This is a genomic window from Desulfoferrobacter suflitae (assembly GCF_022603395.1).
In the GTDB taxonomy this organism is placed as follows: Bacteria; Desulfobacterota; Syntrophobacteria; order Syntrophobacterales; family Syntrophobacteraceae; genus Desulfoferrobacter; species Desulfoferrobacter suflitae.
In genome coordinates this window covers 57672-115342 of the sequence record NZ_JAIBKA010000013.1, presented here as the reverse complement: position 1 = coordinate 115342, position 57671 = coordinate 57672, and the positions used below count along the sequence as shown (strand labels likewise).

Sequence of the window (57671 nt, the reverse complement as noted above, 5' to 3'; positions counted from 1 at the left end):
GGCAAGTGGGACGAGGCCAAGAACATCTGCCAGGAGGTGCTCAAGGAGAACCAGGGAAACATGGATGCGCACTTGCTGTTCGGCAAAATTCTTCTTGGCACAGGAGAGGCCGAAAGTGCGGAGATCCACTTGAACCAGGCAGCGGCGGCGCGCCCCACTGATGAAGAGGCACAAACCCTGCTTGCCCGGAGCCAGATTCAAAACAAAAAGGAGTCCCTCGCCGAAGACACGCTCAAGAGGGCCGTCGAGGCCAATCCCGGCAGTGCTCCGTTGCGGCTCGAACTGGTCACCTATTATCTGAGCAAGAAGAATTCAGCGCAAGCCTTCGAGCTTTTAAGAAAAGGCCTGGAGCTGCAGCCCAACGACGTATCGCTTCTCAAAACCTTGGGCGAACTGCAGGCGTCGCAGAAAGATTTCGGCAAAGCCGGGGCAAACTTTGCAAAGATCATCAAGCTGAAGCCGGAGGACTCCCTGGGTTACATCGAAATGGGCCGGCTTATGGTGACCGAATCCCGCCTGGATGAGGCGCTCGACTGGTTCCGCCAGGCCGCCGATAAAGAAAATGGCTGGCCCATCGCAGTTCCGGCGCTGGCAAAAATTTATATGGCCCGGGATAAGCCCGAGGAGGCCGTCAAGGCAGTGCGATCCGAGGTGGCGAAAAGGCCCGATTCGCCGCCCATGCACTTCATTTTGGGGCAGATTCTTCTGGCTACCGGGGATCTGAAGGGAAGCGAAGAAGCTTTCGAAAAAGCTTCGGAGTTGGCGCCAAACTGGCCTGATCCTTACCGCGGGCTGGCCGATGTCTATATGCGGCAAGGCAATCTGAAGGAAGCCGTCGCGCGGGTCGAGGAGGCTAACCGGAAAAGCCCCTCAGCCATTCTCCAGCTGCAGTTGGCGGCACTTTATGAACAGAGTGGACGTTATCAGGATGCCATCAGGATCTATGATGAGCTCCTGGACCAATCAGAGCGTTCGCCGGAGATTCTGAATAATTTGGCTTATCTGTTGGCCGAGAATTCCACGGAGAAGCCGATCCTGGAAAGAGCGGCCAAACTGGTTGCGGAAGCCCTCTTGCAGGAGCCGGATAACCCTGCGTTTCTGGATACCTCCGCCTGGATCCACTACCAGCAGAAAAACTTCGACGCCGCCTGGACTGCCATCCAGAACGCTCTTCTCAAGGCTCCGGAAAATGGTCTGCACAATTTTCATGCGGCGATGATCGCTTATGCCCGGGGCGATAGACAGCAGGCCCTCGATTATCTCAACAAGGCGCTTGAACAAAAGATGGACCAGCGATCTCTGGATGAGGCCTCGGCCTTGAAAAAGGAATGGAGTGCGGGTGAATGAAGTGGGCGAGGTCTGCATGCTCGCTTCGGGCAGGACAGCCGTGTGAGGGGATAATGGTGAGTGAGATCGAAAGCTTGTCAGCTGTGGAGAGGCGTGACGCGGGGAAGGTTCTCATAGTCGACGATGACCATGCGATCTGTGAAGTGTTGAGGGAGATGATGCTGGTTTGGGGGGTCCAGGCAAGCAGCGCCCTCGATGCTGAAGCGCTGTTTGCTGCATGTGAGGAAGGGGATTACGGGGTCATCCTGCTCGATGTGTATCTGGACGATGTGAGCGGCCTTGACCTGATTCCCACTCTGAAGGAGCAGTTTCCGACCATAAAAGTCATCATCATGACAGGCTATGCAGACAAGGAGACGGCCGTCACCGCTTTGCGGCTGGGCGCCTTCGATTTTCTTGAGAAACCGATTGATATGGATTTCCTGTCTCATGTCGTGCAGCGTGCTTTGGATCTTCACCGGGCCGAAGAGAAAGAGCTGGAACTGCTTCAGGACCTCAAGGAAAGTCAGGAAGAGCTGCTGGATCACAAGAATCGGCTGGAACATCTGAATCTGAGGTTGCTCGAAACGAATAAAGCACTCACGGTTTTCGCTCAAAACATCGATCGTGAAAGAGAAGAACTGCAAAAGCGCATTTTGTTCAAACTGAAATCCGTCGTTTCTCCGGCCATTCAAAAGCTCCAAACCAATAAGAATCTGCTGGACCGGGGAAGTGAGCTGGAGTTTTTGATCACTCAGATGATAGAAGAGCTCACTTCGGACCTCACCATGGACGGGAAACTCTCCTCCGTCCTGTCTCCCACAGAATTTCGCATTGCCACCTTGATCAAAAATGGGCTGACCACTGAAGACATCGCTACGCAATTGAGCGTTTCCCCGAGCACGGTGAGAACCCACCGGAAGAATATCCGCAGGAAGCTCAAAATCAACAGTACACAATACAACCTGAAGAACTACCTGCTATCGGGGTAACTTCAACGGGAGAGATCCTGTCTTTGCTTTTGTGTTTTTGACGTCTAAGGGGAAGCAGTGTGCAGGCTGACCAGTGAATTGATGGCCGCATATTGCTGGTAGGACAGTTCGGCGAATTCCAGGCCACACCTGCGGACCTGGAGATTGTCGAACGAGGGGTAATTATCAACTCTCACGTCATAGGCTACCTTGCAGGGAATTTTGGATATGTGCAAATCAGCCTCCGCTGAAAATATGTCGACCTCGACGTTTTCCAGCGCTTTTTGATCGTCATAAATCGTATATTCAAGCCCCACTCCCCCCTTGCTGATATCTTTGACTCTGCCCATGCGACGGAATTCAGGTCGAAAGGTGATGAAAAAATCGCCCTTGACCGGATGCCGCTTAAACTGACGTCTGTCCAATTCACTCGCTGCTTTCATGTGATTCCCTCTTTTTGCACGGGGTTCGGTGGCAACCGTTCGACATTAATCTAATTGGGGGGTTTTCCCACGTAAAGGGGTATTTTTGTAGGGATGAATGGGGTATATTCATTAGCCATTATGCAAGGAATCGATATAATTTTAGCATGTTGCCCTCAATTTGATCCCTCGTTGAAGCATTTCGAGGGCTTGTCGACGCTCTGTGTGCGGCAGTCAGCTGAAATTTTGCCCGGTTACCGCTGACAACATGTGGCAATGACGGTGCGCCGGGGGCTTGCGAAACTCTGCCTTTACCCGCCTGAATGGTCACGATAAGATATGTTTCGTGTTTGCAGCAATTGCTCCGACCGGGCGGGACACAACGAGAGGAGCAGATGATTCGGACGAGCTTCTTGGTGTTCCGATTTGTGTATACGGTATCTGTTAAAATGTCCTAAACGCACCATGCTTGGCAATGGAAGGGTAAAATCGTGCAAAATATTTCCGAATCCTTGAAGAGGCAACGTGAACAAATTCTCCAGGACGGCAGTGAAGAGATGCTCAGCCGGCACACCAGCCTGCTGGAGATCGCCATCATTTCCCTTTACAATCGACTGGTCAACACCCTCAAGGTGGATGCGGCGGAATTCAGGGCGAGCGGTGCGGTGATCGCCATGGGAGCGTTTGGCCGGGGCATGATCGGACCGCGGCAGCCCGTTTCCATCCTCGTTGTCACGGCGGACGGATCACCCTGGAAAGAGAGCTGGATGGATGAGATTGCGGATCCGATGAAGGAAGCCGGCTGGGATGTGGACCTGGAGACAGGGGAAATGGGCCGGCTCCTGGAACGAGCGCAGGATGATTTCCGGTTTTTCCTGTCGCTCCTGGAAGGCCGTTACATTTCCGGCACCCGCCCATTGGTCGACCAACTGGATGACGCACTCGAGGCGCTCATCGAGCAGAGGCGGGATTCGTTTCTGGCCGAGCTGCACAGGTCGGTCCAGTCGCGCGATGCCCTGCTGCATACGCCGGAGAGTTGGCTGGAGCCGGATCTGATGAAGAATCCAGGGGGCCTGATGGACATCGGGGCGATTCGTTTGGGATGCCGCATCGCCTCCCATATCCGATGCCTGGATGACGCCATTTTCCAGGGATACCTCAATCGGCAGGAAGTGGATTTTCTGCAGCAGGCGGAAAAGAAATACACCCGCCTGCTCAATCTGATTTGCGCACTGAGCGGGAATTCCACCAGCGTACTGCGGTTCGAGGACCAGGAACTACTGGGGAATCAACTGGGGTATTCAGCCCGGGTAGGTTTTCTTCCGGTAGAGGCGTTCATGCAGGAAATTCATCGATTCCTGCACGGGGTTGTGTGTGTATCGCAGGAATTCTGGGAGCGGCTGCAGGAGAGCCGTCGCGATACTGCGCCAGAGGATGACTACCAGGCTGATGCGATGGAAATGGGGTTATCGGCCAAGTATGGAAAAATTCAACTGCAATCGGAGCTCTACCCGGCTACCGCCGGCCACCTGGTCCATCTTTTCTACATTGCCGCCAAGGAAAACCTGGGGTTCACCAATATCACCCGGCAGTGGATATACCACCACCGCAACGTCCTGGATACCGCTGCGGGTGACTCCATGGTGAGGCAGGAGCTGCTCCGGCTCATTTGTGCCGACGCCCCGGATCTGCCGGTTGTGCGGCGTTTCTACAACCTGGGCCTGGCCACCTCACTCATTCCCGAATTGGCTTCGGTGCATGGCCTCGTACAGCACGATGCCTTTCACCTTTATCCGGTTCACGAACATCACATGCGTACCCTTGCCGAGCTCAAAAGACTGTTCGCCGGTTTCTACGACGAGAGCGAACCCGAGCTGAGCAGAATCGCCGGCCGTGTGGAAGATCCCACGCTGGTTCTCCTGGCGGGATTTCTACACGATATCGGCAAGAGTGCGGGGCGGGATCATGCGCTGCACGGCGGTGAAATGATTCCTTCCATCGCCAGGCGCCTCGGTTTGAGCCTGGAAGAATCCGACACTCTTCAGTTCCTCGTGGCCCAGCATCTGCTGCTCATGGACAGCGCCTCTTTGCGGGATCTCGCCGATGAAGAGATGCTCGCCCAGTGTGCCCTCATCACCAAGACTCCCCGGCAGCTGGATATGCTTATGCTGTTGAGCTTTGCCGACATGCTGGCAACCGGCCCCAGGGCGCAGCAGAAATTGCGTGATACGCCGGTCCTGGCACTCCATGAGAGAGTCTACCATCTGCTGGAGAAAGGCGAGCCCAGCCCGCAAGCCATCGCCGACCGCATCGAGCAGGTCCGTATGCAGGTGGAACAGGAAGTTGCCGACCTGGTGAGCAAGCCTCAGCTGGAAAATTACTTCGAGCAGCTGGCCCCCCGCTACCTTCTTTCCATGCCGCCCGGCGCCATTGCCAAGCACATTCGTATGGAGTGGCGGTTGCAGCATTCACAGGAGTCTCTCATATGGGAAGCCACCACGTCGGACGGTTTGGCAAACGTCACACTGCTCAGCCGGGAGATCCCTGGTTTGTTGACCCGTGCGGCCGGCATCCTGACCTTGCGCGACTTAAACATCATCAGTGCGCAGGTTTTTACCAAACGGGACGGCGTGGTACTGTTGATTTTTCAATGCCGCCTGCCGGAAGGCTCCCTGCAGGCACCCGACTGGCAATCGGCCAAAGAGGATATGCAGCGGGTGTTGGAAGGGAAAATGTCGCTGGAATATCGCATTGCAGCGCATGCGGCGAAGCGGGGGGTCCATGGTCAGACGCCGAGCAGGACTGTGCCGAGCAAGATCCTGATCGATAATGAATCGTCCCAGATCTACACCATTTTGGAAGTGTACACCACCGACCGGGTGGGACTTCTGTACACCATCACCTGGACCTTGTGGGATCTCCAGGTGAGGATTTATGTGGCTAAGATTACGACAAAAATTGATCAAGTGGCGGATGTTTTTTATATCAAATCGAACACCGGGGAAAAGGTCACCGACCCCGAGCAAATCGAGGAGATCAAACGTGCGCTGCTCTTTTGGCTGGATGGTCCCGAATCAAGCGACAATGCTGACGGGATGGATTAGACGCATCTTTTTGCGGCGTAACCCACTGCAATTTGAAAGGTATGGAGAATTTTATATGGAACCGGTTCTGTTGGAATACGATGGCCCCCTCGCCTGGCTGACCTTAAATCGGCCGGAAAAGCGCAACGCTCTCTCGCTGGACCTGATGACAGCTGTCCTTGAAAGGCTCGACCAGGTGGCGGACAATCGAGCCATTAAGGTGGTGATCATCAGGGGCAGCGGAAAGGTCTTCAGCGCGGGGCATGACCTGAAAGAAATGGTTGGAGAGGAGTTGGAATTTGAGGATTTCCGCAAAATATTCACGACCTGCAACCGTATAATGCTCCGCTTGCACGAGCTGCCCCAGCCCGTCATCGCTCAGGTCCATGGGATTGCGACGGCGGCCGGGTGCCAGTTGGTGGCCGCCTGTGATCTGGCGGTGGCGGAAAGTACCACGCAGTTTGCCACGCCCGGCGTCAAGATCGGGCTGTTTTGCATCACGCCGATGGTCCCGCTGGTGCGCGCCATAGGAAGGAAGCGGGCGATGGAGATGCTCGTGACCGGACGGTTTGTCTCGGCGCAGGAGGCGGAGCGATTCGGCCTGGTGAATCGCGTGGTGCCGATCGATCAGCTTGCCGAAGAAGCCACCAGGCTGGCAATGGAGATTGCCCAATACAGCGGGTTTACTGTGGCTGCGGGCAAGAACGCCTTTTATTCGCAGGTGGATGTGAGCGAGCGGTCGGCTTACGATTTTGCCAAAGAGGCCATGGTCATGAATTGCAAAGCTGCCGATGCTCAGGAGGGGATGCGGGCGTTTCTGGAAAAACGCGACCCGGTGTGGAGCAATCGCTGACTTTTTGCTCAAGGAGCTTGTTCGAGCATGGGAGGCTCCTCATCCTCCAAGGGAGAGGGAGCTCTCCAACAAGCGTCTAGCCGGACAAAACCAGGCCGGCGGGCAGCGATTCGCCGAATACCCAGTCCTGTTCCCGGCTTTGCAGCATGGTTTCCGGATGTGTCAGCATTTGGCGGAAACGGCTTGCCTGAGGTAACTGGTCCAGCCATCCGGCCAGGTAATCGCGCTTCTCCTCGGGAATGTCCCGTTCCCGATCACCCGTCAGCCGGGCCAACTGAATGAGAGTCCTCGCCAGCGGTTCCGACGGGGTAAGATTCATCGACAGGAGACTGTCGAGCCACTTTACTGCCTGACGACTGTGGACCACCTGGTCGAGGGGCCCGTACAAGGGGATTCTTGCTCCAAATCGGCCGACTGCCCAGAGTTCCTGTGGCCGCGGCTTTTTGCGGTCCATTCCGGTGACCAGTGTATCGCCCAGCTGTGCTTTCTTATCCGCGGGCAATCGCTCGAAGTTTGCCAGCATCATCCAGACTTCTATTTCTTCCTGAACAGTGAAGCTTTTTCCCGCCTTTTTGCCGCCTTTTTTCTTCTTGGCCTGGGCGGGTTGCAGGGAGGGAGCGAGCTGCTGATAGATGTGCAACTGCTGACCCGCACTCAGACCGCCTGCAATTCGTCGCCAGAAGATCCACCATTCGGAACGGTTTTGGGCTTGCCGGTGAAATTCGATGCCCTGCGGATAGAGCTTCCATGCTTCCTTCATGCGCCATTCATCAACCGGATCGCCAAAGCCCGGGCGCAGGCAAAAGCCAAGCAGATTGAGCCAGCGGGCTTCGTGGTGGGCGGTCAGCAGCCGACCGTCCGGGTATTCGATCAATGTGTCGGCCAATTTCCGGATCAGCAATGCGGGCCACTTTTCCTTGCCAAGATCGAAGATGGCGGCAAGCTCCCTGACCAATTTTTCCGGTGGGTGCTGCGCCATCGAATCACCTCCCTGGAAAGTGGCTCGAATTTTTTCCAGCCCCCGATCAATGAGATCGGTATCCAGTGTTTCACCCGGGGTGAGCTGACCTTCCGGTTCAGCTTCCTGCCGCACGTCGAACTGCAGTTGCCAGCGGTGGGGCGTTTGCCGGGATTCGCACCACAGCTCCAATGTGCCGACTTCGGTGAGATGCACGCCGAGGCTTATGGGAAGAAGCTGAGCGGAGGCCCTTTTGCCGAAGCGCAAAACCGTGCGGATGGGGGGCAGTACGGTGATTTCGTCGGCGTCCGGGATGACCACTTGCCCCAGCCGATCCCCCAGACGGGTGCTCGAACTGAGGAGTTGGAATGCCACCGGCTGGTTGGTCAATACTTGAAAATTCGGTTCTTCGAGATGCGTTTCAAAACCCTCCTCGGTTCCCCGTGGAATCAGGCAGACGGCTTGTCGCTGCTGTTCATCCGCTGCACTGCTATCCTGCGCCGCCACCTCGACGTAGTAGGCGCGCGGACTGCCGGCTCCAATGCGCACCCCTTCACCGAGCCGCACCAATCCATAGTAGGCGGCTCCAACCGCTACCGCCAGCTCGGGGCGAGGGTTTTCGAGTTCTATGGGAGTCCAGCCCGTTTCCGCTTCGCCTGCAAACCACTGTTGCACAACCTGCAGGATGCGCCGGCGAATAGAAACGGGCGTGAGAGCTCCACCGTTGAACAGGACAAAGTCCGGGTACAAAGCCGAGCGCCCGGTTTCATCCCCCAGCAGTCCCTGAAACCTCTGCCAGAAAGACCCCAAATGGCGGGTTACAGCGGCGTCCTGAACATAGGGCAGACCCCACTCGGTGAGCCCCTTGCGCCGCCCTCCCCGGGGGGAGTCCTGCAGGGACACCAGGGGAAAAAATCCATCGACAATCATCTGCTGTACTTGTTCCAGGGTGAGACTGCTCTTCATGGTGTCGGCAATGAGCCTTCCCCCTGTCCCCATGACGGTGATGTCGAAAGATGACTCCGGCTCTGTCGTTTCACCCAGCAGGACTTCTTTTGCCTTGCGGCACTGATGCCACAGTTGCAGCCATCGTTTGGAATCGAGCTTGCCGGGTTGCCCCAGCAGTTTCATTTCGATGTGTCGTGCGAGGGCCAGGTCCATGTTGTCGCCGCCCAGCATCAGGTGATCGCCCACTGCCAGGCGGTCGAAACGCAGCCCCTTGTCACCCGCCCGGATAGCGACAATGGTGAAATCCGTTGTGCCGCCGCCGACATCGCACACCAGGATGATCTGGTTCGCCCGCATGGCATCCTGCCAGTCGTTTTCGTGCCTATACAGCCATGCATAGAAAGCCGCCAGCGGCTCTTCCACCAGCACAACCCGAGTGAGACCGGCATGCCGGGCGGCATCGACCGTCAGTTCCCGGGCAACCTCGTCAAACGATGCCGGTACCGTGAGAATGATCAGTTGTTGTTCCAGGCGGTGCCCCTCACGCCCGAGCGCCCTGGTTTCGTTCCATGCTTCGCGTATGTGCTGCAGATACCTGGCACTGGCTTCAACCGGAGAAATTTTGTTTACATCCTGCCCCGCACCCCACGGCAGGATGGGGCGGGTTCGATCGACGCCTGCATGGCACAGCCACGACTTGGCTGAAGAAACCATGCGGCCGGGCACCAGCGCACCCTGTTCCCTGGCAAATTCACCAACGGCATAGTTGCGCTCCTTGTTCCATGGAAGCTGGATGCTTTCCCGCGGCAGATCGTGTGGACCGCGGAGATAGAGGAAGGAGGGCAAAACAGGGCGCCGTCCGACTTCGCCCGGGGCAATCAACTGCGGAATGTCAAAAAACTGAATAGTCTTCCCGCTCGCATCGTTCCTGCTCAAGTCCACATAGGCGACGGCCGAATTGGTGGTGCCAAGATCAATTCCGATTATGTAGCGATGGGAAAGATCTTCATATTCAAACTGATTGTCCATTGACTCCGATTCCATTGCTCCTGCTGGTACCACCAAGAACACAAAGGTTCGCCGAGAAATTTTTTACGCCTGCGTCTGGAATACGTCCATCCGTGGATGGCCGTATCCGTTACTGCTCGCGTTCTCGCAGATTGAATTCGAGCTTCCAGCGGCGCTCGTCGTCCCTTGCCACACACCACAACTCCAGTGTGCCGATTTCTGTTACTTTGCTCTGCAGCCACACGGGGATGACCTGGCCTCCCTGTTCCGCATCGGTAGCCGGCAGCACCGCCTCCATGGTGGTCACTTCATCGATCTCACCGGACCAGTCTTCGACAATTTCTCCAACCCGGTCTTTCTTGCGCACGGTCGAAGTGAGCAGATGAAAGACAGCGGGTTCCCCCACAACCAGGCCGAATTCTTTTTCACGGATTTCAGCTTCGGTTCCTTCCTCCATTCCAAAGGGGACCACACAAAGCGCTTTCATTGGTGTGGGGACGCCGGGAACGGCGGGCATGGCGCTTTCAATCCCGATGTAATAAGGGCGGGCCACGCCGCCTCGAATGCGTATTCCACGACCGCGCCGCGCCAATCCATAGTAGGCGGCACCGCGGGCCACGGCAAGATCCAGGTCGGCCGAGTCCAGTTGACGGATTGCCTTTTCTCCGTGCCAGTGTTTCAAAACCTCAAGTATTCGTCGACGAATCAGGTCCGGCTTCAAAACGCCGCCATTGAAGAGCACGGCACTGGGAAAGGCCACATCGCCGTTTTCTCCGCCGGCAGTGCTCTCGACCTGACGCCCGAGAAATTTTGCCAGGTGGCGTGTCATGGCAGGATCCGACTCATACGGCAGTCCCATTTCACGCATTCCGACGCGCGGTTTTTCCCGCGGATAGTCGCTGCTCTCACAAATGGGGAGAAAACCGTCCAGCAGGGTGGCTTCCAGCTCGTTGCGGGTGAGTTCGGTCCTGATAGTGCCACCGATGAGGGAGGAGCCGCGTCCCAGTATGACCACCGGTTCACTTTCCATGGATGGATTTGCCAGCAGGCGTTCCTTGGCGGTGCGGCAGCTGTACCACAGGCCGCGGAATTGCCAGGCATCGAGCTTGGTGCCCTCTTGAGCGAGTTTGGCCTGGAGCATGTAAGCCAGGGTCAGGTCCATGTTGTCACCGCCCAGCAGTATGTGTTCCCCTACCGCCACACGCCTCAGAGTGAGCTCTCCATCTTCCTCGGTGACTTTGATCAAGGTCAGGTCGGTGGTTCCTCCGCCAATGTCGCACACCAGGATGGATTCACCCACGCGCACCTGTTTGCGCCACCGGTCCTTCCGGTTTTCCACCCAGGCATAAAACGCGGCTTGCGGCTCTTCGATCAGCGTCATTTGCCGGATTCCAGCGGCCTCGGCGGCTTTGACGGTGAGCTCCCGGGCCACCGCATCAAACGATGCCGGCACGGTCAGATAGATGTCCTGGTTTTCCAGGCGTGCAGTGGGGTCATCGGCGGCCATCTGATGGTTCCATGCGACTGTCAGGTGCTGGAGGAACATGGCGGACGCTTCCACCGGTGACACTTTTTTGGCATCGGCCGGGCTGTCCCAGGGCAGGATAGGCTGAGTGCGGTCGATTCCGGCATGGCACAGCCATGATTTGGCCGAAGAAACCAGCCGGTTGGGTATTTCCGCACCGCGCTTGCGGGCGAACTCGCCGACGACGGTTTCCGCTGCTGAATTCCAGGGGAGGGCAAGACTTCCCGCTGGGACGTCATGAGGTCCCGGCAGGAAAAGGAATGAGGGGAGCAGATTCTGTGCTTTCACTTCCCCGGGACTGATCACCTGGGGAACGGCAAAGATGTCAATGCGCGGTTCGCTTTCTTCGCTCAGTTGAGCTTCAGTATATGCCAGGACACTGTGGGTAGTGCCCAGATCGATGCCGATGATGTATTTTGCTTCAGCCAACATTAGTCTCCTCTGTCGTCTGTCCTCTACTCTTCAATTTCTACCTCCGCCGGTGCCAGCACCCAGTCTTTGTTCTCCTCCGTGGTGGGTTGCGGAAGTGTGACTCTGGCAATACGCCAGCCGCGATGGCGCAGCGTGCCCGAAAAGGGCGGATCGCCCACGACGTTTCCCGTCAGACGGATTGCCTTGGCGTCAAACCCTGCGGGGACGCTGACGTGACTGCCTTCGTCTTCCTGGAAAATGGGGTTGAGCTCCACATACTCGGCTAAAGCCTGCTTGCAGCCCTGATGAATGTTGCGGACGGCCGCACCGATCTGAGCGTCTTCATACCGGCTCAAATCTTCCTCAAGAAAATCGATCAGACGTCCTTCCCGCTGCAGGACGGCCAGCATCTGCACGGCGGCCTGAGGCGATGCCTGCACGTATTGAGGTTCCACCGCTGCTGCGGGTGCGGATTCCGCGGACTTCACCTGCTGCGCCGCTCCTTCCCGGGTGTGAGCGGCAGACACCTCGGTTTGCACCCGATTGGCCAGACCGCGCCCCTGAAGGAGAACAAACAACCACAGCACGACAGTCGCAACGCCGCCGATTCCGAACAATGCGGGGGCGAGATATTGCTGCATCTGGTTGAGAAATTCACTCATGCTGGCAAATGCATTTTGCAGCTCCTGAGGTAGATTCTCACCGCCGGAGCCCAGGTAGGGTTCGACCCACAAGTGCAGCCCGGCAAGAATCTGTGCAGCCATATAAAACAAGAGGCCGATCAATACTCCGTTCCAGATGAAGCAGCTGAGAAAGCTTTGTAACGTCCAGATTCGTTTTGCCCGCATGTTTCCTCCCTTTTCATGCCGTGCTCAGGTAGTCACCACGGAGAACACCAAGAGTCGCCAAGGGTAAAATAGACGATCCGAGTCCGTGAATTGTGCCATTGGCTGTCCCTCACAGGAATTCAATGTAAGCCCGCCATTTTTTAACATAACCGGGGCCGGTATCCAAGTGGGCAAATTCACAAGGGGGGCCGCAGCGGCTCCCCGGGTTGTGCTTTCCGGTTCCCTCCCCGCCGTACCGTATCCTCCTGATAACTTACGCCCGGTTGACGGAGAGGGAGATGCGGCGTAATCGTTCACCGCCAAGACACGAAGGACACAAAGTCGTAGGATGGGTAGAGTCACGCCCAAGCGTGACGAAACCCGTCAACAAAACCTGCCGACACTGCAACATCTAATGCTTAACCGGTATATAATGTTCAAGAAAAGGATTTTGCCTTCCAAGCAGGCCGCTTTGAGGTGCGAAGCCCGGCACAATAGGCGTTGGGTTTCGCGCTGCTCCACCCAACCTACCCCTACTTGGCGTTCTTTGCGCCTTTGTGGTTTGTAAAGGGCTGTATGGTGAACGGTCAGGATGCGGTGCCGCCTAGCCATGCAGCAGAAAAAAGTACAGGCAGGCGGTGATCAGCAGTACGCTGCAGGGAACCCACAGGTAGCGGTAGACCGGGGTCAGTGCGGTTCCGAAATATTCGTTGGAAAGCAGCAGGCAGAGGTGCAGCGGTGAGAGCAGCACGCCCACAAAACCGCTGACCAGGGCGAGCATCATGTAGGCCAGCATGTGTTGTGATTCGCCCAGGGTTTGAATGAGGGAAATGAGGATGGGAAACGTGGTGCCGACAAAGGCGATGGTGATTCCGACCACCCCGCCGACTATGAATGGCAGGATCATGGAGATCGGCATGAGAGGGATGCGCCAGTCAAGCAGTTCCCGGCTGATCATCTGCACTGCCCGGCTGTCCTCCAGCATGCCTTTGAAGACCAGAATGGCAATCACCATGTAAAACATGTTCAAGAGCTGCTTCTGCACAAGAATCTGTCGCCTTTGGACCCAAGAGAGCCGATTCCTGTGCCAGACCCAGCCGATGGCCACCAGCAGCGAAAAAATCAGCCCCAACTCTTTGGTGACAGCCAGCTGGTAGGGTTCGAGGAAGGCCGTCAGCAGTGCCCCGGTGGTCAAACCCAAAGCGATGACAATGAGAATGGGAAACAGTTCTTTGACAAAGGGCCAGAGGGAAGGGCGGTTGCCAAAGTGGCGGCTGTGAGACCCGTCGATCCCCCCGTTCAGTGTCTTCAGCGGCCAATATCCTACCGAGAGGGCGACACAGGTCAGTGGAAAGAGAAACGCCACGAAGCCCCAGAGGTTCAAGTCGGCCAGGGTCGTAGTGAGCAGAACGCCGGGGTAGAGCGGCCACCAGTATTCCCAGATGTGACGAAACCAGTAATTGATGAAACTCAGCTGGGGCCCCGTCAAGTCAAGTTTTTGCCCCAGCGCTTTGACCATGGGGGCAGAAAAGATCGCACCGCCAGGCATGGGCAGAAGTCCTATCAGCGCGGGGAAAACCACCATGTTGATCCTGGGGCGCGTAATCAATCCCTGATAGCGTTCGAGCAGGCGTTGCATCTGGCCGGCTGTTTCCATACTGTGGCTGAACACCAGGATGAGGCAGACCATCACCGTGAGAGCAAGGGTCTTGGGGTGGGTGACGGAATGATAGATGGAAAATGCCATGGATTTAAAGCCAAGTCCGAATAGCCAGCCCAAAATGACGGCCCCGAAAAAAAGGGAGTTTCCCAGGGAGATCTTTTTTCTAATGGCTGCGAGCACCAGAACGAAAACGATCAGCACGCGGACGATAGCGGGAATATCGGCGGATATGTTCACTGTTCGGCGGTTCCTTTACATTCTTGTCATGGGGGCGCCAAAGTCTTTATCAAAATCAATGGTCGAATTCAATGACGGTTGCTTCGCAGAAGCGCGAGGAAAAATCAGCGAGTGCTTGTCTTATTTGCGGCGGGTACCCTCTTGCGACAGACGATTTGCCCAACAGCTCTCTGCGGATTTTCCACCACACCTTCAAAATAATGAATCACCTCCCAATCTGCGAACCAGTTCAGCAACTCTCCGGGCTTTAACAGGTACCTCGGATTGTGCGGCCGGCCAAATCGCGGCTGAGCCCCGGTGAAGGTTTCATAAATCAGTATCCCGGCGGGTTTAAGGGCCTTTCTTATGAAGGGTATGAGGGGGCGATGCAGGTAGCGAAATACGATGATGCCCGCATAGAAATCCTCGGGCAAAAAATTTCCCGCCTCACTTTCCAAGTCCGTTTGCTGAACGGCGATGTCGACACCTTGCGCGTGTGCAGTCCTCTTGGCCGATTCCAGTGCTGCGCCGGAAATATCGCAGCAGACCACGCCGAGCCCTTTTGATGCCAGGAAAATTCCGTTACGGCACGATCCTGCAGCGAGGTCCAGAATCGGTCCCGCCGGGGCTTGTGCGGTGAAGAGGTGAGCGTACTTGATTAACAGATCATCCGCCATGGTGTGTGGTTTGTTGAGGCCTCATTGCAGTGACCGCAACAGCTCTTCCGCCACAGCCAGTGCCCGGGACCTAAGCTCACGGCTGATGCGGCCCTCCTTTGCCAGGATGGCCAGCTTTTCCTCATCGATCAGCGTGGGTTTTTCCCCGGGGCGGCGTATTACATCGATTTCCAGGTCCAGGTAGCGCGCGCCGTACGGGTAAAATTCCACGGGAGTATTGATGTTGTAGTATTCTCCCTTGAGCTGTTTAGTCACGGAGTAATAGGTGTGTTTGACGACCCAGGAGCCCTCCTCAACTTCCGTTAGGCCGTAGTCGCCGCGCTCAATGGGCAGATCGAGACCATCGTAGCGCCCCTGGGTGAATGACCGATGGAAAATCATCCTGGGTGCCTGCGCATCCCATATGGCGCCTTTTCTCGGGCGCATGGGCTTGCCGCAGGGACGAATGTGCTCCAGCTTGAACAGTCCCGATTTTTCCAGCGGCAGCAATATCATTTCCTTGAAGGCCTCAGTGTCGAGGCGCTCTTTCGCGTCCGGATTTCCGGCCAGCGTTTGCTCGAACCGTTCCAGGCCATGACTGTCGATGATGCGCAGACGGTGATGCCTTGCAAGAGTAGGGCAGATGGTGGAGCGTACTTCATCCAGTTTGCTTTTCGACGCACCGGGAAATTCTACTGCAGCCTTGACCACACTGTCGGAGTCTTCCATGCTTTCAAGTTGGAGCAATGTGGCATCGGCCAGGTTTTCCTGGAGAAAAGTCAGGAATTGGGTGACCCGTTCCGGTTCACCCATGAGCACGATCCCATGCCGGTCGTTTTTGTCATGGATCACCAGGCCGGGCGCGGTGTCATCCGCAGGCAGACCGAACCGCTCACGGATGTGGGGCGATGAATCGACCACGCGATAGCCTCCATCCAGAGCGATTTTAGTTAGAGCCGTCGAGTGGATACCCCTGATCTTCGTGTGAGGCGGCATGACCAATCCCCTTTCTGTTGGACTTTGACTCGTGACTCCATAGATAATTTTACTCTAACTACGAACTGCTCTCAAATAAACCCAAACCCGTCCCCTCGAGGGACAACCTGTTGTCCGCCAGTTGTGACCGTGCGCCCAGAATCTTCCCGACAAGCCACAGGTTGGATTTGACGTGCTCGGTTGTCATGGGGATCATATATCGAGTTGTTCCCTTAGCCAGAGCCGCGAACAGGATCAGCTGATCCGCCAGGTGTCGGTCGGTGGTGGCACCGGAATGCAGGTCCTGCAAAAGATTGCTGCAGACGACCTCCGCTATCGCTTCCGATCTTCTGCCACGCTTGCCCGCCTGATCCGATCCGAGAATACAGCCCTGATCCGTCTCCGCCCAGAGGCACAGAGCGGCGCCTCTCTGAATGGCGCTGTGGTCGTGTCGCACCTCCACCTGCCCCTGATATCCTGCCTTGGTAAGGATTTCCCGGCAATGCTCTGCCATCCGCTCACTCACCCGTTCCTTCTGCAGGTGAGAAGCCAGGGCAATCCCTCGAATTTGCAAAAGGTTTCCCTGTTCCAATAGGGTAAGAGCCTGTAAGGCACTGCGCCGAGGTATCACCGTCATCTGCAGACAGCCTTCTCCTTTTGGCACATACCCCGGGCGGCCCATAGCGAGTCGGACGTGTGCGCCCATTCTGCGCAGCAGCGGAAGCAGAACATGCTGCATGTGAAAGGCGCTTGGAGCAAAGTCCTGGAAAAGCCCCCCGGTTATGTTGAAGCGGCAGACTGTTTTGGCGTGCAGAGCCGGGGCGATCAGAGTGAAAGCGAGCATGGTTGCCGAGCCTGCAGTTCCTATGTCCCAGGAGAAATCGCCCCCCTTGACGCATTTTCCGGGCCAGTAGCGAATTTCCTGCGATCCCACCCGGTCTCCTTCCAGGCGGCCGGAACAGAGGGTGCAGCAAGCGCGCAACGCCGTCAAATGCTGCGGCCTGAGACCGGGTTTGTCTCGTCTTGCACGGATATTGACAATATTCACCGCTTGCCGCGTTAAGGTGGCTAGTGCTGCGACATAGCGCAGCACCGTTCCGCTTCCCGAATGCTTTGAACCGTCGATACGGAGCACTTCATCCTCGCGTTCCGAAGGACCGTTATGCCGATCATTCGCCAAGCCGAGAGGCGCCGGTCAGGGCAGGACGGCCGCACCGCCGCCCGTCGGCGAAACAGTCCCATTGCCCCTCGATCCTGTCCCATTGCCGGCGGGTCACTGTCCGGCTTCTATCCCGGTTAGGCATCAGATGTTTCATTATTTGCAGACCTTGTCGATGGGTTTTGTCGATTTCAATATAAACACTTTTGCCGGAGCAAGAAGGGGGAGTGCTCGCCTCAGCCGCTCAACCAATTTTTGAGGTAGCGCGTCAGGCGAGCTGTATCTGAACCGAAATCAAGCTGCAGCTCCGCGGTTGCCAACTGTTCACGGAATTCGTGAGGCAGCCGGGCCGCGTCTTTTTGCGTTGTGATCAGCAGCTGTGCCCTGTGGCGCGAGCGACTCCGCAGCAGACGCAGCAAATCGTCCGGCCGGTATGGGTAATGATCGGGAAAGGCCACCCGTTCCACCAAGGGAATATCAAGCTCTTGCAGGGAGGCAAAGAAGGACTCGGGGCGGGCGATGCCTGCGAAAGCCACAGACGGTGTGCTTTGCAGCTTATCGAGGGGGATGGCGGGTCCCGCCAGGCCGAACCTGAAACCTGCCAGGTGGTGGCGGCAGGAAAAGATCGCTTTATCGGGAAATGCTTGACCGATGGCAGCCAGTGCCCGTTGGGTTGACTGCGGGTCATCCGCGCGTGTCGCAATAATTGCGTCCGCCCGCTGCAGATGAGCGGTGGGTTCGCGCAGTGGCCCGAGTGGCAACAGGTGCCCGTTGCCAAAGGGATTTTGGGTATCGAGCAGGACAAAATCCAGGTCTCTATGGAGTAAGAGGTGTTGAAAACCATCATCGAGAATAATGACTTGCACCGCATGTTTGTCCATAAGGCACTTCCCTGCCTGCCAGCGGTCTCGGCCGACCCAGACGGGAACGTGGGGGAGTTTTTGCGCCAGCAAAATCGGCTCATCCCCAAATGCGTTCACCTGCCAGTCTGCAGATGCCTTTACAGGCGCTTGCCGTGCGGCATGACTGCCGCGTCCATATCCTCTGCTCAGGATCGCCACGCGCTTTCCGAGGCTTTGCACGTATTGCGCCAGCCACAGGGTAAACGGGGTCTTGCCGGTGCCTCCGACCACCAGATTCCCAACGCTTATGACGCGCACGGGTAAGCGTCGCTGGCGGCGCAAAGCTTTTTGTTGATCGCGCTGCAAAAAATAGCGATAGAGGCTCGAGCTGAAAGACAAGAGGCCAGCCCGCCGTTTTTCAACGGGCGAGGGGGCTTGCTGATACCAAAAGCGCAGAAGCCGGTCCGTGACCGCGCAGCCAAGCCTTGTTCCCACACCGGCAGCTCCTGCGCCGCAAGTATAGTGTTTCTCGAACACCGCTGTGCAACCTGGAATGGTTAAATCGGCGGCGCTATGGTGACCAGGACCCGCATGTCAGTGGCGGCACGAATGCCGTGGGGCTCGGCTATTGCGCAAACCAGAACATCGCCCGTCCTGGCTGGAATGGTTGCCCCGTCTTTGCCCAAAAATTCTCCATTGCCCTCAATGACGGCTATGGCAACTTCACCTTCGATGTCATGAGAATGAACGGGCAGTTCCTGCCCCGCCTTAAAGTTGAAATTCAAGATCTTAAAATAAGGTGAATCATGGACCAGAATGCGCTTGAAAGCCTTGTCGGAAAAGTCATTGGCTTCAAACAGATTTAAGTGCTTCATCGTATACTCCTCCTTTTCATTGTTTGTTGCAGGGAACGCCTTTCATGTCGATGGTCAACGGCTTGCGCCTCAAGATCTCGCCGAACCTTTCGCCGCTGAGATTATAATTCAGATAATGATCCAAACAATAGTTCACTAGGGTTAGAACCTGTTGTGCTGAATAAATACCCGGCAACTCGGCTCCCAGCTGCGGATGCCTGCCCAGTTTGCCGCCAAGCAGCACCCGGTAGCCGCTTAGCGATTCCTGTAGGGTGCCGGTCGGGCAGACATCGATGCACTGACCACAGCCCACGCACTTGTCGCGTGCCAGGTTTGGGAAATTCCCACCAGGTTCCAGCGCCAGCGCCTGTTCTTTGCACACTTCGACACATGTTCCGCATTCACTGCAAATCTCCCCATCGATCATCGGCTGCCGGCAGCCGATAATCCCGATGTCCACAATTTGCGGCCGTGAACAGGCGTTGGGGCAATCGGAGATGGAAACGCGAAACTGATGGTGCATTCTGAGGGGACCGGCAACCTTTTCACGCAGGAATTCCTTAAGATTTCTTCGCATGAAAATGGTCTCGAGCCGGGCTGCCAGATCGTCGTTCTTCAAAACTCGGTTGGAACATCCACTGGGGCCGAAGCACTGTTCCACCTGGTATCCCTCAATATCACTCTCCATATCCGTGAGAAATTTTTGCCGGCATGACCCGACATGCCGCAGTTCAACGCTGGTAGCCCCTTGTGAGATTGCCTCTTCTTCAACCCTTTTCCTGACCCTGTTGCGAACAAAGAAGGGAACCCTCAACAGGGCTTGTTTGGCTTCTTTCCCCCACTCCACAATTCTTCTCCTGCAATCTTGCCAACGGTCTGTTCCGTAGCTATCTGTTAATCACTTTGCTGAGCAATGGCTACCGGAATCGATTGCCCATCCAGTTTGCGACATTGCCAATTCACCGGGAGATTAGCACGGCTGCAACCTGAATCCCTTGATGTAGGTCAAAGCAACCACTGTCATTCGCCAAAAAGTTGCGCAGACCTGCCCATGTTTCTTGCCAGTCAAAGGGAACTCGTGAGTGGACGAATGCATCTTTTTGTGGCACTGTTACTCAGGTGTACAACTTGGACACGAATGGTGAGCATTAATGAATTGACTTAACAGGACTCGCTAGGCATGCAATTGAGGAGGAGGAAGAAAATGCGTCGAAAAGCTGTCGTTCTTATGGCCATGTTGCTGACATTGGTCATGTCACTGGGTTCGGCTATGGCCTTGAGCCCTTTTGAGATTTTTCAGGCAAGCACCCTGGATCAGATTATCAAACGAAACAAGTTGATTGTGGGCATGGAGGTCGAGTTTTTCCCCTTTGAGTATGCTGACGAGAAGGGCAATCCCATCGGATTCGACGTCGATATTGCCAGGCTGGCGGCCAAGGAATTGGGAGTTGAAATCGAAATAAAGGACATCGAGTGGACCGGACTCATTCCATCACTGCAAAGCGGTAAAGTGGATATGATCATATCGGGAATGACGGCCACCTTAGAACGGGCGAAGGCGGTTACCTTCAGCCGGCCCTATTTTGAAACCGGACTGTGCGCTCTCCTCAGTCAGAAAAAGGCCCCTACCATCAAAGATGCGAGAGAATTGAATGCGGAGGACCGCATCATTGCAGTCAAGGTAGGGACTACGGGAGATCTTGTCACCGCCAGGCTGTTTCCCAATGCCCAGATCAACCGCTACAAGGATGAAACCGCTTGTGTGCGCGAAGTGGTGACGGGGCGAGCGGACGCATTCCTCTACGACCAGCTGTCTGTTGCCAAGCATCACAAGCAGAATCCCGAGACTACCCGGGCGCTTTTGACGCCGTTCACCTACGAACCGTATGCCATCGCCATGCGCAAGGGTGACTTTGACTTTTGGAACTGGATCAACATGTACCTTGATACCATCAAAAGAGACGGTCGCTACCAGGAGCTCTATGATAAGTATTTCAGTGAAATCCTGCAATGATGGAAAGATCGGGTGGTTCTTATGGTCGGATCCTGGTGCGACTGTGTGTTGGACTGACGGCGGTTGTGGTGCTCGTTTTACTGTTTGCGGGTATCGATTATCCGTGGAACTGGCGCGTTTCTCTGCAATACCGGGAACTCTTCATACGAGGATTTTACAATACCCTCGTGGTCTCTGTGGGCGCCATTGTACTGGGATTCATCCTGGGGGTTCTCGGCGGTCTGGCGCGCGTGTCCAGGAATATCGTTGCCAGTGAAGTGGCGACCCTGTATGTGGAATTGTTTCGCGGGACGCCGTTATTGGTTCAAATCTACATTTTCTACTTCTGCATCGCCGCCGCGGTGCATCTGGACAATCCCAAAGTGATCGGGATCGTTACCCTGGCCTTCTTTTCGGGAGCCTACATCTCGGAGATGGTTAGAGCGGGGATTGAATCCATCGACAAGGGCCAGCTGGAGGCGGCCAAGTCGACCGGACTGAGTGATCGGCAAACGATGCGCTACATTGTTTTTCCGCAGGCCCTGCGGCGTATCATACCGCCTGTGACCGGACAATTTGTTTCGCTCATCAAGGATTCTTCTCTGCTCTCAATCATTTCAGTAAGGGAGCTCACCAAGGCAGCCGAAGTGATCAACGCGACGACCTACAAGACGTTTGAAGCCTACCTCCCATTGGCCGGCCTCTATTTGTTGATCACCTATCCGCTTTCCTATCTGACCCAACGCCTGGAGGCAAAGATGGACTCGCGCAGCCGCTGACAGCTGCGAGGATAAAAATGCCGGGCGTGAAGGTGCGGCGTATTGAATTGTTGATCCGGGAATGGCTATTATCTCCAGAGCGACAATTGAAACAAAGTGATGTTCTACAACTTGTGACGATGGCTTTACCGAGCATGAAGAGGAGAAGTGACGAACATGAAAGAATGCGATATCAAGCTGTATGCTCTGAGCACGTGCATCCATTGCAGGAACACCAAAGAATATTTGAATGATTGCGGGGTCAACTATGACTGTGTCGAGGTGGATAAACTGGATAAAGAGGAAAGAGATGCCATACTCGAGGAGATCAAAAAGATCAATCCCAGTTGTTCGTTCCCAACCATCATTATTGGGGACAAGGTGATTGTCGGTTTTCGCAAAGACGAGATCGCGGAGGCGCTCAAAGGATGATGAATGTCGAGCAACTGTACGAAACGTTGAAGACTGCCCAGGAAAAAAAGGGGTACTATTTTAACAAGGATAAAAAGAAGGTATTCGAGCTTCTGGAGGGCCTTATCATCAATCGGGAACGCTACGGCTACATGTGCTGCCCCTGTCGTCTTGCCGCCAACGACCGGGAATGGGACAAGGACATCATTTGTCCCTGCGTGTATCGGGAACCCGATGTCAGGGAGTATGGAAGCTGCTATTGCAACCTTTATGTGTCGCGCGAGTGGAATGAAGGGAAAATACCGGATCGGTATGTTCCCGAACGCCGGCCGGTAGAAAAAACATTGGGCAAATTGTAGGGAAGCGGCCGGTTCCGGCGCCGAGTTTACGGGAGGGCGGCTTGCGCATAAAGGCTTTCGAGGGCCAGCCGGTGTTGCCTGATTTCCGCTAGATTTCCGATGAAGCGCCTCTGGCACACTCCGGATTCCTGCTGAAAGAGCGTCATGTGCGCGTCACAGATAAACCACACACAGACGTAGGGGCGAACCGCGCGCGCCAAACTGCAGCCATTCGGGGTAAGGTAGCGGCAGCGCGCGGACTCTTCAGTGCGCGTTTGCCCTGGTGGGGGTTCCCGGTCCAGTACGGTAAGATAAAGCATGTCGGCTCGATTGAAGTAAATTTTGGTGGCCTGGCAGCAGGGATCGTCGCATTCCCGGCAGGTGAGGGAACAGTACCGGTGCATTATGGGATCGAGCCAAGCTATCTTCTCCTGAATAGCCCCAGCCAAAGTCCTGCAATACGCCCAATTTGAATTCTTCAGGGAGTTCCTCAGGTGGCTCAAGGTTCGATGCCACTGGCCATCGCTCATGTGATGCCGGTAGCAGGACGATTCTTCTGTCTTCATGGGTACGGGTTGCACCGCCATCACGCCTCAATGCCTACTCCCGCGAGGGTGGCGCCGCACTGCTTGCATTTGGTCTGATCGAGCCCTTCTTTTTTCATGGAAAATCCCATGCGCCTGATGAGCAGGCTCCCACATGCATGGCAGAAGGTGTTCTCCCCATCGTCTCCCGGGATGTTGCCGGTGTAGACATACCTGAGTCCCGCTTCCAGGCCTATTTCCCGCGCCCTGTGCAGGGTACCCACCGGTGTCGAGGGACGATCCGTCAACCGGTAGGTAGGATGGAAGCGGCTGACATGCCAGGGGATCTCCGCATCCAGCTCCACCAGGAAGCGCGTCAATCGGCGCAATTCGCTTTCGTCGTCATTGAGTCCGGGAATCAGAAGGGTGGTCACTTCCAGCCAGACGCCGGCACGCTTCATCCTTTCCAGGGTCTGCAGCACTGGATCCAGCCTGGCACCGCACTGCTTCTTGTAGAAATCATCGGTAAAGGATTTGAGGTCCACATTGGCGGCATCCAGATAGGGTGCTATCAGCTGTAAAGACTGTTCGGTCATGAATCCGTTGCTCACAAAAACATTCTTGATGTCCTGCTCGGCCGCCAGGCGCGAGACATCCAGAGCATACTCCAGGAAGATAGTAGGTTCCGTGTAGGTGTAAGAAATGCTCTTGCAGCCGGACTGCCGCGCTTCTGTGACCACCACTTCGGGATCGGTCGGGTGACCGAAGATGCTCTTGTGTTCGCGCGGGCCCTGGGAAATGTCCGCATTCTGGCAAAACAGGCAACTGAAATTGCATCCCGCCGTGGCAATGGAATAACTGCGGCTGCCGGGGAAAAAATGATACAGCGGTTTCTTTTCGATGGGGTCAATGTGCTGGGCAATCAGCCGGCCATAAACCAGGCTCCACAGGGACCCGTCGCGATTCTCTCGAACCCCGCATTTCCCACGTTTTCCGGGTTTGATGCGACAGTGCTGAGAGCAGAGGAAGCAATGCACCTTGCCCTCTTCCAATTTTTCATAACATGCGGCCTCATGCATCTGCTGCTCCTGTTGGGTAGAGATCGATTAAGAAGCGGTCGAAATTCAAAACGAAATCAAGTGCCTGTGTTGCGTTCTCGAGGCTTTTCGAGATGAATGAATTTTCCCTCGGCTTTTTCCTGCGAATGCCTCCAATAGGCCTGAAATCTTGCTCCCAGGCCTGCTCCCAGGTCGCACAGGAGAGGATCGAGCACGGTCTGCAGCGGGTAGCGAAGATCCACGCGCATCCCGATAAAATAGCCGAACGGGTGCCACTGGAAATATTTGGAACATTCCAGAAATCGCAGGAAGCGCAGCGCACTATAGGGCAATGTCAGACAGGTGCCCCAACTGTGAGGGACCGGGCCGGCCATGACGACTTCCACCAGACGGCGCAATTCGAACACACTGAAAAATCGCGCATGGCTGAAAACGGAAGTCTTCCAAAAACGCTCCAGGTAGTGGCGCAGGGAAATGATCGAATATTTGTTCAACGCTCCCAGTACGACATGTCGCCTTGCCACCCTGAAAGCTTCTCGCAGGGCGGGAACGGGGTCATCGGCAAATTCCAGTACCGTCATCATGACCACCGTGTCAAACGCATTGTCTTCGTACGGCAGCTCTTCGGGTGAACCCTGTTCCAGGAGGATGCGCGGCGGCAGCCGCAGTCGCGCAATGTTCAGCATGGCGGCTGAAGAATCGACGCCTGACACCTGGTGCCCCAGTTGGGCAAACCATTCGAGGAAAATGCCCGTTCCGCAGCCCACCTGCAGCACCCTTTGAAAGGACGAGGGAGACCACAGGCGAAGGAGAAGCCTTTTCTGCACCAGCGCCACCGATTGGCCCAGGTCGGATTGATACCATTCATTGTAGCGCCGGGCATCTTCGATGTTAAAGATATATCTCACGCTGCAGCCTCAATCCACACAAGATGATGCGCTGTTACGGGCCGGCTATAGACCTGAGCCCGCGTGCGTTTTAAGAACTGCACCGGTGGCCCCCGACGTCACCAGGTGCGCATAACGCGCCAGATACCCCTGGGTCACCCTGGGTTCCGGTGCCCGCCAGCTTTGCAGACGCTGGTGCAAGCTTGCATCGTCAACCAGAAGCTGCAATTTCTTGTTGGGAATATCGATCAAAATTTCATCATTTTCCTGCACCAGGGCAATAGGACCGCCTTCCGCAGCTTCAGGCGAAACATGGCCGATAGCCGCTCCCTGGGTTCCCCCACTGAATCTGCCGTCAGTTATCAGGGCGACATCTTTGCCGAGGCCCATGCCCATGATTGCTGCGGTCGGCGTCAGCATTTCCTGCATTCCCGGTCCTCCTCTGGGACCCTCATAACGGATAACGACCACATCTCCCGGGTGGATCCGATTGTCCAAAATAGCCTCCGAGGCGCTGGACTCGCTTTCAAACACTCGAGCTCTACCTTTGCGCACGAGCATTTCCGGGGCCACTGCCGATTGCTTCACGACCGCCCCTTCCGGGGCAAGGTTGCCGTACAGGATGGCTATACCACCTTCGATGTGGTAGGGATCTTCGATGGAACGGATGACAGTCCGATCCAGTATGGATACGGCCTGCAGGTTCGCACCGACGGATTGGCCGGTAACGCTGGCGGCATCAAGATGAATCAGTCCTTTGTTTGTGAGTTCCTGCATGACGGCCGATACTCCGCCGGCGGCATCGAGATCCTGCAAAAAATGCGCTCCGGCCGGGCGCAAACTGCAAAGGTGAGGCGTCCTTTGGCTGATCTCGTTGAACAGCTGAAGATCAAGATCTATCCCGGCTTCGTGAGCAATGGCTGGCACGTGCAGGACGGTGTTGGTCGAGCAACCGAGAGCCATATCGACGGCAATGGCATTTTCAAAAGCCTTGCGCGTTGCAATATCGCGCGGCAGGAGGTTGCTGTTGACGAGCTTCATGATTTGCATGCCGGCGGTTTTGGCCAGACGAATGCGTGCGGCGGTCACGGCGGGTATGGTTCCGTTGCCCGGAAGTGCGAGTCCCAGTGCTTCGGTCAGACAGTTCATGGAGTTGGCGGTAAACATGCCGGCACACGACCCACAACCGGGACAGGCACAATCTTCCAGTTCCTGCAATTCGGACTCGGTCAGCAGCCCCGTTTTTACTCCGCCCACCGCCTCGAATACAGAAATCAAATCAACCGGTTTCTGTCCCAGTCGACCGGCAAGCATGGGACCGCCACTGATCAGAATAGCGGGGATATTGAGCCGCAACGCCGCCATCAACATGCCGGGCACGATCTTGTCGCAGTTGGGAATCATTACGATGGCGTCAAACGGGTGAGCTGTGGCCATGATTTCGACGGAATCCGCAATCAGTTCGCGGCTTGCCAGCGAGTAGCGCATGCCCGGATGATTCATGGCGATGCCGTCACACACCCCGATCGTGCTGAATTCGATGGGCGTCCCGCCGGCCAGGCGGACCCCCGCTTTGACCGCTTTGGCGATTTTGTCCAAATGTACATGGCCCGGGATGATTTCGTTGACCGAATTGGCAATTCCGATCAGCGGCCGGTTGAGTTCCTCCTGCGTATATCCCATGGCCTTAAACAGAGATCTGTGAGGGGCCTTTTCCAAACCTTTTTTCATTGCATCGCTGCGCATACGAATTGTTCCTATTTCTCGTTCATCTGGTTAATTCTCTTCCCGTCCGGAATCCCGATTCCTGCTCGTGGTCGTGTTGCCGGGACTACAGTCTGGTTCCAATTCCTTTGTAAGAAAGTTACTTTATTGGCGAAGTCACTGGCAAGCAGAAAAGACAAGCGGTGGAATACAGGCTGTGTGGGGAAACGAATTGACAGTCATGGCTCTAGCTTTTATAATCACCTCCAGTTAAACTGACTTTGTGATCATTTTGTATAGGGAAAGGATCCTGGCTTATGGACTCTGAAAATCAAAAGGCGCTCTATCCCATCGGTATTGTGGCTGAACTTCTCAGTATACACCCGCGAACCCTGCGCATCTACGAGCAGGAGGGATTGATCAAGCCGGCACGGCGCGGTGGCAAGCGGTTTTACTCGAACAATGATCTGCAGTGGCTCAAATGTCTGCGTAAATTGCTCACCGAAGAGGGGCTCAATATTGCAGGGATCAAAAAACTTCTCACCATAGCCCCCTGTTGGGAAATCCGCGGTTGCGGCGAAGAAATCCGCAAGAACTGTCCGGCCATTCTTAATTTTCCGGTCCCCTGCTGGGATCTGGTTCCACGCGTGTGCAAAGAAAGTGGAAATTCCTGTGCCGAATGCGAGGTCTACCTCAAAAAGATGAATCATGTCATGCTGCGAGAGTGTTCCGAGATCAACAGCAACCAGGCCCATGGTTCCTGATGCGCCGCACCCTCGCCGCTGCGGGCGGTTAAGCGTTTAAGGAGAATCCCAGCGTTGCAGCAGAGGTCTCAGCTGTGAAAAATATCTTCGGCCCCGTTCCCTCCCGTCGTCTCGGACGTTCCCTGGGGATTGACGTCATTCCTTATAAAACATGCAGTTTTGATTGTGTCTACTGCGAGTCCGGGCATACTACTTTCCTTACCGTCAAACGCAAAATATTCGTGATGCCCGACCTGGTTTTCAAGGAGTTGTCGGATTACTTCCGCAAGTATCCCCAGGGTGCAGACGCCATCACTTTCTCCAGCGCCGGAGAGCCGACTTTGTACGCAGCTCTGGGTGAGCTGTTGCGCAATATAAAAAAGCAGTTCCCGGCGCTGCCTCTGGTCGTGATCACCAACGGATCGCTTCTGTGGGATCCGCAGGTTCGCAAAGACCTGATGGCTGCGGACAGGGTCGTTCCCTCTCTGGATGCCGCCACAACAGAGGTGTTCAAAAAGATCAACGCCCCTCACCCCAGTCTCGATCTGTCCGCCGTCAAGGAAGGACTGATGGCTTTTCGCAGGGACTACCGGGGTCAATTCAACCTGGAAGTGCTGCTGGTTGCGGGCTTCAACGACCACCCCGACCATCTGCGCCAACTGCGTCGCTTCATCGATCAGCTCAACCCCGACCAGGTAGAGCTCAATACCGTGGTGAGGCCCCCGGCCGAGGTGACTGCCCGTGGATTGACAGGAGCGCAGATGAGATCCGCCTTGCAGTTCTTCCCCCAAGACAAAAGCCATATCGTTGGCCGCTACCAAAGTTCCACTGCTGCGCAGCTCGATTCCGAGCTCGCTTCCCGCGTGGTGGCGATGGTGAAAATTAGGCCCTGCACGGTTTCCGAAATGGCGGCGTCGCTGGGGGTGGAGGCAGCCGATCTGGCGGCTGTCCTCATGGGCCTGGAACAAGAAAACCTGGTGGAACGCTGCTCATTTAACAACGTGGAATATGTGCGCAGCGCGCCTACTGCACCTTCACATCGTCCTCCGGGGGAGGAATAGAGAGCGTTTCGACGGGATTTTCGGGAAGAGTCTTGACGATCAGAGTGTGAGCAAACAATGCTTTTGCCAAATCCTGGATCTGCTGCGCTTGAACTTCCTGTACCAGTCTGGGGTATTTCTGGTCATAGTCCCAGCCCAACCCGAGGACCTCGTTGACTGCAGCGCTTTGGGCGCGCGCGGCCAGTCTTTCCAATTGCATGTGGTGTGCGGTCACGAGCATATTTTGAGCAACCTTGAGTTCTTCCTCAGAAACTCGTTCCTGCCGCAATCGTTCAAGATTCTGCAAAATCACCTCTCTGACCCTCTCCAGGTTTCCCATGGTGGTCTGCGTGATCACCCCAAAATACCCTGCGTTCCTGCCATAGAAGGGAAAGGAGCCGACTACATAGACCAAGTCCTCCCGGCCGCCGCGCAGACCTTCAAACAGCCGCCCTGAAGGAGTTCCGGCACCGGAGAGAATCGTATTGAGAACGTCCAGCACCGGGCGTTTTTCACTGTCAAGAGCGAGTCCGTTTGTGCCGATGAACAGTGCTGCGGAGGTCTTTTCATTTTTCTTCTCCACCGTTCGATCCGCAGCCAGAGGCTCTGTATCGTTGTCCCAGGTGGGCAGGGGAGCGGATTCCCCATGCCATGCAGAAAACCTGCTGCGGATTTTTGGAAGGAGCTCTTGCGGCGAAAAATCACCATAAATGGCGAGAACCGAGTTGTGGGGGTTGACCATTTTTCGATAGAAAGCGAGAAGCTGGTCCCTGCTGAAGGCTTCGACACTCTCGACGGTTCCCAGTCGCTCGTGGCCGTATGGCGAGTTGATGAAGTAACTTTGCTTGAAAAGTCGAACGACTTCAAGTTGCCAGCTTTCGTCCAGCGTCTGGATCGCCAGCAGGGTTTCAACGCGTTTCTTTTCTATTTCCTGTTGCGGAAACTGACAATTTTGCACGATATCGCCGAGAATGTTGAGCGCCATATCGAGATCATCTTTGAGCACCTTGATTGTGATGTAATAGGTGTTGTTGCCGGAGCCACTGTCGATGTCTCCCCCCACATCTTCGATGGCCCTGGCGATATCCAGCTTGCTGCGCTCGGCTGTCCCCGCTGTGAGAAGAGACGCGGTGAAGGAGGAGATTCCGGCGGGCTCTCCCGCTTCCAGCAGCAGTCCACCCAGTCCGTACAGTTGCAGCGTCACCACAGGCAGCGAGGCATCCTGTTTGAGCAGCACTCGCAGGTTGTTGTCCAGTTTATGATGGTCCACTTGCGAAGGCGCCGCTGGCGCCGTAGTGCCTTGCGCAGCGTCGGCATGTTCCGTCGGGGGTTGGATAATGGAAACATTCACCCGGCTCATTTCAAGATAGCGCGCCGCCACGTCCAGAATCTTTTCCGGGGTCACCCCGCGCAGGCCTTCCAGGTAAGTCTCGTCAAAATAGGGGTCTCCCGTGTCAAAGTAGGAGGATGCCAGGGAAGAAGCCATGGCCGATGCCGTCTCTTTGCCGAAAATGTGTTGCGCAATGGCGGTTTTTTTTGCCTTTTCCAACTCTTCGGCAGTGACCGGCTCCTTCTTGAAACGCTCTAATTCTTGTTTGATTTTGTTAAAAGCCTCCGGCCAGTTTTCTGTCGCCAGATCCAAAGCAATGATAAACTGCCCGCGTGCATAAGCTGGAGTCCAGTTGGAAGCGGTGACGCTCAAAACCAGGTTTCCTTCGGCCTTCAAACGCTGGTACAGTCTGCTGGTGTCTCCCTGTCCGAGCAACAACGCCAACACATCCAGGGCGTAGAGATCCTCATGATGCAGACTTACAGAAGGGAATCCCAACAGCACCTTCTTGATTCTCGCCAAGGGAGATTCGACCTGCTCCCAGCGGGGGTTCAGCTGAGTCGGTTCGGTCGGTAAAACGATCGGTTCATCGGCTTTGCGTTTGAAATCCTGAGTCTTTTGAATGAGGAACCGCAACACTTCCACCGGGTCGATCTTTCCGGCAACGGAAATGATCATGTTTTCGGGCTGATAGCGTCGCGAGTAGTAGTCAAGCAGGGAGTCGCGGTCCTGCTGAACGAAGACCTCTTCATAGCCAATCACGGGATTACGCACCGGATGAACCTGGTAGGCGGTTTTCATCAGGAGATTCCACAGTTCGCTGTCGGGATTGTTTTCTCTCATCTTAAATTCCTGCTGAATGACGGCCTTTTCACGTGCCACTTCCTGGGGATCCAGCTTGGATTCGCTCACGTAGGAAATCAACAGGTCGAGGGCTTCCCGCCAATTGTTTGCGGAACTATTGATGTAGTAGACGGTTCGGTCGTAGGAGGTGTAGGCATTGGTCTCTCCTCCGATGGATTGCAGTCTCTTCTTTGCTTCGGCTTCGCTGAACGATTCTGTGGACCCTCCGGAGACCACGTGTTCCAGATAATGAGAGAGCCCCGCTGTCATGTAGCGGCCCTCATAGAGCGATCCCGCACGCACAAAGACCTGCGCCGAGACGACGTCGCCGGCGCCCGAATGGCGCATCAGTACGGTAAGCCCATTGTTCAGCACCACAAACAGATCGTCGGGCTTCGAGGACAACACACGTTTAACGGAGGATTGTATATCGGCGGGTAAAGCAGGAAATCCTGCGGATGGCTCCGCAGCGGGCGCGGTTTGTGTCACGCTCAGTAACAGGCCGATCAACACGAACATTCTGATCACACAATTAGCGGTCATGAGTCCTATCCTTCAATGCGATTGTCACTGGATTCACAGAAAACCCGTCCGGATCATATCACAAATGTAGTGAAAACGGTTCGACTTGCCGCTGCATGTGGGCCACGCAGCAGGTGGGCGCCCCATCCCGATGACCATCCATCGGCCGTTGGCTTCACCCCACTCGATAAGGATATCATCCAGTTGAGCCGCGCGCAAAAGCCTTTTGGAGAGATGCACCGGTTGCCTGAAAGCCGGATCGTCCAGGGCAACGGGTTCCAAGGGTTTTTGACTGCGGCCACCGACGGGATAGCGCAGTATTCCGAGGCACTCGAACTGGACGCAGACAAGTTGGATACGTTTCTCCCAGGCAATGTGTTCACGGATTATCACCGCATGCTGAAGGCCGGCAAGCTTTGCCAATTCATGCGTGTGCCGGGCAATTATTTCCGGTGTTCTGCCTATTCGAGTTTGCACCACCACAACGGGCAGCCGAAAATCCTCCAGGATTTTGGCTTTCTGCCGTTTTCCATAATAGACTCTTGATCTGGGGTGGGGAACATGAGCGTAATCCAAAAGCAGCAACTGAAGAATCCTGGAACGCTGGTAGCGGTAGGTGACCGGGTTGGGGAATGTCCTGATTCGGCAGGCTCTAAAAACATCCACGTATTTCGGGGTCGGAAAGAAGATGCGGGTTGCCTCGCGCATCAACCGTCTTTCGTACTCGGAATAGTCATCCAGGCACGGTCGAATGCCGAGAGTCAAGACGCTGGGGCAGGTCTCAATGAAAGGTGCCAGTGCGACCCGCCGATTCGATTTTCGGGCTGTTGATTCGTTCGAGCTCAATTGGGATTCAACAACACGTCCGGATGGACTCCGTAATTGTAGCTCCGCATTCTGAAGTAATTTTCCAGAAGACCGATATGCTGATCCACATAGTCGTAAATTTTCAGGCGCCCCTGGGTACCCGTGCCGTTCTGGTAAAGATCGCGAATGGTGTGCGCCAGGTGCTTGCGGAAATAGATGGGAACAGCCAGGAACAACACCTGACTGTTGAGCTTGTCGGCACACTGAGCCAGCGTCTTGGGGGTGAGCAAAATGGTCACACGGCCCTGGGGGATGTTTTCCGGGCAACGGAGGGAGGCTTGCTCATCGGATTGCTCCTCCGCCTCTTCATCGACTATGTCCTCCACTTCATAGGTGAAGGTCTCAATTCCGCGCCTCCCCAATTCCGCTCCTAGTGCTGCGTTTTGCTCATCGCCGCCGGAAAGCACCAGCAGGGGACCCTGTTGCCGGTCGAGTTCCGCCTGGATGTCGTCCACAATGAGCCTGGTCCGCTCTGCGTTACTCATCAGGGCCTGCAGCATTGGAAAGTAATCCGTGCGCGACTGATACGGGTAATCAAACGCCGTCGGGCGTGCCACGACCTGCGCGCCGATGACTCCCCTTCCTTCTCTCGCGTCTTTCTCATTGATCGAATAGACCACATCGCCCACATAATAGTAAATGAGGCGGGAAAGTCTGTCTTTGCGCTGCATTGTATTCGACAGCCCCAACATGTAGCGGGTATCGAAGTTGGGGATGAGGTGAGTAAAGACCTTGGATGGACAGCGCTGACATTCGTCCAGTATGAGATTACCGATGCGGTCGTGGATCTTGCGCCAGAAACGCATCATTTCCCCCGTATGAGCAATGGTGATCCATTTGCCGATGCGGTGATTTCCCCGGGTGAACACGCCAACTTCGGAGCGTGGAATCTGCAGAAAGTTTTCGATCTTGGTGAGCCATCCCTCCAGCAGGTCCATCCTCGGAATGAGAATCAAAGTGGGCTGCTGGCGCTGCGATAAAACGTACAGGGATATGACCGTCTTACCGCTCTTGTGTCCGCCAACCAGGGTGGCGAAGTCTCTTTCCAGGGCTGTCTCGGCCGCTTCCTGTTGATAACTCTTGAGCCCGCCGTGGAATTCAATGGGCACCGGATCGAACGAACGGCGTTTATCAATGATACGATAGGGCTGTTGAAACTTCTTGCATAACTCGAGAAATTGGTCCAGAAAACCGCGAGGCAAAAGATAGTTTCGTCCTCTTTGGCGAAGACAATTAATCTGTGGTGGGATGCTGCCTATCCATTCGCCCCGATTGTGGCGCAGTTCGTAATCGGGATTGGTGAAAACCAGGCGTTCATGGATTTTACGTTCCAACAGCGGGGGCAAACCTTCTGAGGGAATTTTGATCCATTCCGTCAGTAAAATGTTAAGAGGTTTTATCTTCATTCAACCAAATTCCTTTTGATGACTTCCGGTGATTCTGGAGTTATGAATGTCACTGTTCCTGTTTGTGGGCGATTCCATCATCCGGCCGGACAATGTATTGAAATGTCTCATTTCCGGGTGTGCTGCGCAGCACTCCACGATGCCGGAGGTTTGATGCTCGGAAAAGGAGCGCGGAGAGTTGACTGTGGATACGGTGCTGATCCGGGATCCGCCGGATTGACGGGGATCTGGACCGGCAAAATCGCAGAGCGCGCCCGATCTTGAGCTGAACAAAAAACCGTCGAAAAAGGAGTTGCAATGAAAGATCAATCTTCAAACCATCTACAAATTTTGGCACAATTGGCCCAGGAATACCAAACCAAGTATGTGGAATTGGAAAAAATCTGCCAAAATGCTCAACCTGAATGGATAATCCAGCAGCTCACGGCTCGAGGGGAACTGACTACCGACCATTTCAGGGCGGCTCAACAGGCACTGTTCGCGTTTTTGGATAATACCCGACAGTGCGAAGATGATAACGCCGTCAAAGCTGTGACCACCATCAGTCGCTGCTTTGATGAGATGCGTATATTGTTCAGCATACTCATTGGGTATATTTCTAACCCTCAAGAATGAGAAAAATCAACCAAAATCAACGTGCACCGGCCGAACTGGAGCTTCAGCCCAATCGATTGCGCCAAAGTCGATTATCCGAGTCGGGATGGATTGCGCCGGGGCAAGCCCGGATCGCTCGAACAAGCCACCATGGTCCAGTGCCGCATGTTGGGTTTCGTCGCGCGCAGCGAGTGACTCTACCCAACCTGCGGAATTCGGCCACTTGATTGTGTGGCGCTGTACTTAGCATGTGGGGTTCAAGTAGGCAACCCAGCAAAATCGGTGTGGGGTTGTGTCACGCATGACGCAATTCAATATCTGAAGCCCCGCGTGGTGTATCCGCGGATAAGGCCTAAGGAGCTTCCCCATGGTCGCCGCTCTGTTTCTTTATGAGAAAATAGATGGTGCCCGGATGCTTCAGTCTGCCGGCGATCTGTTCCGCCGCCTCTCCACTGCCGCAGAAAAGGTCCGCCCGCCCGGGGCCTTTAATGGCTCCCCCTGCATCTTGATTGAGCACCCACCGATTTAACGGTTCCCAGGCAATGACCCGACCATTTGTGTCGAGACGGGGTTTTTCCGATGAGAGGTACGCAATTCCACCCCGGGGGAAAAATTCTGGATCCGTCGCTATGGACCGCCCATCGGTCAGCGGCACATTCAAACTTCCCAATGGCCCGTCTTGCACCCACCTGAAAAAAACATAACTTTCGTTGTGCCACAGTACTTCGTCCATCATGTCGGGATGAGCCCGCAGGTAGGCGCGAATCGACTGCAGTGAAATTTCTTCCCGCTGCAACGCACCTTTTTTCAAAAGATACTTGCCGATGCTTCGATAGGGGCGGCCGTTGCTCGCCGCGTACCCCACCCGAGCCCTTTTCCCGTCGGGCAGTTCGATCATGCCCGACCCCTGGATCTGCAGGAAGAAAACATCAAGTATGTCCTGCAGCCAGACCATTTCTAAACCCTGCCCCAGCAATTTGCCGCGGCCGTCGATTTCCTCTCGATCAAAATAGGGCACGACGCGCTTCCCGTCCAATCGGCCGCGCAGGGTTTTGCCGGCATAGAGTTCAGGGTTGAAGGATTCCAGGTCGATGGTCAGTAAATCGGGTGGCGCTTGATACAGCGGATACCGGTATAGATCCGTGCGCTCCAGGCTTCCCGAAAGAATCGGTTCGTAATAGCCCGTGAGCAACAAGTCGACCTGATTTTCCCCCGGCTGAAACCGATACACGTCAAACGTGCGAGCGATGGTGTGCGAGTCAAGCTGCTGCGCATTCAACAGGTTCAAAAATTCTTGCAAACTCGCCTTGAGGCGGTCGGCGCGTACCTGCAGATGTCCCAGCGCATAGGTGCGTTCCGGCGGTACCCTGCCATAAAAAACCAAGCTTTGCTGTATCACTCGTCTCAGGGAATCGGCATCCAGGTCATCCGCCAGGGCGGGCAGCTGCTCAGCGGGAACCTGAACAAGTCCGGGTGCTTGGGGCCGCTCTTCCTTGGGCTTGCTCGGGCAGCCCGTCAGCAGCAGCAGGCAAGCGGCCCATATCATTATCTTAACTGGATTCGATAGGAGCAGATTCATCACAGTCCCGCCAACAGGTGGCCTCAGGATGGGAGACTCTTCTTCCCCTCGAGGGAAAGAATTTAGGTGCCCATTTCCCAGGAGTTGAGGTATTTGTCCTGTTCGGCTGTGAGTGTGTCGATGTGTATTTTCATGGCCTCGAGCTTCAGGCGAGCGATGTCCTTGTCTATCTCGACAGGAACCCCGTAGACCTTTTTTTCCATGGCTGCGGCGTTTTTTACCATATGCTCGGCACACAATGCCTGGTTTGCAAAGCTCATATCCATGACGCTGGAAGGGTGCCCTTCGGCGGCGGCCAGATTGACCAGTCTACCCTCACCCAGCACATAAATGCGACGTCCGTCGGCGAGCTGGTACTCTTCAACAAACTCCCTGATCTGTCGACGCGCTGCGGCCATCGCGGCGAGCGAATCCAGATCCAGCTCTACATTGAAATGCCCCGAGTTGGAAATGATCGCCCCGCTTTTCATCACTTCGAAGTGTTCTCTGCGGAGCACATGGATGTCGCCGGTGAGGGTGCAGAAAAAGTCGCCGATTTTGGCGGCTTCACTCATGGGCATGACTTGATAGCCATCCATTACGGCCTCCAGTGCACGTAACGGATCCACCTCGGTGATGATCACTTTCGCTCCCATCCCGGCGGCCCGCATGGCTACGCCCCGGCCGCACCATCCGTAGCCGCTGACCACAAAATTGGAACCTGCCAGCAGCCGGTTGGTCGCTCTGATGATGCCGTCCACCGTGCTCTGCCCGGTGCCATAACGATTGTCGAAGAGATGCTTGGTGTTGGCATCGTTCACTGCAATGATGGGATACTGCAAAACACCGTTGGCTGCCATGCTCTTAAGCCGGATGACTCCCGTCGTGGTCTCCTCGGTGCCGCCCAGAATATCTGCCAGGAGCTCCTTGCGCTCCGAGTGAATGGTGCTCACCAAATCAGCGCCGTCATCCATGGTGATCTGTGGTCTGCCGGCCAGAGCTGAATGAATATGCCGGTAATAGGTATCTTTGTCCTCGCCCTTGATCGAGAACACCGAAATCTGATTGTGCACAACCAGGGAAGCCGCCACATCGTCTTGGGTGCTCAGAGGGTTGGATGCACACAGCATGACGTGTGCTCCGCCGGCTTGCAGCGTTTGTGCCAGCGCAGCGGTTTCGGTGGTGACATGAAGACAGGCGGCGATTCTTATGTCCTTAAGGGGCTTTTCTTGCGCAAAGCGGTCTTGGATGGAGCGCAGTACCGGCATAGATTGCGCGGCCCATTCAATTCTAAGCTTCCCTTTGTCGGCCAAGCCCTTATCCTTAATGTCAAAATTCATGAAGTCTCCTTAGATGATTTGTCTGTTCCTGGCGGTTGACGAGGAGGCGATTCCCATCAGAACCCGGCCTTTTCACGCAGGGTGTCCACCATGTCCGTCTTTTCCCAGGTAAAATCCGGATTATTTCTTCCAAAATGGCCGTAACAGGCGGTTTTCTTATAAATGGGCCGCAGCAACTTCAGGTGGCGAATGATGTTTGCGGGCTTAAAGCTGAATGTTTCACGCACAATCTGGGCGATGCGGTCAGGGGAAATCTTACCGGTACCATAGGTGTCAATCATGAGCGATACCGGCTCCGCCACTCCGATGCTGTAAGCCACCTGGACTTCCACGCGGTCGGCGAGGCCCGCCGCAACAATGTTCTTGGCAACGTAGCGTGCCATGTAGGAAGCGGAGCGATCCACCTTGGAGGGGTCCTTGCCGGAAAAGCAACCGCCCCCATGGCTCCCTTGTCCGCCATAGGTGTCCGCAATGATTTTGCGGCCGGTCAGGCCGCAGTCTCCCATGGGGCCGCCGATCACAAAGCGGCCGGTGGAGTTGATAAAAAACCGTGTTTTGCCGTCTATCAGGTCCTCAGGAATGGTCTTCTTGATCACTTCCTCGATGATTCCTTCCTGCAGATTCTTGTAGGAGACCTGGGGGGTATGCTGGGCCGCAACCACCACCGTATCGACCCGCTTTGGCTGGTGATGGTCGTATTCTATGGTCACCTGGCTCTTGCCGTCCGGGCGGAGAAAGTCGAGAATGCCGTTCTTGCGAACTTCGGCGAGTTTCCTCGTGATCCGATGTGCATAGTAAATGGGCATTGGCATCAGCACCGGGGTTTCGCTGCAGGCAAAGCCGAACATCAAGCCTTGATCGCCGGCTCCTTGCTCTTCGTGCAGTCCTTCGCCCTCGGTCACCCCCATGGAAATATCCGGGGATTGCTTGTCGATGCTGGTGATCACCGCACAGGTTTCCCAGTCAAACCCCATGCCCGAGTTGTTATACCCGATATCTCTGATGGTGTGACGTACGATTTCCGGAATGTCCACCCACGTGCTGGTGGTGATTTCTCCGGCCACAAAAGCCAGACCTGTGGTCACCAGAGTTTCGCAGGCTACGCGCCCGGTTTTATCTTCAGTCAAAATGGCATCCAAAACCGCGTCGGAAATCTGGTCTGCTACCTTGTCCGGATGGCCCTCGGTGACGGATTCCGACGTAAACAAGAAGTTGCTCATGGACATAACTGAAATTCCTCCTTTCATTTGATCAGCAGGGAATGTCGCTGCAAAGTTCTAGCAAACTTTTGGGACCTTCGATTCTCGTGCGATGAGCGCAACATCCGGACTGTCCAAAGGATCAGGATTGTCTGGATGGTTACCTCGAGCATGGTTTTCTCTCTTTGGCAGCAGGCGGTCGGCAACGTATTCGGGGGTTGCCAGGCCACCCGATATAATCAATTTGAAGGCGTCTTCAACATTGATTTCCAGTGGAATAACATCTTTTTCCGGGATCAGAAGGTAAAAGCCGGAGGTCGGGTTCGGGGTGGTGGGAAGAAACACGTTGAGAACACGTTCCCTGGTGAGCGCTTGAACTTCGCCCGAAGCGACTCCCGTTACAAACCCCAGAGCATAAATCCCACGGCGAGGGTACTCAATCATCACCACGCGCTTGAAGCCGTCGTAGGATTGAGAAAAAATGGCAATCAAAAGCTGCTTGACGGCCGAATAAATGGGGCGGACAAGCGGGATTTGGTAAACAATGCGTTCCCCGAAATCGATGATGCGGCCTCCCACGTAATTTTTGACCAGGAGACCGATCAGGAAGATCATGGTGACCACAAGGATCGCTCCCAGGCCAGGCAGAGGAAAGGGCAAATAGGCCTTCGGATTAAAACGGCTCGGTATCAGATTGAAGATACGGTCGGCATTCCTGAGAAGAATACTGATGACGTAGACTGTTATGGAAAGCGGAACTACTGTCAACAGTCCGGCTATGAAATAGTTTCTAATTTTGTCCTTGATCTTCTTGAGCAACGCCTTTCCTTTGCGGCAGGAGATTATTCTCCGGTCCAACCATAACTATTTTGGGGTGATGCGCCAATGTTTCATCTTCCTGATAATGGGCATAGGTTGTGATGATGACCAGATCGCCTACCTGGCCCATGCGCGCTGCAGCGCCATTGAGGCAGATATCGCCTCGTCCGCGGGTTCCACCAATGGCATAGGTGTCGAATCGCGCCCCGTTGGAGATGTTGTAGACTTTCACCTGTTCGAAGGGCAAAATGTCGGCCGCTTCCATCAGGTCGCGGTCGATGGTTAAACTTCCCTCGTAGTTGATGTTGGCATCGGTCACTTTAGCCCGATGAATTTTGGATTTGAGTAGCACACGCTGCATGGCGTCGCCTCCTTGGAAGAATGGCTTATCTCGAGATTCGTTTAGGGAGAGCCGGGTGGAATCAATAGACAATTGTCTATCAGGCGGGCCTTGCCTACGTACGCGGCCATGGCCAGCAGGGTCGGGCCTTCCACCCTGGAAACTTCACCCAACGTGACCGGATTGCGCAGTTCGGCGTAATCGATACGCAATCCTCCCCCTTCCTCGAGACAGTTTCGGACGCTTTCCAGGATCGCCTCCACGCGGCGTTCCCCCGCGGCTACCTGTTGTTCTGCCTGCTGCAGCGACCGGTTGAGACGCAGAGCCGTTTGCCTCTCTTGCTTATTCAGGTAAGTGTTGCGGCTACTCATTGCCAGGCCGTCCGGTTCGCGCACGATGGGGTGGCCGACGACCTCGACATCCATATTCAAATCGTCGACCATCCTCTGTATGGTGACCAGCTGCTGAAAGTCCTTCTCCCCGAATACCGATACATGGGGTTTCACAATGTTGAATAATTTGGCCACCACCGAAGTGACTCCAATGAAGTGACCGGGCCGACTGGCGCCACAAAGGGGCTGGGTCAGCTGCCTGACCTCGACGTAGGTCTGATAGTCGGGTGTGTACATTTCAGAGGCTCGAGGTGCGAAGGTAATATCCACTCCCATTTCCGTGAGCAGGCCAATGTCCCTTTCCATGTCCTGCGGGTAGCGCTCGAAATCTTCGCCCGGACCAAACTGAGTGGGATTCACAAAGATGCTCACCACCACAATATCGGCAAGCTCGCGGGCCTTTTTCGCCAGCGCCAGATGCCCCTCATGCAAATACCCCATGGTGGGCACCAGGCCGATCCTGGTTCCTTCCCTCCGCCATGACTCTGCAGCTTGCTGCATCTCGGAAATACTCTCGATGACGCGCATGTTCGCTCCTTACCGTCCTTAGAACTGCCAAAACATAGAAAGCCTTCGGGACCGCTGTCCGGAAGGCTATACACCAGGGCAAAAATCGCCCCGTACCAATATTTTGCCTCATGCACTCTCGCCGTCTCGGTCCAGACCGGATCCAAGCGGAGCAAAATCCCGTTGAATTGGGGAGTTAGGTATCAAGGAAGCGGTGGTTTGTCAAGGGCTATGTCTGCCGTTCCCCGTGGGTTGCTCTGCGCGGCATTGTCCCCGACCCGATGGAGCGCACTCAGCCGGTCGGCATGGGGTGCACAGATCAACTTTTGTGCAAACTCTCTCAATAGAGCATTGACTTCTAAAAATATCATTTGATAATGTCAAATGTTTTCTGAACCAATCAAATAGAGGCTCGATACCCGCACCGCACCAACTTCAAAGGAGGAAATCATGAGCAAGCTCCTATGGCAACCTTCCCGGGAACGCATTGCAGGCACCAACATGTTCCAGTTCATGCAGTATGTGAATGATCGCCATAACACCAATTTTCAGAGCTACGATGATCTTTATCAATGGTCTGTTACTGAAATCCCCAAGTTTTGGGCGGCGGTCTGGGATTTTGGTGAAATCATCTGCAGTCAACCGTATGCCGAAGTAGTGGATGACTTCACAAAGATGCCGGGGGCTCAATGGTTCCGGGGAGCTCGCCTCAACTTCGCAGAAAATCTTCTGCGCTATCGCGATGACCGCATTGCCATCAGTTTCAAAGGGGAGGGCAAGCCGACCGTAAGCATCACCTACGCCGAGCTGTATGACAAGGTAGCGCGCCTGGCCAAATCGTTCCGCGCTATGGGGGTGACGGTGGGAGACCGGGTGGCGGGTTTTATGCCCAACATGACTGAAACCGTCATCGGCATGCTCGCAGCCACCAGCGTAGGGGCAATCTGGTCTTCATGTTCTCCTGATTTCGGTATCAAAGGGGTGTTGGATCGCTTCGGGCAGATATCCCCCAAGGTCTTATTTGCTCCCGACGGATATTTTTACAGCGGGAAGACCTTTGATTCGCTGGAGCGGATCAGCGAAGTGGTCAAAGAGATCCCCAGCATTGAAAAAGTTGTTGTTGTGCCCTACACAAAAACCGATCCTGACCCTGCCATCGTCCCCAATGGAATTCTTTTTGACGATTTTCTCTCCAAGGAGAACAACCTGGAGATCGATTTCGAGCAGGTTCCCGCGGATCATCCACTCTACATCATGTATTCGTCGGGCACTACGGGTGTCCCCAAGTGCATTGTCCATGGAGTGGTAGGAACGCTGCTTCAGCATATCAAAGAGCTCAAGCTGCACACTGACGTGAAGCGTGATGACACCATTTTCTATTTCACCACCTGTGGCTGGATGATGTGGAATTGGCTGGTGAGCTCCCTGACATTGGGGGCGCGGGTTCTCCTGTTCGACGGCTCGCCCTTCTTCCCCCGCCCCGGTGCCCTCTGGCAAATGGCTGAGGATGAAAAAGTGAGCATCTTCGGAACCAGCGCCAAGTACCTGGCGGCTGTCGAGAAGGCCGGTGTGAAACCGAAAGAATCCTTTGATCTCTCTCCCTTGAAAGCGATCTTGTCGACCGGTTCGCCTTTGTCCATAGAAAGTTTCGAATACGTGTACCGGGACATCAAGGAGGATTTGGTGCTGTCGTCCATCTCCGGAGGAACCGACATCATTTCCTGTTTTGCTCTGGGGAACCCCATCGGCCCGGTGTATGCCGGGGAGCTCCAGTGCAGAGGACTTGGCATGAAGGTGCAGGCGTACAGTGATGAAGGCAAACCCGTTCTGCAGGAAAAGGGGGAGCTGGTTTGCACTGCTTCCGCTCCTTCCATGCCCATCTACTTTTGGAACGATCCCGACGGTCAAAAATATCGCAGCGCCTACTTCGAAGTCTGGCCCGGTGTATGGAGTCATGGCGATTACATTGAAATTACCGAACATGGCGGCGTGATCATCTACGGGCGTTCCGACGCCACTCTAAACCCGGGCGGAGTAAGGATTGGAACGGCTGAAATCTATCGCCAGGTGGAGAATATTCCGGAAGTATTGGACAGCCTGGTCATTGGCCAGGATTGGGACAATGACGTGCGGGTTATCCTGTTTGTCAAGCTCCGCGAAGGACACGATTTGACCGACGAGCTTGTAAAGCGCATCAAAACCACCATACGGCAAAACACGACACCGCGCCATGTCCCCGCCAAGATCATTGCGGTCGCGGACATTCCTTACACCATCAGTGGTAAAAAGGTAGAGTTGGCGGTGCGCAAGGTGATCCACAACCAGGAAGTGAAAAATAAGGATGCGCTGGCCAATCCCGAAGCTCTGGATCTTTATAAGAACTTGTCTGACCTGACGTCCTGACACCAGGGTCTGCCGGTAGCAGACTCTGGATCCCATGCAGGCTGGGTTGAAGAATGAAACCCGGCAAAGTGGGCGTCGGATTTCGGGAACGGCTGACCGGGGTGGGTTTCGTCGCGCGGCCCGCGTGACGGAACCCGTCAGAATTTGCCACGCTGCGCATGAAAATGCTCACCCTCGAGCGCCATGGCTCGGCGGTGGTAACGCTCTCAAAGGGCGGAGCTACAAGGTGCAACGATTCACCCGGGCAGCTGCAGGGTCAACGCGCCGCAGCCTGCGCCAGCACCTCCAATGTCTTTCCAGCGCACGCTTCCCAGGAAAATTTTTGAGCCTGCCTTCTTCCTCTTTCTATCAGATCCTTGCGGAGTTGCTCATTACCGTGGAGGACAACGATACCCGCGGCGATTGATGCGGGATCGGGTTCCACATAATAACAGGCATCGCCTCCTACCTCGGGCAATGAAGACAAGCGGGTGGTGATCACCGGACACCCCAGACTCATGGCCTCCAGAACCGGGAAGCCGAATCCTTCGTATAATGATGGATAGGCCAGGCAAAACGCTTTCTTATAGTACACCGGCAGATGCTCCGAGGGCACGTAAGACACCTGGAAAATGTCTTCACCAAAGGGGTGAGACCTGATCTTTTCAAGGATCAACCTGCTTCCCCAGCCAATCTTTCCGACCAGATAGAGGTGCAGATGAATGCCACCCCTGCGGATAATTTCATACGCATCGAGCAACGCCGCTATATTCTTGCGCGGCTCCAGGGTTCCCACAAACAGTACATAAGGCATTTTTAAGTTGAGGGTTGCTCGCGAGTTGCGGATCGGGTTTCCCGGGGAAATGACTTGAATCTTTTCGGGTGGCAGAGCATAGATCTGCTGGATGTCCATTTTGGTTTGAGCCGAGTCGGTGATTATTTGGGCCGCTCCTTTGACCTCCCGTGGCAGGTGCTTGACCAGGTGCTTGAGAGTCTCGGCGCGCAACAGTTCGGGGTAAAAGGCGAAGGTGCAGTCATGAACCGTGATGACCTTTTTGCCCATGACCCAAAAAAGCTTCGGAGCCACATAGTTGGGGGCGAAAAAGACGTCATTGCGATCAAACGCCACAAAAAGGGGTGTCACTACGGCGGCTCCCACTCCAAACCAGAATCTGGTTCCGAACAATATCTTCTCGGGTATCGGGTAGCATCGGTAACGTACGTTTTTTAGGTGGTCGAGCGGTATGAAAAGCCCCGGTGCTCTCTTTTCGGGAATCAGGGTGTGAGTATACAGATTGATCCGCACTCGGCCCCGCCCGTCGATGTTTTTCAGGATGTGGTAGGCGTAGTGACCGATGCCGGTCAGGGGTTCGACAAAGGGATAGCCGTCAAAGCCTATGGTCAGCTCCCGGCCTTTGTCGTTGGACCTTTCGCCGCGACCGCGCCGGAATGCCGTCATCAAGTCTTGGGCTACGTCACGCAATAAGCGTATGGTATTGAGGATTCGACCGGATTGAGATGTCGAGGTTGCCTGTCTTGGCGGTTCAGCGGATTCATTCATCTTCGATGTATCTTTAAAAATGGGGAAACCATGCGGTTTGACGATGTCAAGGAAACAGGTTGTAGCGCAGGATGCACCAAATGGCTTTGACGCCGTCCTTCCATCCAATTTTTTTGCCTTCGGCATAGGTGCGGCCGTAATAGGCGATGGGGACTTCGTATATGCGCCAGTTTTTTTTGGCAATTTTAGCGGTGATTTCGGGTTCAAAGCCGAAGCGCTTTTGCTTGAGCCTGAGGTTTACCAATGCTTCCCGGCGGAAGACCTTGTAGCAGGTTTCCATGTCCGTAAGGTTTAAATTGGTGAACATGTTGGACAGCAGCGTCAAGAATTTGTTCCCCAGGTAGTGCCAGAAGTAGGCAACACGATGGGGGCCGCCTAGAAATCTTGATCCGTAGACGACATCGGCCACTCCTTTTTGAATGGGGTCAAGCAGTTTGGGATATTCTTGCGGATCGTACTCAAGATCCGCGTCCTGTATGATCACGACATCTCCCGTTGCTTGCTGAAAGCCTTGCGCCAGTGCGGCTCCCTTGCCCTGGTTGACGTGCTGGAAGATGACCGTCAGCGAAACATCCCGATGGTCGGTTATGTTTTCGGAGCAGTGTGTTCCGGCCATCTTGCGGCCTTCGGCCCAATTCTCGGTCAGTTGTTGGAGAAAGTCCCGAGTGCCGTCTGTGGAGCCGTCATCAACGATGATAATTTCTTTGCCGGCGCAGTCGAGGGGAACGGCACTCACTCTGCGAACGACCTCTTCGATAAAGGCGCGTTCATTGTATACGGGGATGACGATTGAGATCTTCATGCTTATCCGTTCTTCACAATCAGCATCACGCCGCTCAATATGAGCGCTATCCCCAGACACTTGGGTAATGAAACCGGTTCATGCAATACTCTGAAAGAAATCAAGGTAACCCACACATAGCTTGTTGCGATAACCGGATAGAGGACCGAAAGGTTGCCGTGCTTGAGGGCTACGACAAAAAGAACGGCCGAAATGCCGTACAGAATCATGCCGGCGATTACCTTGATATTGCTCAGCCATGTCCACGGATCCGGCTGCAGAGAGGCCGAGCCAAGTTTGAACAGCAACTGTGCCAAAGATCCCATTACGGCGCAGCATAATGCAAGCGCAATGGGCCAGATTCTAGTTTCCACCAATCCTCCTCAGTCCAATGGAACAGCGGTCTGTCCTGTTTCAGCCAATGCATTACAGTTCTTATTGCACATTTTTCGAGCAGAGCTCTGAAAACGACCGCCTGAATCATATATTTTAGCATCCAACGGGTGTCAAAGTATTTCAGCCGGTTGCGCTGAATCCTTGTTCCCCGAAGTTCCCGCGCTCTCCTCACATGCTTCCCGGAATTCAGCGATTTTTGACGGGCCGCCGCAAAAAGGGAATCCTGAGGTAGCCTCCCGCTGCCGATCCTCGCTTGATGGTCAATGCAGGTTGAACCAGTAAGCCGCCGAGGATCTCAGCATCTCTCCATAGGGGACCGCCTCCTCATGGGGAATCCTGCCGAGACTGAATAACACCAAAAGATTCAGATTCCAAGCGGCCAGGCATAGCAACAGAGCAACCAGCAAAATTCTTGTGACACGGCGTGAGCTTGATATTTGGAGCAACGCCGCCGTGCCGATCATCGCCCACAGGGTAAGCCCGTCAAAAGCGCGCGAACCAAATGATGCGCCAAGCCACCAGCAGCTCCAGCAGGCATTGACGTAGATCATGACGGACAGCACCAAAGACCAGCAGATCGCCTCCAGGTTGCGGGTCTTCAACATCCACATGAAAAAGCCAATGAAGCCGATGAGATATACAGGGTGCCAATAGAACAAGCCATGACGCGGGGAAAATAATACCTGCGGCAGCCGGGGAGACAGCCAGAAGAAGCTCTCACCGGTGTAGGTGTACAGGATGTAATGTCCGTAGACCAACCGCCAGGCGACTAACTGCGGGGCAACCGTCAGTGCCAAAGAGAGCAGGAAGAGAACGAAGTTCGGCCATGGTACGCGCTTTTTGATCACCAGAAGCACGACCACCGTAAACGGGTAAATTAGAAAGACAGCCGCCTGATACCTCGACAGGATCAACAGCCCGCTCAACACACCCGTAACGATCCAGGGAAGCACGGGTTCCACAGATGTTTTCAGGCGCAAAGTAAAATAGTATGTGCCGGTTAAGGCAAAAAACATGATGTTGTGCGCCATGGTCAGCAGTATGGTTTGGTAGGCGAGCATGAATGAGGCCAACCAGACCAGCAGTGTTGATTCGATGGCGGTCTTTCGGTCGAACAGGTGCTCAAGAATTTTGAATGCAAACAGGAGCCCCCCCAGGGCGTACAGGAACTGCCCGAGCATGAGCATGAACTGGTAAGCCGGGCCGAACCCGTCCAGCCTCAAAGGTGTGCCGCAGAGCCTGGCCGCCCTGGTTGCCACATCCCCTGCCAGGAACCAGGGCAGAGAGGATAACGCCCAGCCAATGGGGTATTTGTTAGGGATGAGCCCGGTTTCGGAACGCGGCTGATTCAACGCCGTGAGCTTCAGTTCCTCGGGCATGGTGTCGCAATAGAGTATATCGTTGGAGAAATCCAGGTCTCCGTCGATGAGGGGGGAGCGCAGCCAGAAGTAATAGAAGGAATCGTCCCAACCCCATATGACCGTTTTTGATGGACCACAAAGACCTCTGATGGTTGAGCCGAGAAAAAAACCACATGCGGTCAACAATGCCAGTGCTACCAAAGCATGCGGCAAGGAGGGTCTACAACCACGCAGTCCAAAGTGAACGAGCAAGTTAAGCAACCTTTCAACCAGCGACAAATCGGTTAACCGTCGGATTTGCTCCGCCTACCATATTTTGTGTGGTGACTTCTCGGAGAAGAGGCACCAGGCTGTGGGCTCAGGGCTCCAAGGCTACCCCGCCCGCTTTTTCCCGGTCGAACATAAGGATGCGAAATCCATACTTTGATGCCAGGTGGTCACTGGCCACGGCGATCGGCCGAAAGGCCGGATCGGTTGGCCAATAGGCGTCAAATTTTGGATTAACCTCCTTGATCAGGTTTGTGTAGAAAATGAGCGAGACTTTGTTCTGTACGCACAAATCAACAATCCATTCCGGGGGTAGATCGTGATCCCTGGGGAAGATGACGCAATCTGAAAGCGCGTAGTAACAGATCCTGAAATCGGGGGCCAAAATTACCGGAAACCGGCCGTTATGAAAAGCTCTGGAGTTTGACAAGGTGCCGTAGAAAGGGAATTTTTGCCGGTTGTCGCTGATCCATTGACCCATCTGCTGCAGCGCCCGAGCCTCTCCGATCTTTTTTTTGCTCTTGAACGTGTCGCACTCTTTTTGCGCCAGCAGTGCGAGGACAACGCAGGAAACTATTGCCAGGCATTGGATGCGCTTTGGTGAGAAGTGCATGCGGTTGGAAAGGATATCTCCGACGGCAATAAAGCCGAGGGCCGTCAAATGAAGATGTAACGGAATCAACGGTTGGAAGTATCGTGCGGCGCAAATGTTGGTCGGGAAGAAAATGGCAAAGTTCAGTCCAATGAAAATGAACGGGAAAAAGTCTTTTCCGGACAGGGATGCGGCCCCCGTGAAATGGCGCACGACTGCAAGAACCACCAGCAATAGATAGGGCATGTACAACCCTTTGACCGATTTTTCGATATTTTTGAGCCAGGGGACGTCTCGATACAGATCCTCCGATTGTTGTTGCACCACGGCCTGGATTCCTGAAGCGGTTCCGCCGCCGGTCGTCTCATCCAGGGAGGAAGCGCTCGCCTCACGGATCAAGCTGCCTTTCACGCCGTCCAGCAACTGGTGGATTCGAATCTGGGAGGGATGAGTGACGAGGTACCCCGTCTGCCGCTGTTCAAACCACAGCCACGGGGAGATGACCAGAGCCATCGTCACGGATGCCGCCAGGAAAGATGTCAACGGCCTGACAATCGGCCGAATATTCCTGGATGTATACCTGGAATAGACCCATGACGCTGCACACACCACGAGGGCTGAAACGGAAAAGAGCAGCCCTTCTCCGCGGGAGTAGCTCAGCAGTCCTCCGATCAGGCCCAGCCATAATCCCCAGATCAAGCGCTCACTGCGACACCATTTCAACGCGGCCCATGCGAGCCAGGGAAGCAGAGCCAATTTACCTGAATCCACCCCGCCCGAGGTCGCCAGTTCGATGGTGTATGGGCATACCGCGTAGAGAATGCTTGCCAGCCAGGCCACCTTGGCCCCCCTGAGCTCCCTCGCCAACAAATAGGTGCCCGGAACTCCGGGCAGAAACAGCAAAACAGAGGCAATTTGGTTGGCGAGAAAAGGGTGCCCGACGAAATAATTTATGGAACCGCCCACGGTTGTGAGCAAAGGGGATAAGTCCGGGCTGAACGCATTCTCAAAATTTCCGGATGAAAATTCGAGGGATAACAGCGCGTAAAGACTTGAATCTCGAGTGGGTATGTTTTGCCATATCAGGGAAGGCACACACACCGCTAATGCTGTCAGGGAAGCCCGGGCCACCCGCTTGGTTTCCTCGTGAGTCCAGTTCATGTGCTGCAGGCTGTGCACTGTTTCCTCTTTACTCGATGCCGACGGCAGGACCTTGTTCTGCAGACGGCAGCAGGAACGGGCCAGAAACCCGTGCCGCCGAATCCCTCGGACAAGCTTCTGGCGACTAATGTGACCACTTCCTCCAGGTTTCCAGAAAAAGCTGTTTGAGCTCTGCGCACTCGCCGCTTTTGTCCAGGTCCGCGAGAAATCGTGTGATATCTTTTTCTGCCAGGTGCGCCGGCAAGTCTCTATAGATGCGGCTGCCGTCCAGGTCGGTCAGAGTGATATGGAATCTTCCTTGCCCCTCTTCCACCAGGATATTCGGCCATTTCAGATCGCCGTGGTATCCTCCGAACCGATGCATGGTGCCCAGCATAACGGCCAGTTTAGCCAGGCAGCGTTTCCTGCCGAACTCATCCAGGCGCGGCCAAATATCGCATAATCTGCAGCCCTCAACGTGTTCGTATAATATATATGATCTTTCGAGCATGCCCAAGCGACGTTCGATCAGGCAAATGAGCGCTTTCGGTACTGGAACGCCGCGCACCGTCAGGTTCCAGGTGGACAGCCAGGTACGCACGGCCCGCGAACGGCGCAAGGTATTTCTTATCCGGTAAACATGCCCTTTGCAATTATAGCGCTTGAGGAAATAGTGCCGACCGTCAATTTCAATTCGTGCAGCTCGCACGGTCCGGCCGTTTTTCAATAAAACACCTTCGTTGAGAAGTGTGTCCGGATTTGGCAGCAGCGTGTGCAGCGCTTTTTGGACCGCGGGCTGTCTGACCCAGTGAGCCTTGAAATGGCCAAATTTTCCTGCAACGAACCTGGAGTTGCTGTGGAGGCAGCGCCCGGCTCTCTTTCGCCAGACTCTCAAAGAGACATCCAGAGCAGCTTGCTTGATTTCCTCGAGTTTGCCCGACACCTCTCGTAAACGGGCCCCATCGAAATAGCATCTAAAAAAATGAAATCGTTCCAGTGAACGGGTGAGGGTCTGAAACGTGCCAAGCAGGAGCCCCAGGTTTCTTGCGCACTCCGTTGCCGAAAGCTCTCCGCCGTGCAACCGTACGCGGTCTACATCCAGAAGGTAGAAGCGGGGCCGCGTCTCTTCCTGCACCAGAATGTTGCCCAGGTGGAGGTCCCTGTGCTCGATTCCTCTGCCGTGCAGGTCCTTGATGAAGTGTGCAAATTCCTTGATGAATGCTTGCTTCTCGCCAAAAAGCAAATGCTTTCCCCGGCTCACCACAAAGACGTCCAAGGATAGCGCATCGTCAACCGTTTCCGTTAACAGAACGTCGCGCTGCAGTATGCCAAAGCGTTTCACGACGCCGTAGGCGATCACCGCGGGCACGCTCACTCCGCGGCGCGCCAGTTCCAGATTAATCATTCCCTCTTTGCAGGCGGTTGCGCCGGCCACGCCTTTCATCAGGGAACGCAGGCCACGATAGCAAATTTGCTTGGCAAATATTCCATCGGCTGAACGGATCACCAATCGCTTGCGAGACGACTTGATAACCACGCCCGAGACTTCCCGTGCAGCATGAAATGATGCGGAATGCGCTCCTCCTTTCCTCACGTAGAGCCAGTGGACAGGATGCAGTGCAATGCTCGCCGTTGCGGTTGAGGATGCTGGTTCCGATGCGGTGCCGGCTGTAGTGCGGGGGCGAATGCAACTCATATTGCGTGGACCCGACAGTTAGGCATTGTCAGTCTCCACCAAAGGTTGTTGTGCGGCGAGACCTCCATCGGCGGGGCATCCTTTGAGATGCCAGTAGAATATCGCTGCGTTCAGGCTTAACTTGTCGCACCGTGCAGATCCTTTAAAAAGCATGGCCAGGCATGCGGCGCCGCCGGCCATGCTGATCAGAAGCCTGATGAGCAGCCCCGTTCTCAGCGCGTACTGCGAGACCGTACTGTGATGTTTGGCAAAATACGTGTACCTCGATCGCCAGTACTCTATCCGCGCTCGAACATTGACTTGTGCCGCACTCTTGCCCTGCAGATGAAAAATGGCGTATCGCGGGTCAAATACCACCTTCCATCCGGCTCGGCGCATGCGCAGGCACCAGTCCGTCTCTTCAAAGAAGAAAAAAAAGTCCTCATCCAGCAGTCCAACCTGTTCGACTGCTTCTCTTCGAACCATCATGCACGAACCGATGATGGCGTCTACTTGGACCGGATGCCGAATCCGGTGTTCCTTGCCGGGGTAGCGAGACGGCAGGAGAATTCTCAAGAGGCTTTTGTTGGTCAGTTCTGTCAGAAGCGACGGGAAATTACATATGGAGTTTTGTAGCGAGCCATCACCGTTCAACAGCTGTAACCCCGCTATCCCTATGGAAGGATCCGCTTCCATGGTTTTCATGAGCCCTGCTATGGCCCCTTTTGAGATCACCGTGTCCGAGTTGAGCAGCAGCAGAAATCGCCCCCCGGCTGCGCGCATGGCGATATTGTTGGCGCGGGCGAAGCCCAGGTTGGCGCTGTTGCGGATGAGCTTGACGCGCGGGAACTCCCGGGCAACCATTGCCTCGCTGCCGTCTGTCGAGGCATTGTCGACCACGTATATTTCGTATGATACCCGGGTTATGTTTTCGCACACCGAGTCGAGGCATTGTTTCAAGAGCTCCCTCGTGTTCCAGTTGACTATAACGATCGACACATCAATCATGGGATCTCGCGTCGCCGTCTACGCCGTTTCAACAATTTCACCGTATGTGCGGCGATTCGGTCTGTCTTGGCGGCTATCGAGCGGGCTAATTTTTTCTCTGTGCTGCCCAGAGACCGCAACTCAAGATATTCCAGGAAAAAACGCATGCGGTCAGTGCGCGAGATGTGCCCGACAAAGTCTGCCGAATAATTGAGTTGCCCCAAGTCTTTTATGATATAGCGTTTGGGGATTTTTCCCCAGCGGCGCAGCCGTTGCAAATCGATCAGGTACAGCGTATCCTCCCCGCTTAAAAAGAAGTGCCCCAGATAAAAATCCTGGTGACACATTGCCTTGCCGTGCAGCACACGGGCAATGCGTGCAACATCTTTGATGATCGAGTACTTCCATATGCGTTTGGCATGTGACAGCGGGCCCCTCAGTTCCTTCTCAATGATTTTTTCCAGCGATTCAGCGCCGTACAATTCTTCGGTGATCAAAAAGGAGGCCATTTCCAGGCCAAAAGCTCTGCTTTCTCCCATCGCAACCGCAGTGACCGTGGGAATGCCCAGGCGCTGCACTGCAACAATACTGTTCCACTCGTCCAGGGCGCTCCTCGGAGGCCATTTCCAGTGCACGACCGCTTTAATGAATTCTACCCAGTTGAACCGGTTTCGTTTCAGATAAAATGCGCGTCCGGCCAGTTCCAGGCGGGTTACTGTCCTGCCCCGCTGTAAAGCGATGCGTTCACCCCCCTCGAACCGCATAAAAGAGTCGAATTCCTTGAAGCCGTGTTCTTCAAAGAACAATGTCGGGTCTTCAATGCGGATCTTTGGGCGGATGAACGGGAGCTTCAAACAGCCAATCATTCTTGTCACGATAGCTTCCAGGTTTATCGTTTTGCCTTTGCATGAGCTCACCTGCCGCTGCCAACGCTTCCTCGGCAGAAATTGAGCGAAGACAGACTTTGTCGTCGCACGTGCGCTTCTTGCAGGGGCTGCAAGCAGCCTCTTTGCGCAGGACCCTGATCTTATCGGGCGACCCGCAGGGGCCGAATATCTCATAGGGAGTCGGTCCCCAGACGGCTACCACTTTCAGGCCGACGGCAGCCCCCAGGTGAAGAATTCCTCCGTCCGATGCAACCAGCAGGTCACTTTGCTGCAGCAGGGCAGCAGTCTGCATGCTGTCACCCCAGTTGACTGCATTGACGCAGGCCGGTCCCAGGACAGCCGCAAACCGGTCGGCGAGCGCCTGCTCAGTGGTGCCGGAGCCGACCATCACGATGCTTGCGCCGAAACGGTGAATTAGCTTCCGTCCCAATTCCATGAACCTCTCGACGGGCCATAATTTGGTTGCCGTTCGATTAACTTCTGAGAGGCAAAGCTTCTTCCGACCTACGCGCCGGCATCCGACGTGAAACGCAACTCTGGGGCGGCTGATCTGCTGCAGTCTGGTCAATGCCCAGGCTTGCGCCCTGTGCGTCACCCGTATACCGGGTGTCCGGTATTCGGGTTCATTCCATAGGCCGTTGCTCGGAAACGTTCGCAGCATCGATGCAAAATGCTGCCAGGTCTTGTGCATTGCAGTTGGCGTTTCGACCAAAATCAGTGGGATGTTGGTGGCCGCCAAAAGCTTGCGCATGGATTTTTTCCCGTCCAGGACAATAGCGGCGTCATAATTCCGTCGGTTGATGGTGCGCACCAACCTCCATTTGCCGAGTGGATTCCAGGAACTGCCGGGAAGTTCGATGTGCTCAACCTCACCGGTCAGGCCATCCAGTATGGGTGCTGCGTACCCGTAACTCAAGACGGTAAGACGATCCACCGCATCATTGGCCATGAGATAATCAATTGCCGGACAGGCAAACAGCAAATCCCCGAGGCGTGGCGCACCCGTCAGGAGCATATTGAGGCCGAAAGTCTTAGCCGCATCCTCCAGTGCTTTTTGCTCAAGGAGCTTTTCTCGCGGGTTGCATGGCAGCATGATTCGTTTTCGGGTTGCACTTGCCAATGGCGGTGAAATTCTTTAGAGCGCCGATCGCATGAACTGAATGTCGAATAATCTTCGGTACTCGCCATTTTGGGAAAGCAAGCAACTGTGGGTTCCTTCCTCGACAATTCTTCCAGCGGAAACGACCAAAATGCGGTCCGCTTTTTGGATGGTAGAAAGTCTATGGGCGATCACAAAAGTGGTCCGCCCGCGCATCAGATTCTCCAACGCCATCTGCACTTCGAGCTCCGCCTCGCTGTCAAGAGAGGATGTTGCTTCATCCAGGATGAGAATCGGGGCGTCCTTCAAAATGGCTCTGGCAATGCATACCCTTTGCCGCTGACCACCGGAGAGCATCACGCCCTGTTCGCCGATGACCGTGTCAAAGCCATACGGCAATTGCTGTATGAAATCATACGCATAGGCGGCCTTCGCGGCCCATTGAATGTCTTTGAAGCCTTTGTTCAGGTTGCCATAGGCGATGTTGTTCCGGACCGTATCGTTGAAAAGAAAGCTCTGCTGGGTAACAATAGCTATTTGTTGTCGCAGCGAACCGAGCTTGACATCGCGCACATCTATCCCGTCGATCAGGACAGCTCCTTTGGTGACATCGTAAAAGCGTGGAATCAGGTTGACCAGAGTGGTCTTGCCTCCGCCGCTGCTTCCCGCAAGGGCCAGCACCTGCCCGGCCGGAACCGACAGGTTGATGTCATGCAGCACCATCTTGTCGTCGTATGCAAAACTCACATTGCGAAAATCGATGCTCCGTTGAATCGGTTGCAGCTCAATGGCGTTGGGTTTTTCCAGAAGCGTATTCCGTTCTCCGAGTACGGCGTAAACCCGCATGGTCGATGCGATTCCTTTTTGCACGACGGAATTGGCCTTGCTGATGCTCTTGATCGGCCGGTACAGCATTAAGAGACCGCCCAGGAAAGAAAAAAAAGTACCGGGGGTTGAGGTTCCTTGAATGACCTGATAGCCGCCGTAGCCGATCACGACGGCGATGGCCAGGGCACCGATGAACTCCATCAGCGGGGAAGAGAGGGCATCGATCCATTCGGATCTCAGGTAATATCGCAGCACCTTTTGATTGCGATCGAAAAAGCGATTCTTTTCATAGTCTTCCATTCCGAAGGCCTTCACGATGCGGCTTCCGGTGAAGGTTTCATGCAGGACCACGTTGAGATCGGCCATCGTTTCCTGACCTTTGGTGGCGAGCTTGCGCAGTTTGGAGCCGAACTTGAAAAGAGGATAGAAAGCCAGGGGTAAAATCAGTATGGCAATGGAGGCAAGTTTCCAGTCCTGATAGAAGACCACAAAAATCAAGCCCACCACGCTCAAGGAATCCTTGATCAGGCCGGTGAAGCCTTTGGTTACGGCGTTCTGGATTTCATTGACGTCGTTGGTGATACGGCTCATCAAAAGGCCGGTGGAAGTTCGGTCAAAAAATGACAGAGGCAGATCCTGAATGTGATTGTACAGTTGTTGCCTGAGATGGGCCACCACCGAAAGTCCTACGGACTTGAGGTAGTAATCGTTGCCCCACTGGCAGAGTCCGTTGATCAGATTAACAGCCAGAAAGACAAGGGGAATCAACTGCAGCATGGTGAGGTTCTTCCGGATGAATATATCATCCATGGCCGGCTTGATAAGATAGGCTGTGGCGGCGGTTGCCGCGGAGGCTCCCAGCATACAGACTACCGCTATGGCAAGCCTGCGCTTGTGGGGTTTGAGGAGACCTGCCAGCTGAGTGAAAGCAAACTTTTCCGTGGGACCGATTAAACTCATAATTGTCTGTCATATCCAGTCAGGAATTCATCTCCAGAATCGTGTCCACAGCCTGCACTGCCCGGTGAACTTCGATGCTGTTACTGCAAGCCGGATTTTGGGGGCATGCCTTCAACAGACAGGGAGAACACTCCATGGACGACTGAAAGGTGCAATGGCTCCGCCCCCGTGGACCGTTACGTCGGCTGTCCGTCGCTCGATAAAAGGAAATCGTAGGTGTGCCGAGCGCGGCAGCGATGTGCACCGGTCCCGTGTCGCCGCCTAGCACGACATCCACCTGAGCCGTCAGAGCCATAAACTCGGGGAGTGAAACCTTCGGCCACACCATGGAGCGCTCTGATACGGCCTGTTGCAACTTCATGATGAAATTGCGCTCCTGCCGGGTACCCCAGGAGAACAGCAGATTGACCCCATCGTTTCGATTCAGAGCGGTGATGAGTTGCTGCCAAAATTCACAGGACATTTGCTTGGTTTTCCAGGTTGTGCCGGGATGCAGGAGCACCAATTTGCGCTCTAAAAGGCCTGCCTGGTGCAATTTGTCTCGAACGCGCAGAAGACATTCCCGATCAACCGTTAAGGCAGCCGCGCCGTCCGCCATGGTTCCGCCGGGAAAGGCAGCGGCCGCCATTTTCAGTGCACGATCGCTGATGTGCTGTTGCGTCGTGCCAATGGCAACTCTGCGGTTGCTCGCCAGCAGGTTCGTCCATTCTCTCACGGCATCCCTGGCAAAGCCGTAGCGCAGGGGAGCCCCTGAAAGCAAAGTAAAAAGGCCGCTCTTACTGTTACCCTGCAAGTCCAGAATAACATCATATTTTTCCTTGCGCAGCAACCCGATGGCCCTGGTTATTTCGATCAATGCGCCGGCGAGGTTTTCAGGCCGACGCCAGCGCTTGGTGGCAATGCGGTGCACCGTATGGATGAGTGGCTGGCTTTCGAGCAAAGGGGCAAAAGGTTCTTCCACCAGCCAATCGATCTGGAGCGTCGCATCCGTTCTGTGCATGTAGCGGATAACGGGCGTCGCATGGACAATGTCTCCCAACGCGCTGGTTTTGATGACCAAGACCTTCATGCCGTCGAGTCCAGCAAGGTGCGAACCGCTACTATCACTTCCTCTACTCCAATGGCAGTCATGCAGCGATGATCGCTCGGGCAGCGGCGCTTCAGGCAAGGGGCGCAATCCACTTCATGCCGGAGGATTATGGACATATTACCGGGCGGTGAAGTGGTGGTATGATCGGTTGGGCCAAATAAGGCGACGAGGGGCACGCGGAAAGCGGCGGCGATGTGCATGGGGCCCGAATCGTTGGTCAACAGCAGGCGGCACTGAGAAAGAACCGCCATCAGCTGGCGGATGGAGGTCCTGCCAATGAGGCTCTTGTGCGGAACTTTCAGCTGCTCTGCAATCCGTTTTCCCGTCGAAGCATCTTCGGGACTTCCGAGAAGCAGAATGGGCGTCCTGAATTCCTGGTAAATTTTGTTTGCACTCTGAGCAAACCGTTCGGGGAGCCAGCGCTTGGCCGATCCATAGGAAGCACCGGGATGAACAGCGATCCAATCTACATCTCCCAGCTCCTTGCGGGCAGCGGCGGTCTCTTCGGGGGTGCAGCAAAGGGTTAGATCGCCCGGGCGGGCCGTCATGCCGTTCTTTTTGAGAAGCTGCAGGTAGTAGTCCACATGATGCAGACGTTTTTCCCGGCGGCCCACCGGTACGCCATCGGTTAACAGCCATGCCCGCCCGTCCGAACGGTATCCCAAGCGTCTGGGAATACCGGCCAGCCGGGCCATGACTGCGGCTTCCATGGCATTTTGAAAGAGGATGGCCAGGTCATAGTGTTGTTCCCGGAGCGTCTTGGTGAACCGCAACAGGCCGGTTATGCCCCGATGCACCTTGCTCTTATCCCAAACCACGATTCGGTCGCAGTAAGGATGGCCTTCAAACAGCATGGCCACCGCAGGATTGGCCACCACGGTAATCTCGGCACCGGGGAAGGTGGCACGCACCACACCCATGGCCGGTGTGGTCATGACCGCATCGCCCAGCCAGTTGGTGGATCGGATGAGTATCTTCCCGGTTTCATGTGAGTTCATGGCATTCAAACAAGCGGTTGAACCTTACCATGTAAGGCCTCGATTTGGCGATTCATGTTGCACCGGCCAGCGAGCCTCCCTGGCGGGCAATACCGCCCGGGCGGCAGGAATCCAGCAAAGCCGGGCAGCTCGGCGGAGGCGGGCTTTCGCCGGCCTGACGGAGAGCTGCAAAGCGGAATCGCCACCATTGGGTAAAAGCAAAGGCGGGCCACAGCGCCCGCCCAAGAAAATCAGCCTGTTTCCCTGCTGATCCAGGATACTGCATTAGGCACCCGTCATTTGAGCATCACCCATTTGCCCTCTTGAATCTTGACCATCACCAGGGAATCGGTGTCCAGTCCATTGTGATCCTCAGGAGTCAGATTGTATATGCCGCTCACTCCGACATAGCCCTGCATTTGTTCAATGGTATCGCGCAAAGGCTCCGCATCCGGTCCCACCTGGCGCATGGCGTTGGCCAGCAGGTAAACGGCATCCCAGGCATAACCCGAATGGGTGTTGATGGGGTACTGCTCGTCAAAGTGATAAACATTCTTGTAGAGATCCACGAAGTCTTGAATGACCGCTTTTTGTGGATCGCTGTCCGCAAGCTGATCATAAACCATCAGCTTGGTTGCCGGCATAATGCTTCCTTCAGCCGCTTCACCGGCCAGCTCGATGTACTTTGGGTCCGGCTGACCGTGGCATTGAATCAACGGGATGGATAAACCAAGCTGCTTGACGTTCCTGGCGACCTTTGCGCCGGCAGGGCCGATGGTCCAGCATATGAGCGCCTGAGCCTTGGTGTCGCGGATCTT

At 55.0% G+C, this 57671-nt stretch carries 49 protein-coding genes (2 of these 49 cut by a window edge); 12 read left to right on the top strand and 37 right to left on the bottom strand.

Annotated elements, in window-relative coordinates:
* Positions 1–1347: the 3' portion of a tetratricopeptide repeat protein gene (locus K1V27_RS19530; protein WP_258931743.1), read on the top strand. The gene continues 1041 nt to the left of window position 1, outside the view; only the last 1347 of its 2388 coding nucleotides appear in the window; its start codon lies beyond the left edge, outside the window; its stop codon occupies positions 1345–1347.
* A gap of 53 nt (positions 1348–1400) precedes the next feature.
* Positions 1401–2318, top strand: coding sequence for a response regulator (locus tag K1V27_RS19525; protein ID WP_258931742.1), 918 nt, complete (start codon positions 1401–1403; stop codon positions 2316–2318).
* Between the two features lie 44 nt (positions 2319–2362).
* Here K1V27_RS19525 and K1V27_RS19520 read toward each other — a convergent pair whose 3' ends face one another.
* Positions 2363–2740: a PilZ domain-containing protein gene (locus K1V27_RS19520; protein WP_258931741.1), complete on the bottom strand. Its 378-nt coding sequence runs from the start codon at positions 2738–2740 to the stop codon at positions 2363–2365.
* Between the two features lie 470 nt (positions 2741–3210).
* Here K1V27_RS19520 and K1V27_RS19515 point away from each other — a divergent pair, with 470 nt between their 5' ends.
* A complete protein-coding gene (locus K1V27_RS19515) occupies positions 3211–5823 on the top strand; it encodes a [protein-PII] uridylyltransferase family protein (protein ID WP_258931740.1) in 2613 nt (870 codons plus the stop codon).
* Positions 5824–5878: 55 nt separating this feature from the next.
* On the top strand, positions 5879–6655 hold the full coding sequence (locus K1V27_RS19510; protein WP_258931739.1) for an enoyl-CoA hydratase: 777 nt from the start codon (positions 5879–5881) through the stop codon (positions 6653–6655).
* 76 nt (positions 6656–6731) lie between these two features.
* Here the strand turns inward: K1V27_RS19510 and K1V27_RS19505 are convergent, their stop codons facing one another.
* The 10 genes from K1V27_RS19505 to K1V27_RS19460 all read right to left on the bottom strand — a co-directional run bounded on the left by K1V27_RS19505 (position 6732) and on the right by K1V27_RS19460 (position 19544).
* Positions 6732–9605 (bottom strand): Hsp70 family protein, encoded by a 2874-nt coding sequence (locus K1V27_RS19505; RefSeq protein WP_258931738.1) that lies wholly within the window; start codon positions 9603–9605, stop codon positions 6732–6734.
* A gap of 94 nt (positions 9606–9699) precedes the next feature.
* Positions 9700–11523, bottom strand: coding sequence for an Hsp70 family protein (locus K1V27_RS19500; RefSeq protein ID WP_353740631.1), 1824 nt, complete (start codon positions 11521–11523; stop codon positions 9700–9702).
* A 26-nt stretch (positions 11524–11549) separates the two neighbouring features.
* On the bottom strand, positions 11550–12353 hold the full coding sequence (locus tag K1V27_RS19495; protein ID WP_258931736.1) for a DUF2760 domain-containing protein: 804 nt from the start codon (positions 12351–12353) through the stop codon (positions 11550–11552).
* Between the two features lie 583 nt (positions 12354–12936).
* Positions 12937–14232, bottom strand: coding sequence for a DUF401 family protein (locus tag K1V27_RS19490; protein ID WP_258931735.1), 1296 nt, complete (start codon positions 14230–14232; stop codon positions 12937–12939).
* A gap of 104 nt (positions 14233–14336) precedes the next feature.
* Positions 14337–14888: a methyltransferase domain-containing protein gene (locus tag K1V27_RS19485; protein WP_258931734.1), complete on the bottom strand. Its 552-nt coding sequence runs from the start codon at positions 14886–14888 to the stop codon at positions 14337–14339.
* A gap of 21 nt (positions 14889–14909) precedes the next feature.
* Entirely contained in the window at positions 14910–15863 is a 954-nt protein-coding gene (locus K1V27_RS19480; protein ID WP_258931733.1) for a ribonuclease FAU-1 family protein, read from the bottom strand.
* 58 nt (positions 15864–15921) lie between these two features.
* Positions 15922–17022 carry an RNA 3'-terminal phosphate cyclase gene (rtcA, locus tag K1V27_RS19475; protein ID WP_258931732.1) on the bottom strand — a complete coding sequence of 367 codons (1101 nt, stop codon included), beginning with the start codon at positions 17020–17022 and terminating at the stop codon, positions 15922–15924.
* A gap of 215 nt (positions 17023–17237) precedes the next feature.
* Positions 17238–18338 carry a tetraacyldisaccharide 4'-kinase gene (gene lpxK / locus K1V27_RS19470; protein ID WP_258931731.1) on the bottom strand — a complete coding sequence of 367 codons (1101 nt, stop codon included), beginning with the start codon at positions 18336–18338 and terminating at the stop codon, positions 17238–17240.
* A 62-nt stretch (positions 18339–18400) separates the two neighbouring features.
* Positions 18401–18718 (bottom strand): cupin domain-containing protein, encoded by a 318-nt coding sequence (locus tag K1V27_RS19465; RefSeq protein WP_258931730.1) that lies wholly within the window; start codon positions 18716–18718, stop codon positions 18401–18403.
* 16 nt (positions 18719–18734) lie between these two features.
* A complete protein-coding gene (locus K1V27_RS19460; protein WP_258931729.1) occupies positions 18735–19544 on the bottom strand; it encodes a 4Fe-4S binding protein in 810 nt (269 codons plus the stop codon).
* 357 nt (positions 19545–19901) lie between these two features.
* Here K1V27_RS19460 and K1V27_RS19455 point away from each other — a divergent pair, with 357 nt between their 5' ends.
* The 4 genes from K1V27_RS19455 (at position 19902) to K1V27_RS19440 (ending at position 22218) form a co-directional block, all read left to right on the top strand.
* Positions 19902–20711, top strand: coding sequence for a transporter substrate-binding domain-containing protein (locus K1V27_RS19455; RefSeq protein ID WP_258931728.1), 810 nt, complete (start codon positions 19902–19904; stop codon positions 20709–20711).
* Complete coding sequence (locus tag K1V27_RS19450; protein ID WP_258931727.1) at positions 20708–21469, top strand: amino acid ABC transporter permease; 762 nt, start codon at positions 20708–20710, stop codon at positions 21467–21469. The genes K1V27_RS19455 and K1V27_RS19450 overlap by 4 nt, the downstream gene beginning before the upstream one ends.
* A 156-nt stretch (positions 21470–21625) precedes the next feature.
* Positions 21626–21880 carry a glutaredoxin family protein gene (locus K1V27_RS19445; protein WP_258931726.1) on the top strand — a complete coding sequence of 85 codons (255 nt, stop codon included), beginning with the start codon at positions 21626–21628 and terminating at the stop codon, positions 21878–21880.
* A complete protein-coding gene (locus K1V27_RS19440) occupies positions 21880–22218 on the top strand; it encodes a ferredoxin-thioredoxin reductase catalytic domain-containing protein (RefSeq protein ID WP_353740630.1) in 339 nt (112 codons plus the stop codon). Before K1V27_RS19445 ends, K1V27_RS19440 begins: the two co-directional genes overlap by 1 nt.
* Before the next feature lie 26 nt (positions 22219–22244).
* On the opposite strand, the gene K1V27_RS19435 is transcribed toward K1V27_RS19440, so the two are convergent.
* The 4 genes from K1V27_RS19435 to ilvD are packed head-to-tail and all read right to left on the bottom strand — an operon-like array spanning position 22245 to position 26412.
* On the bottom strand, positions 22245–22784 hold the full coding sequence (locus K1V27_RS19435; protein WP_258931724.1) for a hypothetical protein: 540 nt from the start codon (positions 22782–22784) through the stop codon (positions 22245–22247).
* Positions 22784–23800: an AmmeMemoRadiSam system radical SAM enzyme gene (gene amrS / locus K1V27_RS19430; RefSeq protein ID WP_258931723.1), complete on the bottom strand. Its 1017-nt coding sequence runs from the start codon at positions 23798–23800 to the stop codon at positions 22784–22786. Before amrS ends, K1V27_RS19435 begins: the two co-directional genes overlap by 1 nt.
* A 56-nt stretch (positions 23801–23856) precedes the next feature.
* Positions 23857–24687, bottom strand: a complete 831-nt coding sequence (locus K1V27_RS19425) for a class I SAM-dependent methyltransferase (protein ID WP_258931722.1) — start codon at positions 24685–24687, stop codon at positions 23857–23859.
* 45 nt (positions 24688–24732) lie between these two features.
* The gene (ilvD, locus tag K1V27_RS19420) at positions 24733–26412 is read right to left on the bottom strand and encodes a dihydroxy-acid dehydratase (RefSeq protein ID WP_258931721.1); all 1680 of its coding nucleotides are present in this window, start codon (positions 26410–26412) and stop codon (positions 24733–24735) included.
* A gap of 275 nt (positions 26413–26687) precedes the next feature.
* Between ilvD and K1V27_RS19415 the strand changes: the two genes are divergently transcribed.
* Positions 26688–27134, top strand: a complete 447-nt coding sequence (locus K1V27_RS19415) for a MerR family transcriptional regulator (RefSeq protein ID WP_258931720.1) — start codon at positions 26688–26690, stop codon at positions 27132–27134.
* Between the two features lie 74 nt (positions 27135–27208).
* Positions 27209–28174 (top strand): radical SAM protein, encoded by a 966-nt coding sequence (locus tag K1V27_RS19410; RefSeq protein WP_258931719.1) that lies wholly within the window; start codon positions 27209–27211, stop codon positions 28172–28174.
* Here K1V27_RS19410 and K1V27_RS19405 read toward each other — a convergent pair.
* Genes K1V27_RS19405 through K1V27_RS19395 form a run of 3 tightly spaced genes read right to left on the bottom strand, consistent with a single transcriptional unit; the run spans position 28137 to position 33121 of the window.
* Complete coding sequence (locus K1V27_RS19405; protein WP_258931718.1) at positions 28137–30869, bottom strand: M16 family metallopeptidase; 2733 nt, start codon at positions 30867–30869, stop codon at positions 28137–28139. The two genes, K1V27_RS19410 and K1V27_RS19405, sit on opposite strands and share 38 nt — an antisense overlap.
* Before the next feature lie 33 nt (positions 30870–30902).
* Positions 30903–31694 carry an ATP-grasp domain-containing protein gene (locus tag K1V27_RS19400; RefSeq protein ID WP_258931717.1) on the bottom strand — a complete coding sequence of 264 codons (792 nt, stop codon included), beginning with the start codon at positions 31692–31694 and terminating at the stop codon, positions 30903–30905.
* Positions 31691–33121, bottom strand: coding sequence for a DEAD/DEAH box helicase (locus K1V27_RS19395; RefSeq protein ID WP_258931716.1), 1431 nt, complete (start codon positions 33119–33121; stop codon positions 31691–31693). Before K1V27_RS19395 ends, K1V27_RS19400 begins: the two co-directional genes overlap by 4 nt.
* A 297-nt stretch (positions 33122–33418) precedes the next feature.
* Between K1V27_RS19395 and K1V27_RS19390 the strand changes: the two genes are divergently transcribed.
* Positions 33419–33736: a hypothetical protein gene (locus K1V27_RS19390; RefSeq protein WP_258931715.1), complete on the top strand. Its 318-nt coding sequence runs from the start codon at positions 33419–33421 to the stop codon at positions 33734–33736.
* Between the two features lie 331 nt (positions 33737–34067).
* Here the strand turns inward: K1V27_RS19390 and mltA are convergent, their stop codons facing one another.
* The 6 genes from mltA to panC form a co-directional block, all read right to left on the bottom strand.
* Complete coding sequence (gene mltA, locus K1V27_RS19385; RefSeq protein ID WP_258931714.1) at positions 34068–35294, bottom strand: murein transglycosylase A; 1227 nt, start codon at positions 35292–35294, stop codon at positions 34068–34070.
* 62 nt (positions 35295–35356) lie between these two features.
* Complete coding sequence (gene ahcY, locus K1V27_RS19380) at positions 35357–36613, bottom strand: adenosylhomocysteinase (RefSeq protein WP_258931713.1); 1257 nt, start codon at positions 36611–36613, stop codon at positions 35357–35359.
* A gap of 56 nt (positions 36614–36669) precedes the next feature.
* Positions 36670–37839, bottom strand: a complete 1170-nt coding sequence (gene metK, locus K1V27_RS19375; protein ID WP_309574032.1) for a methionine adenosyltransferase — start codon at positions 37837–37839, stop codon at positions 36670–36672.
* A gap of 51 nt (positions 37840–37890) precedes the next feature.
* Positions 37891–38631, bottom strand: coding sequence for a DUF502 domain-containing protein (locus tag K1V27_RS19370; protein WP_258931712.1), 741 nt, complete (start codon positions 38629–38631; stop codon positions 37891–37893).
* Positions 38603–38992 (bottom strand): aspartate 1-decarboxylase, encoded by a 390-nt coding sequence (gene panD, locus K1V27_RS19365; protein ID WP_258931711.1) that lies wholly within the window; start codon positions 38990–38992, stop codon positions 38603–38605. The genes K1V27_RS19370 and panD overlap by 29 nt, the downstream gene beginning before the upstream one ends.
* A gap of 41 nt (positions 38993–39033) precedes the next feature.
* Positions 39034–39891: a pantoate--beta-alanine ligase gene (gene panC, locus K1V27_RS19360; RefSeq protein WP_258931710.1), complete on the bottom strand. Its 858-nt coding sequence runs from the start codon at positions 39889–39891 to the stop codon at positions 39034–39036.
* 429 nt (positions 39892–40320) lie between these two features.
* Here panC and K1V27_RS19355 point away from each other — a divergent pair, with 429 nt between their 5' ends.
* A complete protein-coding gene (locus K1V27_RS19355) occupies positions 40321–42273 on the top strand; it encodes an acetoacetate--CoA ligase (RefSeq protein WP_258931709.1) in 1953 nt (650 codons plus the stop codon).
* A gap of 256 nt (positions 42274–42529) precedes the next feature.
* Here the strand turns inward: K1V27_RS19355 and K1V27_RS19350 are convergent, their stop codons facing one another.
* The 13 genes from K1V27_RS19350 to K1V27_RS19290 all read right to left on the bottom strand — a co-directional run.
* The gene (locus tag K1V27_RS19350; protein ID WP_258931708.1) at positions 42530–43813 is read right to left on the bottom strand and encodes a glycosyltransferase family 4 protein; all 1284 of its coding nucleotides are present in this window, start codon (positions 43811–43813) and stop codon (positions 42530–42532) included.
* A 46-nt stretch (positions 43814–43859) separates the two neighbouring features.
* The gene (locus tag K1V27_RS19345) at positions 43860–44615 is read right to left on the bottom strand and encodes a glycosyltransferase family 2 protein (RefSeq protein ID WP_258931707.1); all 756 of its coding nucleotides are present in this window, start codon (positions 44613–44615) and stop codon (positions 43860–43862) included.
* 2 nt (positions 44616–44617) lie between these two features.
* Complete coding sequence (locus tag K1V27_RS19340) at positions 44618–44968, bottom strand: EamA family transporter (RefSeq protein ID WP_258931706.1); 351 nt, start codon at positions 44966–44968, stop codon at positions 44618–44620.
* A 282-nt stretch (positions 44969–45250) separates the two neighbouring features.
* Entirely contained in the window at positions 45251–46564 is a 1314-nt protein-coding gene (locus K1V27_RS19335; RefSeq protein WP_258931705.1) for a glycosyltransferase family protein, read from the bottom strand.
* A gap of 145 nt (positions 46565–46709) precedes the next feature.
* The gene (locus K1V27_RS19330) at positions 46710–48389 is read right to left on the bottom strand and encodes an ArnT family glycosyltransferase (protein ID WP_258931704.1); all 1680 of its coding nucleotides are present in this window, start codon (positions 48387–48389) and stop codon (positions 46710–46712) included.
* Positions 48390–48495: 106 nt separating this feature from the next.
* A complete protein-coding gene (locus K1V27_RS19325) occupies positions 48496–49887 on the bottom strand; it encodes a lipopolysaccharide kinase InaA family protein (protein ID WP_258931703.1) in 1392 nt (463 codons plus the stop codon).
* 177 nt (positions 49888–50064) lie between these two features.
* Positions 50065–51033, bottom strand: a complete 969-nt coding sequence (locus K1V27_RS19320; RefSeq protein ID WP_258931702.1) for a glycosyltransferase family 2 protein — start codon at positions 51031–51033, stop codon at positions 50065–50067.
* Positions 51030–51878, bottom strand: a complete 849-nt coding sequence (locus tag K1V27_RS19315; RefSeq protein WP_258931786.1) for a lipopolysaccharide kinase InaA family protein — start codon at positions 51876–51878, stop codon at positions 51030–51032. Before K1V27_RS19315 ends, K1V27_RS19320 begins: the two co-directional genes overlap by 4 nt.
* The gene (locus tag K1V27_RS19310) at positions 51829–52992 is read right to left on the bottom strand and encodes a glycosyltransferase family 9 protein (protein ID WP_258931701.1); all 1164 of its coding nucleotides are present in this window, start codon (positions 52990–52992) and stop codon (positions 51829–51831) included. The genes K1V27_RS19315 and K1V27_RS19310 overlap by 50 nt, the downstream gene beginning before the upstream one ends.
* Before the next feature lie 42 nt (positions 52993–53034).
* Entirely contained in the window at positions 53035–54786 is a 1752-nt protein-coding gene (locus K1V27_RS19305) for an ABC transporter ATP-binding protein (protein ID WP_258931700.1), read from the bottom strand.
* Positions 54787–54805: 19 nt separating this feature from the next.
* Entirely contained in the window at positions 54806–55855 is a 1050-nt protein-coding gene (gene waaC, locus K1V27_RS19300) for a lipopolysaccharide heptosyltransferase I (RefSeq protein ID WP_258931699.1), read from the bottom strand.
* On the bottom strand, positions 55852–56874 hold the full coding sequence (gene waaF, locus K1V27_RS19295) for a lipopolysaccharide heptosyltransferase II (RefSeq protein ID WP_258931698.1): 1023 nt from the start codon (positions 56872–56874) through the stop codon (positions 55852–55854). Before waaF ends, waaC begins: the two co-directional genes overlap by 4 nt.
* A 275-nt stretch (positions 56875–57149) precedes the next feature.
* Positions 57150–57671: the end of an ABC transporter substrate-binding protein gene (locus tag K1V27_RS19290; protein ID WP_258931697.1), read on the bottom strand. 657 nt of this gene lie beyond the right edge of the window; the window shows 522 of its 1179 coding nt (coding positions 658–1179); the start codon falls outside the window, past its right edge; its stop codon occupies positions 57150–57152.

What these genes read in the sequence shown, in the direction of transcription:
- K1V27_RS19525 (WP_258931742.1), top strand. Translation starts at nt 1,401, where the DNA reads ATGGTGAGTGAGATCGAAAGCTTGTCAGCTGTGGAGAGGCGTGACGCG.
- K1V27_RS19520 (WP_258931741.1), bottom strand. Translation starts at nt 2,740, where the DNA reads ATGAAAGCAGCGAGTGAATTGGACAGACGTCAGTTTAAGCGGCATCCG.
- K1V27_RS19510 (WP_258931739.1), top strand. Translation starts at nt 5,879, where the DNA reads ATGGAACCGGTTCTGTTGGAATACGATGGCCCCCTCGCCTGGCTGACC.
- K1V27_RS19505 (WP_258931738.1), bottom strand. Translation starts at nt 9,605, where the DNA reads ATGGAATCGGAGTCAATGGACAATCAGTTTGAATATGAAGATCTTTCC.
- K1V27_RS19495 (WP_258931736.1), bottom strand. Translation starts at nt 12,353, where the DNA reads ATGCGGGCAAAACGAATCTGGACGTTACAAAGCTTTCTCAGCTGCTTC.
- K1V27_RS19485 (WP_258931734.1), bottom strand. Translation starts at nt 14,888, where the DNA reads ATGGCGGATGATCTGTTAATCAAGTACGCTCACCTCTTCACCGCACAA.
- K1V27_RS19480 (WP_258931733.1), bottom strand. Translation starts at nt 15,863, where the DNA reads ATGCCGCCTCACACGAAGATCAGGGGTATCCACTCGACGGCTCTAACT.
- K1V27_RS19465 (WP_258931730.1), bottom strand. Translation starts at nt 18,718, where the DNA reads ATGAAGCACTTAAATCTGTTTGAAGCCAATGACTTTTCCGACAAGGCT.
- K1V27_RS19455 (WP_258931728.1), top strand. Translation starts at nt 19,902, where the DNA reads ATGCGTCGAAAAGCTGTCGTTCTTATGGCCATGTTGCTGACATTGGTC.
- K1V27_RS19450 (WP_258931727.1), top strand. Translation starts at nt 20,708, where the DNA reads ATGATGGAAAGATCGGGTGGTTCTTATGGTCGGATCCTGGTGCGACTG.
- K1V27_RS19445 (WP_258931726.1), top strand. Translation starts at nt 21,626, where the DNA reads ATGAAAGAATGCGATATCAAGCTGTATGCTCTGAGCACGTGCATCCAT.
- K1V27_RS19440 (WP_353740630.1), top strand. Translation starts at nt 21,880, where the DNA reads ATGAATGTCGAGCAACTGTACGAAACGTTGAAGACTGCCCAGGAAAAA.
- K1V27_RS19435 (WP_258931724.1), bottom strand. Translation starts at nt 22,784, where the DNA reads ATGGCGGTGCAACCCGTACCCATGAAGACAGAAGAATCGTCCTGCTAC.
- amrS (WP_258931723.1), bottom strand. Translation starts at nt 23,800, where the DNA reads ATGCATGAGGCCGCATGTTATGAAAAATTGGAAGAGGGCAAGGTGCAT.
- ilvD (WP_258931721.1), bottom strand. Translation starts at nt 26,412, where the DNA reads ATGCGCAGCGATGCAATGAAAAAAGGTTTGGAAAAGGCCCCTCACAGA.
- K1V27_RS19415 (WP_258931720.1), top strand. Translation starts at nt 26,688, where the DNA reads ATGGACTCTGAAAATCAAAAGGCGCTCTATCCCATCGGTATTGTGGCT.
- K1V27_RS19405 (WP_258931718.1), bottom strand. Translation starts at nt 30,869, where the DNA reads ATGACCGCTAATTGTGTGATCAGAATGTTCGTGTTGATCGGCCTGTTA.
- K1V27_RS19395 (WP_258931716.1), bottom strand. Translation starts at nt 33,121, where the DNA reads ATGAAGATAAAACCTCTTAACATTTTACTGACGGAATGGATCAAAATT.
- K1V27_RS19390 (WP_258931715.1), top strand. Translation starts at nt 33,419, where the DNA reads ATGAAAGATCAATCTTCAAACCATCTACAAATTTTGGCACAATTGGCC.
- mltA (WP_258931714.1), bottom strand. Translation starts at nt 35,294, where the DNA reads ATGAATCTGCTCCTATCGAATCCAGTTAAGATAATGATATGGGCCGCT.
- ahcY (WP_258931713.1), bottom strand. Translation starts at nt 36,613, where the DNA reads ATGAATTTTGACATTAAGGATAAGGGCTTGGCCGACAAAGGGAAGCTT.
- metK (WP_309574032.1), bottom strand. Translation starts at nt 37,839, where the DNA reads ATGTCCATGAGCAACTTCTTGTTTACGTCGGAATCCGTCACCGAGGGC.
- panD (WP_258931711.1), bottom strand. Translation starts at nt 38,992, where the DNA reads ATGCAGCGTGTGCTACTCAAATCCAAAATTCATCGGGCTAAAGTGACC.
- panC (WP_258931710.1), bottom strand. Translation starts at nt 39,891, where the DNA reads ATGCGCGTCATCGAGAGTATTTCCGAGATGCAGCAAGCTGCAGAGTCA.
- K1V27_RS19355 (WP_258931709.1), top strand. Translation starts at nt 40,321, where the DNA reads ATGAGCAAGCTCCTATGGCAACCTTCCCGGGAACGCATTGCAGGCACC.
- K1V27_RS19350 (WP_258931708.1), bottom strand. Translation starts at nt 43,813, where the DNA reads ATGAATGAATCCGCTGAACCGCCAAGACAGGCAACCTCGACATCTCAA.
- K1V27_RS19345 (WP_258931707.1), bottom strand. Translation starts at nt 44,615, where the DNA reads ATGAAGATCTCAATCGTCATCCCCGTATACAATGAACGCGCCTTTATC.
- K1V27_RS19320 (WP_258931702.1), bottom strand. Translation starts at nt 51,033, where the DNA reads ATGATTGATGTGTCGATCGTTATAGTCAACTGGAACACGAGGGAGCTC.
- K1V27_RS19315 (WP_258931786.1), bottom strand. Translation starts at nt 51,878, where the DNA reads ATGATTGGCTGTTTGAAGCTCCCGTTCATCCGCCCAAAGATCCGCATT.
- K1V27_RS19310 (WP_258931701.1), bottom strand. Translation starts at nt 52,992, where the DNA reads ATGCTGCCATGCAACCCGCGAGAAAAGCTCCTTGAGCAAAAAGCACTG.
- K1V27_RS19305 (WP_258931700.1), bottom strand. Translation starts at nt 54,786, where the DNA reads ATGAGTTTAATCGGTCCCACGGAAAAGTTTGCTTTCACTCAGCTGGCA.
- waaC (WP_258931699.1), bottom strand. Translation starts at nt 55,855, where the DNA reads ATGAAGGTCTTGGTCATCAAAACCAGCGCGTTGGGAGACATTGTCCAT.
- waaF (WP_258931698.1), bottom strand. Translation starts at nt 56,874, where the DNA reads ATGAACTCACATGAAACCGGGAAGATACTCATCCGATCCACCAACTGG.